Annotated in this window: 41 protein-coding genes, 1 tRNA gene and 1 pseudogene; 26 read left to right on the top strand and 17 right to left on the bottom strand. The window is 70.7% G+C overall.

What is annotated here, in order from left to right; translation table 11 throughout:
- Positions 1-161: 161 nt before the first annotated feature.
- Positions 162-893 carry a DUF5324 family protein gene (locus tag QIT00_RS21050; protein ID WP_282536869.1) on the bottom strand — a complete coding sequence of 244 codons (732 nt, stop codon included), beginning with the start codon at positions 891-893 and terminating at the stop codon, positions 162-164.
- Positions 894-1,355: 462 nt separating this feature from the next.
- On the opposite strand from QIT00_RS21050, the gene QIT00_RS21045 reads away from it, so the two are divergent.
- Both QIT00_RS21045 and QIT00_RS21040 read left to right on the top strand, forming a co-directional pair.
- Positions 1,356-1,889, top strand: coding sequence for a peptidylprolyl isomerase (locus tag QIT00_RS21045; protein ID WP_282536868.1), 534 nt, complete (start codon positions 1,356-1,358; stop codon positions 1,887-1,889).
- A 106-nt stretch (positions 1,890-1,995) separates the two neighbouring features.
- Positions 1,996-2,877 (top strand): rhomboid family intramembrane serine protease, encoded by an 882-nt coding sequence (locus tag QIT00_RS21040; RefSeq protein ID WP_282536867.1) that lies wholly within the window; start codon positions 1,996-1,998, stop codon positions 2,875-2,877.
- Positions 2,878-3,319: 442 nt separating this feature from the next.
- Here QIT00_RS21040 and crgA read toward each other — a convergent pair whose 3' ends face one another.
- Positions 3,320-3,577: a cell division protein CrgA gene (gene crgA, locus QIT00_RS21035; protein ID WP_282536866.1), complete on the bottom strand. Its 258-nt coding sequence runs from the start codon at positions 3,575-3,577 to the stop codon at positions 3,320-3,322.
- Between the two features lie 146 nt (positions 3,578-3,723).
- Here crgA and QIT00_RS21030 point away from each other — a divergent pair, with 146 nt between their 5' ends.
- The 6 genes from QIT00_RS21030 (at position 3,724) to QIT00_RS21005 (ending at position 8,542) form a co-directional block, all read left to right on the top strand.
- Positions 3,724-4,506: a DUF881 domain-containing protein gene (locus tag QIT00_RS21030; RefSeq protein WP_282536865.1), complete on the top strand. Its 783-nt coding sequence runs from the start codon at positions 3,724-3,726 to the stop codon at positions 4,504-4,506.
- A 54-nt stretch (positions 4,507-4,560) separates the two neighbouring features.
- Complete coding sequence (locus QIT00_RS21025) at positions 4,561-5,361, top strand: class E sortase (protein ID WP_282536883.1); 801 nt, start codon at positions 4,561-4,563, stop codon at positions 5,359-5,361.
- Between the two features lie 98 nt (positions 5,362-5,459).
- Positions 5,460-5,663, top strand: coding sequence for a hypothetical protein (locus QIT00_RS21020; RefSeq protein ID WP_282536864.1), 204 nt, complete (start codon positions 5,460-5,462; stop codon positions 5,661-5,663).
- Positions 5,660-6,298 (top strand): aminodeoxychorismate/anthranilate synthase component II, encoded by a 639-nt coding sequence (locus QIT00_RS21015; protein WP_282536863.1) that lies wholly within the window; start codon positions 5,660-5,662, stop codon positions 6,296-6,298. Before QIT00_RS21020 ends, QIT00_RS21015 begins: the two co-directional genes overlap by 4 nt.
- 92 nt (positions 6,299-6,390) lie before the next feature.
- Entirely contained in the window at positions 6,391-7,695 is a 1,305-nt protein-coding gene (locus QIT00_RS21010; RefSeq protein WP_408909814.1) for a class E sortase, read from the top strand.
- A 52-nt stretch (positions 7,696-7,747) separates the two neighbouring features.
- Positions 7,748-8,542 carry a class E sortase gene (locus QIT00_RS21005; RefSeq protein WP_282536861.1) on the top strand — a complete coding sequence of 265 codons (795 nt, stop codon included), beginning with the start codon at positions 7,748-7,750 and terminating at the stop codon, positions 8,540-8,542.
- Positions 8,543-8,723: 181 nt separating this feature from the next.
- Here the strand turns inward: QIT00_RS21005 and pknB are convergent, their stop codons facing one another.
- The 6 genes from pknB to QIT00_RS20975 form a co-directional block, all read right to left on the bottom strand.
- Positions 8,724-10,745 (bottom strand): Stk1 family PASTA domain-containing Ser/Thr kinase, encoded by a 2,022-nt coding sequence (gene pknB, locus QIT00_RS21000; RefSeq protein WP_282536860.1) that lies wholly within the window; start codon positions 10,743-10,745, stop codon positions 8,724-8,726.
- Positions 10,746-10,904: 159 nt separating this feature from the next.
- Positions 10,905-12,368, bottom strand: coding sequence for a peptidoglycan D,D-transpeptidase FtsI family protein (locus QIT00_RS20995; protein ID WP_282536859.1), 1,464 nt, complete (start codon positions 12,366-12,368; stop codon positions 10,905-10,907).
- Positions 12,365-13,786 carry an FtsW/RodA/SpoVE family cell cycle protein gene (locus tag QIT00_RS20990; RefSeq protein WP_282536858.1) on the bottom strand — a complete coding sequence of 474 codons (1,422 nt, stop codon included), beginning with the start codon at positions 13,784-13,786 and terminating at the stop codon, positions 12,365-12,367. Before QIT00_RS20990 ends, QIT00_RS20995 begins: the two co-directional genes overlap by 4 nt.
- Positions 13,787-13,807: 21 nt before the next feature.
- Entirely contained in the window at positions 13,808-15,304 is a 1,497-nt protein-coding gene (locus tag QIT00_RS20985) for a Stp1/IreP family PP2C-type Ser/Thr phosphatase (protein WP_282536857.1), read from the bottom strand.
- 83 nt (positions 15,305-15,387) lie between these two features.
- Positions 15,388-15,900 carry an FHA domain-containing protein FhaB/FipA gene (locus QIT00_RS20980; protein WP_282536856.1) on the bottom strand — a complete coding sequence of 171 codons (513 nt, stop codon included), beginning with the start codon at positions 15,898-15,900 and terminating at the stop codon, positions 15,388-15,390.
- A gap of 10 nt (positions 15,901-15,910) precedes the next feature.
- Entirely contained in the window at positions 15,911-16,765 is an 855-nt protein-coding gene (locus tag QIT00_RS20975) for an FhaA domain-containing protein (RefSeq protein WP_282536855.1), read from the bottom strand.
- A 959-nt stretch (positions 16,766-17,724) separates the two neighbouring features.
- On the opposite strand from QIT00_RS20975, the gene QIT00_RS20970 reads away from it, so the two are divergent.
- The 4 genes and pseudogenes from QIT00_RS20970 to QIT00_RS20955 all read left to right on the top strand — a co-directional run bounded on the left by QIT00_RS20970 (position 17,725) and on the right by QIT00_RS20955 (position 20,961).
- A tRNA-Leu gene (locus QIT00_RS20970) sits at positions 17,725-17,808 on the top strand.
- A 277-nt stretch (positions 17,809-18,085) separates the two neighbouring features.
- Positions 18,086-19,529 (top strand): annotated as a pseudogene (locus tag QIT00_RS20965) (DUF2252 domain-containing protein).
- 132 nt (positions 19,530-19,661) lie between these two features.
- Positions 19,662-20,474 carry a J domain-containing protein gene (locus QIT00_RS20960; RefSeq protein WP_282536854.1) on the top strand — a complete coding sequence of 271 codons (813 nt, stop codon included), beginning with the start codon at positions 19,662-19,664 and terminating at the stop codon, positions 20,472-20,474.
- 157 nt (positions 20,475-20,631) lie between these two features.
- The gene (locus QIT00_RS20955) at positions 20,632-20,961 is read left to right on the top strand and encodes a rhodanese-like domain-containing protein (protein WP_282536882.1); all 330 of its coding nucleotides are present in this window, start codon (positions 20,632-20,634) and stop codon (positions 20,959-20,961) included.
- 16 nt (positions 20,962-20,977) lie between these two features.
- Here the strand turns inward: QIT00_RS20955 and QIT00_RS20950 are convergent, their stop codons facing one another.
- The 6 genes from QIT00_RS20950 to paaA form a co-directional block, all read right to left on the bottom strand.
- A complete protein-coding gene (locus tag QIT00_RS20950) occupies positions 20,978-22,117 on the bottom strand; it encodes an acyl-CoA dehydrogenase family protein (protein ID WP_282536853.1) in 1,140 nt (379 codons plus the stop codon).
- A gap of 137 nt (positions 22,118-22,254) precedes the next feature.
- A complete protein-coding gene (paaE, locus tag QIT00_RS20945) occupies positions 22,255-23,316 on the bottom strand; it encodes a 1,2-phenylacetyl-CoA epoxidase subunit PaaE (RefSeq protein ID WP_282536881.1) in 1,062 nt (353 codons plus the stop codon).
- A gap of 20 nt (positions 23,317-23,336) precedes the next feature.
- On the bottom strand, positions 23,337-23,834 hold the full coding sequence (paaD, locus tag QIT00_RS20940; RefSeq protein WP_282536852.1) for a 1,2-phenylacetyl-CoA epoxidase subunit PaaD: 498 nt from the start codon (positions 23,832-23,834) through the stop codon (positions 23,337-23,339).
- On the bottom strand, positions 23,834-24,616 hold the full coding sequence (paaC, locus tag QIT00_RS20935) for a 1,2-phenylacetyl-CoA epoxidase subunit PaaC (RefSeq protein WP_349017197.1): 783 nt from the start codon (positions 24,614-24,616) through the stop codon (positions 23,834-23,836). Before paaC ends, paaD begins: the two co-directional genes overlap by 1 nt.
- Before the next feature lie 65 nt (positions 24,617-24,681).
- Positions 24,682-24,972, bottom strand: a complete 291-nt coding sequence (gene paaB / locus QIT00_RS20930; RefSeq protein WP_282536851.1) for a 1,2-phenylacetyl-CoA epoxidase subunit PaaB — start codon at positions 24,970-24,972, stop codon at positions 24,682-24,684.
- On the bottom strand, positions 24,969-25,976 hold the full coding sequence (paaA, locus tag QIT00_RS20925; protein ID WP_282536850.1) for a 1,2-phenylacetyl-CoA epoxidase subunit PaaA: 1,008 nt from the start codon (positions 25,974-25,976) through the stop codon (positions 24,969-24,971). The genes paaB and paaA overlap by 4 nt, the downstream gene beginning before the upstream one ends.
- 165 nt (positions 25,977-26,141) lie before the next feature.
- On the opposite strand from paaA, the gene QIT00_RS20920 reads away from it, so the two are divergent.
- The 3 genes from QIT00_RS20920 to QIT00_RS20910 all read left to right on the top strand — a co-directional run bounded on the left by QIT00_RS20920 (position 26,142) and on the right by QIT00_RS20910 (position 29,155).
- Positions 26,142-26,903 carry a DUF5819 family protein gene (locus QIT00_RS20920; RefSeq protein WP_408909811.1) on the top strand — a complete coding sequence of 254 codons (762 nt, stop codon included), beginning with the start codon at positions 26,142-26,144 and terminating at the stop codon, positions 26,901-26,903.
- Positions 26,900-28,282 carry an HTTM domain-containing protein gene (locus QIT00_RS20915; RefSeq protein ID WP_282536849.1) on the top strand — a complete coding sequence of 461 codons (1,383 nt, stop codon included), beginning with the start codon at positions 26,900-26,902 and terminating at the stop codon, positions 28,280-28,282. Before QIT00_RS20920 ends, QIT00_RS20915 begins: the two co-directional genes overlap by 4 nt.
- Positions 28,283-28,381: 99 nt before the next feature.
- Positions 28,382-29,155, top strand: coding sequence for a TrmH family RNA methyltransferase (locus QIT00_RS20910; RefSeq protein ID WP_282536848.1), 774 nt, complete (start codon positions 28,382-28,384; stop codon positions 29,153-29,155).
- A 119-nt stretch (positions 29,156-29,274) separates the two neighbouring features.
- Here QIT00_RS20910 and paaN read toward each other — a convergent pair whose 3' ends face one another.
- Positions 29,275-30,966, bottom strand: a complete 1,692-nt coding sequence (gene paaN, locus QIT00_RS20905; RefSeq protein ID WP_282536847.1) for a phenylacetic acid degradation protein PaaN — start codon at positions 30,964-30,966, stop codon at positions 29,275-29,277.
- Positions 30,967-31,089: 123 nt separating this feature from the next.
- On the opposite strand from paaN, the gene QIT00_RS20900 reads away from it, so the two are divergent.
- Entirely contained in the window at positions 31,090-32,601 is a 1,512-nt protein-coding gene (locus QIT00_RS20900) for a 3-hydroxyacyl-CoA dehydrogenase (protein ID WP_282536846.1), read from the top strand.
- A complete protein-coding gene (locus QIT00_RS20895) occupies positions 32,598-33,188 on the top strand; it encodes a TetR/AcrR family transcriptional regulator (protein WP_282536845.1) in 591 nt (196 codons plus the stop codon). The genes QIT00_RS20900 and QIT00_RS20895 overlap by 4 nt, the downstream gene beginning before the upstream one ends.
- A gap of 946 nt (positions 33,189-34,134) precedes the next feature.
- Here the strand turns inward: QIT00_RS20895 and QIT00_RS20890 are convergent.
- A complete protein-coding gene (locus tag QIT00_RS20890) occupies positions 34,135-34,701 on the bottom strand; it encodes an Lrp/AsnC family transcriptional regulator (RefSeq protein ID WP_282536844.1) in 567 nt (188 codons plus the stop codon).
- A gap of 264 nt (positions 34,702-34,965) precedes the next feature.
- On the opposite strand from QIT00_RS20890, the gene pdhA reads away from it, so the two are divergent.
- The 9 genes from pdhA to QIT00_RS20845 all read left to right on the top strand — a co-directional run bounded on the left by pdhA (position 34,966) and on the right by QIT00_RS20845 (position 45,256).
- Positions 34,966-36,084, top strand: a complete 1,119-nt coding sequence (gene pdhA, locus QIT00_RS20885; RefSeq protein ID WP_282536878.1) for a pyruvate dehydrogenase (acetyl-transferring) E1 component subunit alpha — start codon at positions 34,966-34,968, stop codon at positions 36,082-36,084.
- Positions 36,081-37,106, top strand: coding sequence for an alpha-ketoacid dehydrogenase subunit beta (locus QIT00_RS20880; RefSeq protein WP_282536843.1), 1,026 nt, complete (start codon positions 36,081-36,083; stop codon positions 37,104-37,106). The genes pdhA and QIT00_RS20880 overlap by 4 nt, the downstream gene beginning before the upstream one ends.
- Positions 37,106-38,716 carry a dihydrolipoamide acetyltransferase family protein gene (locus QIT00_RS20875; protein ID WP_282536842.1) on the top strand — a complete coding sequence of 537 codons (1,611 nt, stop codon included), beginning with the start codon at positions 37,106-37,108 and terminating at the stop codon, positions 38,714-38,716. Before QIT00_RS20880 ends, QIT00_RS20875 begins: the two co-directional genes overlap by 1 nt.
- 198 nt (positions 38,717-38,914) lie before the next feature.
- A complete protein-coding gene (locus QIT00_RS20870) occupies positions 38,915-40,153 on the top strand; it encodes a DUF6457 domain-containing protein (RefSeq protein ID WP_282536841.1) in 1,239 nt (412 codons plus the stop codon).
- 23 nt (positions 40,154-40,176) lie between these two features.
- A complete protein-coding gene (locus QIT00_RS20865) occupies positions 40,177-41,706 on the top strand; it encodes a molybdopterin molybdotransferase MoeA (protein WP_408909813.1) in 1,530 nt (509 codons plus the stop codon).
- Positions 41,694-42,800 carry a potassium channel family protein gene (locus QIT00_RS20860; RefSeq protein ID WP_282536839.1) on the top strand — a complete coding sequence of 369 codons (1,107 nt, stop codon included), beginning with the start codon at positions 41,694-41,696 and terminating at the stop codon, positions 42,798-42,800. The genes QIT00_RS20865 and QIT00_RS20860 overlap by 13 nt, the downstream gene beginning before the upstream one ends.
- Before the next feature lie 49 nt (positions 42,801-42,849).
- Positions 42,850-43,827, top strand: coding sequence for an NAD(P)H-quinone oxidoreductase (locus QIT00_RS20855; protein WP_282536838.1), 978 nt, complete (start codon positions 42,850-42,852; stop codon positions 43,825-43,827).
- 234 nt (positions 43,828-44,061) lie between these two features.
- Positions 44,062-44,586, top strand: coding sequence for a hypothetical protein (locus QIT00_RS20850; RefSeq protein ID WP_282536837.1), 525 nt, complete (start codon positions 44,062-44,064; stop codon positions 44,584-44,586).
- Between the two features lie 121 nt (positions 44,587-44,707).
- Positions 44,708-45,256, top strand: a complete 549-nt coding sequence (locus QIT00_RS20845) for a bacterial proteasome activator family protein (protein WP_282536836.1) — start codon at positions 44,708-44,710, stop codon at positions 45,254-45,256.
- A 116-nt stretch (positions 45,257-45,372) separates the two neighbouring features.
- Here QIT00_RS20845 and QIT00_RS20840 read toward each other — a convergent pair whose 3' ends face one another.
- Complete coding sequence (locus QIT00_RS20840) at positions 45,373-47,055, bottom strand: protein kinase domain-containing protein (protein WP_282536835.1); 1,683 nt, start codon at positions 47,053-47,055, stop codon at positions 45,373-45,375.
- Between the last annotated feature and the right edge of the window lie 52 nt (positions 47,056-47,107).

Here is a 47,107-nt window from a genome sequence, read left to right as displayed (position 1 = left end):
GGGGGGGGGGGGGGGGGGGGGGGGGCGGGGCCCCGGCCCCCCGGGGGCGGGGGGGGTGGGGGGGGGGGGGGGGGGGGGGGGGGGGGCCCGGGGTGTCCCGGGGGGGGGGGGGGGCGCCACCCCCCCCCCCCCCCCACGGCGTTCTCGCGTTCAGCCCCTGGTCAGCCGCGTTCCTCCGGTCGCTGCGGCGTCCAGTTGCCCTTGTCGCGCTTGGCGGCCTCCGCCTCGGCCTCCTTGGCCTGGACCTCGGGGTCGAGTGCGTCCTGACGGCTGCCGTCGACCGAGTTCAGCCGGGACGAGTCCGGTACGTCGGTGGGGGCGGGCGGTTCCACGAGCCAGTCGGGGTTGGCCTGCTTGTCCCACCACTTCCAGGCGGCGAACGCGGCGGCGCCGAGCAGACCGATCACGCCGATCCGCTTGAGGGCACGGCCGGCGAAGGCGCGGCGCTTGTGCCTGCGGACCAGATGCTCGATCTCCTTCGGCGAGACCTGCCCGCGCAGCGCGGAGACGGCGGCGCTGCTGCGCGCGGCCGCTTCCGTCGCGACGGGCTGGGCGGCGGCGACGGCGTTCTCGACGTGCGGACGAGCCGCGTCCGCCGCCTGCCGGGCCGCCTGGCGGGTCTGGCGCGCAGCCCGGTCCAGGGTCGGCGGCACATGCGTACGCGCCTGCTCGATCCTCGGGGCGAGATGGGCGCCGTACTGGGCGCGTGCCTGATCGGCCGCCTCCTTGGCGGCGTCGGACACCTTCGGCGCGAGCCGTACGCGGGCCTCGTGCGCGTAGAGCGCCGCCCGGTCCTTGGCCGTGTCGGCGTAGGGCGCCACCACTTCCGCGGCGTGACGCACGCTGTCCTTCGCCGAGCTGGCCGCGGCGCGCGCGCTGTCGATGCGGGTCACGGGTTCCTCCTCCTCGGTGGCGTACGGTATTTCACCTTTCCACCCTTTATCGGATCATGCCCGTCGGGGGACGGGGCGGCATGCGTGGGCGGGCATCCGGGGCAACGGCCCCCGTGGGCGTCGACTCCGGGCAATCCTCGGTATTGCGATGCAACGTTCGTAACGCGATGCAACGCCGGTTATGGCGATGCAAGGTCGTAATGCGGTGCAAGGGGAGCTCGCGGACGACAATGCCACGGATCGGTCGTATGCGCGCTGCTTACGGCGGGAGTTGTCGGGCTGTCCTCGGGTGCTGTCGGGCCCGAGTACCCCATCGGGGCGCCTTCTGTCACCGGATCCCGGCCATCCGTCTCCTTGCCCTCGCTTTCCCTCGCCTTCTCTCGGCTTTCCCTCGCCTTCTCTCGGCGGGCGCGGATCCGTGCGAGGATTCGGGGCGTCAGAGAAGGCAACGGAAGGCAGATCGTGGCTGAGCAGCTTTACGCCACCCTGAAGACCAACCACGGCGACATCGTGATCCGGCTGTTCCCGAATCACGCGCCGAAGACGGTCAAGAACTTCGTGGAGCTCGCCCAGGGCGAGCGGGAGTGGACTCACCCGGCCACCGGCACCAAGTCCACGGACAAGCTCTACGACGGCACGGTCTTCCACCGCGTGATCAGCGGCTTCATGATCCAGGGCGGCGACCCGCTGGGCAACGGCACCGGCGGCCCGGGCTACGAGTTCGCCGACGAGTTCCACCCGGACCTGGGCTTCGACAAGCCGTACCTCCTGGCGATGGCCAACGCGGGCCCGGGCACCAACGGCTCGCAGTTCTTCATCACCGTCTCGCCGACCGCCTGGCTGACCCGTAAGCACACGATCTTCGGCGAGGTCGGCGACACCGCGAGCCAGAAGGTCGTGGACACGATCGCGGCCGCGCAGACCAACCCGCGCACCGACCGCCCGGTCAACGACGTTGTCATCGAGTCGGTCGTGGTCGAGAAGCGCGAGGGCTGACCTCCGCCGGGCTCCCGCCGGGAACCTTTTCGCCCCGCTCGTCCGTAAGGATGAGCGGGGCGGTGCGTTGCTTGCCCGTGCCGTCGTACGGAGAGTGAGGGGACTCATGGACCAGGTGCCCGGCAGTCCGCAGGAGCCGCAGGACGCGTCCGGCCTGCCCGGCTGCTACCGCCACCCGGACCGCGAGACGGGGATCCGGTGCACCCGCTGCGAGCGTCCGATCTGCCCGGAGTGCATGGTCAGCGCCTCGGTCGGCTTCCAGTGCCCGACGTGCGTGCGCGAGGGCTCGGGCACCGGGCACGCGCCCTCGGCGAACCAGCCGCGCACCATCGCGGGCGGCACCGTCGCCGCCGACCCCCGGCTGATCACCAAGATCCTCATCGGGCTCAATGTCGCGGTGTTCGTCCTGGTGTCGGTGAAGCCGGAGCTGGTCAGCGAGCTGTTCCTGGTCGGCGGGCACGGGTACTTCCCGTGGGGCGTCGCCAGCGGTGAGTGGTACCGCCTGGTCACGTCGATGTTCCTGCACGAGCAGATCTGGCACATCGCGTTCAACATGCTGGGCCTCTGGTGGCTCGGCGGCCCACTGGAAGCGGCGCTCGGACGCGTGCGGTACGTGGCGCTGTATCTGATCTCCGGGCTCGCGGGCAGTGCGCTGACGTATCTGATCACCTCGCCGCTGCAGGCCTCGCTCGGCGCTTCCGGCGCGGTGTTCGGCCTGATGGGGGCGACGGTGGTGCTGATGCGCCGCCTCAACTACGACCTCCGGCCGGTCCTGGCGCTGCTCGCGCTGAACATGCTGTTCACCTTCACCTGGTCCGGCATCGCCTGGCAGGCGCACGTCGGCGGACTCGTCGCAGGCATGGCCGTCGCGTACGGGCTCGTGCACGCGCCCCGGGAGCGGCGGGCCCTGGTGCAGTGGGGGACGTGCGGGCTCGTGCTGCTGCTCGTGCTCGGCCTGGTGGTCCTGCGGACCGCGCAGCTCGGCTGAGCCGCACACGACTGGGGCTCAGCCGGGTGGGGCTCACCGGGTGGGGTTCACCGGGTAGGGCTCACGGCTGGGGAAACCCGGTGCGTTCACCCGAGGTGGACCGGTTGTGCACACGCTGTGGCCAGAGTTGTCCACAGCGTGTGGCGGATCTTGTGCACGCTGTGGGGAACAGCAGTGCCCCTTGTCGCTGACCTGGGTTTCCCCAGGAAGGACAAGGGGCGTGCGATGTTCCCCATGGCGTTCCACATGACGGAGGTCCGGTCGTACCGGCGTCAACGCCACAGGGGTTATCCACAGATCTTCGTAGTTTTCCCCGGCTGTGGAAACGGCTGTGGATAACTCAGTGGATAGCTTGGGGCAGGGCTTGTGCGCCCCGCCCCGAGGGCGGTATCAGCGCGAGGCCGAGCCGGCTGAGCGCTCTACTTCCACTGAGCTGAGCGCCCTACTTCCACTGAGTCGAGACACCGAAGCCGGCGGCGATGAAGCCGAAGCCGACCACGATGTTCCAGTTGCCGAGCGCCTCGATCGGAAGCCTGGTGTCCGTCACGTAGAAGACGACGATCCACGCGAGGCCGATCAGGAACAGCGCCAGCATGACGGGGGCCACCCAGCCGCGGCTGGTCAGCTTGATGTTGGCCGCCTGCTTCGACGAAGGCGGCGGCGTGTAGTCGGCCTTCTTGCGGATACGTGACTTCGGCACGAGGGTTTCTCCTGTCGATGCGCTGCGTGGCCGCGCAGGGAACGGGTTCGGCTGGCGCCGGGCGGGGACGACGATGGGGAACGATGCTCTCCCCCAAGCGTCCGTTAGCGTAGTGCTTCCGCCGCGCCGTAAGGAGTAAGGGTACGTTGAGCAATTCTGCCGACTCCTCCGACGAGGCCACCAAGGCGCCAGGTCGCAGGCGCGGTCTGCGCCCCGTGCGCCTCCTGACGGCCGCCGTGTTCGCGCTCGCCGGGCTGATCTTCTTCACGAGCTTCAACACTGCCAAGGGTACGAACATCCGTACCGACGCTTCCATGCTCAGGCTCTCCGACCTCATCCAGGAGCGCAGCCACAAGAACGGCCGGCTCGACGAGGCCAACGGAGCCCTGCGCGAGGACGTCGACGCCCTCGCCGAGCGCGACAGCGGCAGCTCCGAGGCCGAGGAGGCCAAGCTCGACGCCCTGGAGAAGGACGCCGGTACGAAGAAGCTCAAGGGCGAGGCCGTCTCCGTCACCCTGACCGACGCCCCGCCCGGCGCCACGGCCAAGATCCCCGGCTACCCCGAGCCGCAGCCCAACGACCTGGTCATCCACCAGCAGGACCTGCAAGCCGTCGTCAACGCCCTGTGGAAGGGCGGCGCCAAGGGCATCAAGGTCATGGACCAGCGGCTGATCTCCACCAGCGCCGTCCGCTGCGTCGGCAACACCCTGATCCTCCAGGGCCGCGTCTACTCACCCCCGTACAAGGTCACCGCCGTCGGCGAGCCCGAGAAGCTGCGGCAGGCGCTCACGGCCTCGCCGGAGATCCAGAACTACATGCTGTACGTCAACGCCTACGGCCTCGGGTGGAAAGTCGACGAGCACCGGGCGGTGACTCTTCCCGGTTACTCGGGCACAGTGGATCTCCATTACGCGACGCCCGTGGAGTAGCCGTGGAACTGCCGTCGGCGGGACGGCAGTTCGGGGAGGGGCCGGACCGTGTCGGTGCGAGTGCTGTTAAGGACCTTCAGCGAACTGTGCCTCACCATCGGCATGTTGATCGTGCTGTTCGTCGCCTACGTCCTGTTCTGGACCAGTGTGAAGGCCGATGGCGCGATGGACAGCCAGATCGACCAGCTGCGGAGCGAGTGGTCGAGCGGGTCCGTGTCCGCCGGGGAAGACGCGTCCGTACCCGCCGGGGAAGACGCGGGGGCCGGAGAGAGCGACGAGACGGGGGGCGGAGAGAACGACGAGGCGGGGGCCGGAGAGAGCGACGAGGCGGGGGCCGGAGAGAACGACGAGACGGGGTCGGCCCCGCCTGCCCCGCCCGCCTATCAGGACGGCAAGGCCTTCGCCGTCATGTACATCCCGCGCTTCGGTTTCACGTGGAACAAGCCTGTGCTCGAAGGCACGAAGGTCGACACCCTCAAGAAGGGCCTCGGCCACTACGCCTCGACCGCGCAGCTCGGACAGCGTGGCAACTTCTCCGTCGCGGGCCATCGGCGCACCTACGGCGACCCGTTCAAGGACTTCCCGAAGCTGCGCCCCGGCGACCCGGTGGTCCTGACCGACGGCAGCACCTGGTTCACGTACCGCATCGTCAACAAGCCCTACAAGACGCTGCCCAGCGACATCGGCGTGATCGACCCCGTCCCCCGAAAGTCCGGCCTCGACGGGCCGGGCCGTTACCTCACCCTTACGACCTGTGAGCCAGAGTGGGGCCACAGCCATCGGCTGATCGTCTGGGCGCACCTCGACGCGACCCAGCCGGTGGAGAAGGGCAAGCCCGAGGCTTTGCGCAGCTGACCCACGGGCACCGGGCACCGCCCCTTAGTCTGGTGGCGTAGGCCGACTGGCCGACGGGGCCATCGGGGCCACGGGCGTGGGAAGGGACTGCGGACAGCATGTACGGCTGGATCTGGCGGCATCTGCCGGGCAACACGTGGCTCAAAGCGCTGATTTCGGTCGTGCTCGCGGTCGCGGTCGTCTTCCTGCTCTTCCAGTACGTCTTCCCGTGGGCGGAGCCGCTGCTGCCGTTCAACGACGTGACGGTGGACGAGGGCATGGGCGCGGGCGTTGTGAACGGCGTGGCGGGAGCGGCCCTGTGAGCGCGCGCATCCTCGTCGTCGACAACTACGACAGCTTCGTCTTCAACCTGGTCCAGTACCTGTACCAACTGGGTGCCGAGTGCGAGGTCCTGCGCAACGACGAGGTCGCCACCTCGCATGCTCAGGACGGATTCGACGGCGTCCTGCTCTCGCCGGGGCCCGGCGCGCCCGAACAGGCCGGTGTCTGCGTCGACATGGTCCGCCACTGCGCGTCGACCGGCGTGCCCGTCTTCGGCGTCTGCCTCGGCATGCAGTCGATGGCCGTGGCGTACGGCGGGGTCGTGGACCGGGCGCCGGAGCTGCTGCACGGCAAGACGTCGCCGGTGACCCACGAGGGCGTCGGTGTCTTCGCCGGGCTGCCCTCCCCGTTCACCGCGACCCGCTACCACTCGCTCGCCGCCGAGCCGGCCCGCGTACCGGACGAGCTGCGGGTCACCGCACGTACCGACGACGGCATCATCATGGGCCTGAGGCACCGTGAACTCCCGGTCGAGGGCGTGCAGTTCCACCCGGAGTCGGTCCTCACCGAGCACGGTCACCGGATGCTCGCCAACTGGCTGGTCGAGTGCGGTGACGCGGAGGCGGTGGCGCGATCGGCGGGGCTTGCCCCCGTCGTGGGCAGGGCCTCGGCGTGACCGCCACCCGCCCCGAGCGTGAGTCAGGCGCCCCGTACGAGCAGAATCCCGCGTACGGGGACGCCGGTGCGTTCGAGGCGGCGGTCGACCGCATGGACGACCCCCTCAACGACCCGCTGCCCGGCCGACAGCACCCGTCGCCGTGGTTCCGCTCGGGGGAGACGCCGCAGCCGCCGGAGCAGCCGTCCGCGCCTGAGCAGCCGTCCGCGCCGGAGCAGCCGTCCGCGCCTGAGCCGTCCTCGTACGACTCGTCTCCGTACGACTCGTCCCCGTACAACCCCTCGTACGAGATGGCTTACGAGTCCTCGTACGGATCGACGTACGCGGAGCCGGAGCCCGAGCCGTACACGGAACCGGAGCCTGAGCCTGAGCCTGCGCCTGCGCCTGCGCCTTTTCCGGCGTACGACGTGCCCGTGTCCGTGCCCGTGTCCGACACGCTTCCCGTGGACGACGAGACCGTGGGGCTGCGGACGTCCGACACCCGGAGGACGGCCGAGGCAGAGTCCGGGGCGGAGACCGGGGCCGAGGCCGAGGAGAGGCCGGTCGGTGAGGGGCGGGCGGCTCGGCGTCGCGCCGCTCAGCAGGCCGCGCGGCGCGGCGGTGGCGGCGGTCGGCGCAGGCGCACACCGGGTGCGGCGGGTGCCGCGGCCGCGACGCCGGCGACGAAGCCGGACGGCAAGCCGCTGTCCCGCGTCGAGGCGCGGCGGGCGGAGCGCGCGAGGAGACCCAGCCCCGCGGTCGTGGCGAGCCGGGCCGTGGGTGAGCTGTTCATCTCCGTGGGCGTCCTGATGCTGCTGTTCGTCACGTACCAGCTGTGGTGGACGAACGTGCGCGCGGGCCAGGAGGCGGGCAGCGAGGCGAGCAGGATCCAGGAGAACTGGGCGAACGGCAAGCGCAAGCCGGGCGCCTTCGAACCCGGCCAGGGTTTCGCGATCATGCACATCCCGCGGCTCGACGTGGTCGTCCCCGTCGCCGAGGGGATCGACAAGGAAAGCGTCCTGGACCGCGGCATGGTCGGCCACTACGCCGAGGGCGCCCTGAAGACCGCGATGCCCGACGACGAGAAGGGCAACTTCGCCGTCGCCGGCCACCGCAACACCCACGGCGAACCGTTCCGGTACGTCAACCAGCTGGAGAAGGGCGACCAGATCGTCGTCGAGACCCAGGACAAGTACTACGTGTACGCGATGCAGAGCATCCTTCCGCAGACCAGCCCGAGCAATACGGGAGTCATCGCGCCGATCCCCAAGGGCTCGGGTTTCACTGAGCCGGGGCGGTACATCACGCTGACCACGTGTACCCCGGAATTCACCAGTACCTATCGATTGATCGTCTGGGGCAAGATGGTCGAGGAACGGCCGCGCAGCAAGGGCAAGCCGGATGCGCTCGTTCGCTGACGGGACAGAACGAGTATGAGTACGGGGACGTACGGGGACGGGGCGGGAAGCTGTGGCAGCCACCACTGACCAGGACGACGACGGGCGGACCGAGAGCCCGCAGTCCGCGCCGAGGCGCCGGTCTCGCGGATCCCGCGGCGGATCCCGTCGGTCCCGCCGGTCCCGCCGGTCCCCCCGGTCCCGCCCGGGGCGGATCGCCATGGCCGTCAGCGTCTTCGGTGAACTCCTCATCACCGCCGGGCTGATCCTCGGCCTCTTCGTCGCCTACTCGCTGTGGTGGACCAACGTCCAGGCCGACCAGGAGGCCCGCAAGCAGAGCGACGCGGTCCGTGACCGGTGGGCGGGCGGCCCCGGCGCCCTCGACACCAAGGACGGCATCGGCTTCCTGCACGTACCGGGCATGAAGGCCGGCGAGATCCTGGTCAAGAAGGGCACCGACCCGAAGACCCTCAACGACGGTGTCGCCGGTTACTACACGAAGCCGGTCAAGTCGGCCCTGCCGGAGGACGACAAGGGCAACTTCTCGCTCGCCGCGCACCGGGACGGCCACGGCGCCAAGTTCCACAACATCGACAAGCTCAAGGACGGCGACCCGATCGTCTTCGAGTCCAAGGACAAGTGGTACGTCTACAAGGTCTACGCGAAGCTCGCCGAGACCTCGAAGTTCAACGTGGACGTCCTCGACGAGGTCCCCAAGGAGTCCGGCAAGAAGAAGCCCGGCCGCTTCATCACGCTCACCACGTGCACGCCGGTCTACACGTCCACGTACCGCTACGTGGTGTGGGGCGAGCTGGAACGCGTCGAGAAGGTCGACAACGAGCGGACGCCGCCGAAGGAGATCCGCTGAGCCTGCGCCGTTGAGTCCGCGCGGCTGAGCTCGTGCCGCTGAGCTCGCGCTGCTGAGCCCGCGCCGCTGAGGGGCGGGTGCGGAAAGACTCCCGGCCACCTCCACGAGGGAGGTGGCCGGGAGTCTTCGCTGTCTGGGGCCTGAGGCCTCAGAGGTCCTGGGGCCCCGAGGCCCCTGGGGCTCAGTCGCCCTTGCGGGGGCTCAGGCCGGACGGGCCGCCGAAGATTCCGCCGCCGTCGCCGCCGTCCTCACCGCCGTTGCCCTGGCCGGGCATCGTCGTGAAGTTGACGGTCGTGCTGCCCGGCACCTGCGTGCCGGCGGGCGGGTCGGTCGTCACGACCAGCGCACCCGGCTCCTGCGGCCCGCTGGTGACGTTGCCGGGCGTGAGGCCCGCGTCCTGCAGTGCCTTCCGGGCGTCCTTCAGCTTCTGGCCCGTGAGCGCCGGCACCTGCACCTGCTCGGCCGCCTTCGCCACGGTCAGCGTGACCTTCGAACCCGGGTCGGCCTCCGTGTTGCCCTTCGGCGTCTGCTCCACGACCTGGCCGGCCGGGACGTCGTCCCTCGGGACCTCCTGCGTCTCCACCGTGAAGCCGTTGGCCTCCAGCTGCTGCGTGGCCTCGGCGACCGGCTTGCCGATCACGTCGGGAACAGTCTCCTGCGCCGGCTTCGCCGCCACGGTCAGCGTGATCGTGGAGCCCTTCTCGCGCTCGGTGTCGCCCTCCGGGTCCTGGCCGATGACCGTGCCCGGCGTCCGCTCGGACTCCTCGTTCTCCCTGTCGACGGAGAATCCCTTGTCCTCCAGCTGCGCCTTGGCCTTCGCATACGTCAGACCCTGGACGTCCGGAACGGTGGCCTTCGGCGCACCCGTCGACACGACCACGTCGATCGCGGAGAACTTCTCGACCTCGCCGTCCTCCGGCTTCTGGCTGCAGATCTTGCCCTTGGCCTGGTCCTCGCACTCCGCACGCTCGACGGACAGCTTCACATCGCCGTTCTTGGCGCGTTGCTCCGCCTCGTCGAGGGTGAGGCCCACCATGTCCGGCACGGCCACCATGCCGTCGTCGGTGCTGCCGTTGCTGCCGAAGACCTCCTTGCCGATCAGGATCGCCCCGACCAGCACGAGCAGGCCCGCGAGGACCAGCAGGATCGTCGACGTGGTGCCCTTGCGCTGACGCCGGCGCTGCGGGCGCTCGTCGTAGCCGTAGCCGCCGTCGTCCGGGTTCACCGGCGGCAGCATCGACGTCTGGCCGCCGCCGTTCTGCGGACGCAGCACCGCCGTGTGCTGGTCGTCCGGGTGACCGCCGCCGTACCCGACCGCGCCGAGCGCCGCCGTCGCCGCGACCGGCTGGCCGTCCAGGCACGCCTCGATGTCGGCCCGCATCTCGTCGGCCGACTGGTAGCGATAGTCCGGGTCCTTGACCAGGGCCCGCAGCACGATCGCGTCCATCTCGGGCGTGATCTCGGGGTCGAACGTGCTGGGCGGCTGCGCCTCTTCCCGTACGTGCTGATAGGCCACCGCGACCGGCGAGTCCCCGACGAACGGCGGCCGCACGGTGAGGAGCTCGTAGAGCAGGCAGCCCGTCGAGTACAGGTCGGAACGGGCGTCGACCTGCTCGCCCTTGGCCTGCTCCGGCGACAGGTACTGCGCCGTGCCGATCACGGCCGCGGTCTGCGTCATCGTCATACCGGAGTCGCCCATGGCGCGGGCGATGCCGAAGTCCATGACCTTGACCTGGCCGTTGCGCGTCAGCATGACGTTCGCGGGCTTGATGTCACGGTGCACGATGCCGGCGCGGTGCGAGTACTCCAGGGCCTGGAGGATGCCGATGGTCATCTCCATGGCCCGCTCGGGCAGCAACTTCCGCCCGGAGTGCAGGAGTTCACGGAGCGTGGAGCCGTCGACGTACTCCATCACGATGTACGGAATGGAGACCCCGGCGCCGCCGCCGTTGTCGTACACCATGTCCTCGCCGGTGTCGTAGACCGCGACGATGGCCGGGTGATTGAGCGAGGCGGCGGACTGGGCCTCACGGCGGAACCGGGCCTGGAACGACGGATCGCGGGCGAGGTCCGCCCGGAGCGTCTTCACGGCGACGGTGCGACCGAGGCGAGTGTCATGGGCGAGGTAGACCTCCGCCATGCCACCACGGCCGAGCACCTGGCCCAGCTCGTACCGGCCGCCGAGGCGACGCGGCTCTTCCATAGCTACCTACCAGCCCTCTCCGTCAGTCCCGACCGCACCCTTGTGTGGTCCGGCGGTGTGCTGTCCCGGGATACCGTACCGGCCCGTCCGAGCATGATCTGGCCGCGAGCAGTACCTGATACCGGACCGGTACAGCCGTGACCGACGTCACTTCCGCTGTCATTTCTTGCTGTCGATGACTGCCTTCATGACGTTCTTCGCGATCGGTGCGGCCAGGCCACCACCCGAAATGTCACCGCGGTCGGCGTCGCTGTCCTCGACGACCACGGCGACCGCCACCGGGGAGCCGCCGTCCGGATTCTTGGCGTAGCTGATGAACCAGGCGTAAGGCTTCTCACTGTTGTCGACGCCGTGCTGCGCGGTACCCGTCTTGCCACCGACGGTGACGCCGGGGATCTGCGCGTTGGATCCGGTGCCCTGCTTGACGACCGTTTCCATCATTTCCTGCAGCTTCTGGGCGTTCGCCTCGGACAGCGGCTCGCTCATCTTCTTCGGATCGTGCTTCTCGATCACGTCCAGGTTCGGCGCCTGCAGATTGTCGATCATGTACGGCGCCATCAGCGTGCCGTCGTTCGCGACCGCCGAGGCGACCATCGCCATCTGCAGCGGAGTCGTCGCCGTCTCGAACTGGCCGATGGAGCTCAGCGCCGTCTGCGGCTTGTCCATCTCCTTCGGGAAGACCGAGGCGTTGGAGCGCACCGGGATGAACTGCTCCTTGTTGAAGCCGAACTTCTGGGCCGTCTCCAGCATCTTGTCCTTGCCGAGATCCGAACCGATCTTGCCGAAGACCGTGTTGCAGGACACCCGCAGCGCCTCGCGGAGCGTGGCGTTCTTGCAGGGGATCGGGCCCTCGTTCTTCAGCTCCGTGTTCGTGTCCGGCATCGTCCACGGCAGCGGAGACTCCGTTTCCTCGTCCGGATCGTCGTACAGCCCGTGCTCAAGGGCGGCCGCGGCCGTGACCACCTTGAACGTGGAACCCGGCGGGTACGTCTCCCGCAGTGCCCGGTTCAGCATCGGCTTGTCCGGGTCCTTCTCCAGCCGCTGCCAGGCCTTCGAGTCGTCCTCGCTGTTGCCCGCGAACGTCGACGGGTCGTACGACGGAGTCGAAGCCAGCGCCAGGATCGCGCCCGTCGACGGGTCGATCGCCGCGACGGCGCCCTTCTTCGAGCCGAGGCCCTCGAAGGCGGCCTTCTGCGCCCGGCCGTTCAGCGTGGTGACGACATTGCCGCCGCCCTGCTTCTTGCCGGTGATCATGTCGAGGGTGCGGCGGAAGAACAGCCGGTCGTCGTTGCCTGTGAGGATCTCGTCCTCCAGGGACTCGATCTGCGTGGCCCCGAACGCCTGCGAGGCGAACCCGGTCACCGGCGACCACATCTCGCCGTTCTTGTACGTCCGCTTGTAAGCGAAGTCACTCCCGGTCGTCGGCGCCGAACCTGTGATCGGCGTCTCCCCGACGATGATGTCGCCACGCTTCTGCGCATACCGCTCGATCAGCACACGCCGGTTCTTCTCATGCGTACGCAGCTCGTCCGCCGACACGTACTGCAGCCAGTTGTCCCGCAGCAGCAGCGCCAGCATGAGCAGACCGCAGAAGATCGCGATCCTGCGCAGGGGCTTGTTCACGGCCGCACCACCTGAGTCATCTCGGCGTCCGGATTCGGGGCCGGCGCGGGGGCGGGGCGGCGGGCTGTGTCGCTGATGCGGATCAGCAGACCGACCAGCGCCCAGTTCGCGATGACGGACGAACCACCCGCCGCGAGGAACGGCATCGTCATACCCGTCAGCGGAATCAGGCCCATGACGCCACCGGCGACGACGAAGATCTGCAGCGCGAACGCCCCGGAGAGGCCCACGGCGAACAGCTTGCCGAACGGGTCACGCGCGGCGAGCGCCGTACGCACACCGCGCTCGATCAGCAGCGCGTACAGCAGCAGGAACGCCATGACACCCGCGAGCCCCAGCTCCTCGCCGATGGTGGCGAAGATGAAGTCCGCGTTGGCCGCGAAGCCGATCAGGTCCGAGTGCCCCTGGCCGAGGCCCGTGCCGAGCACACCGCCCGAACCGAACGACATGATCGACTGGCCGATCTGCTCGCACGCGTTCGACGTCGTATAGCAGGCGAAGGGGTCCAGCCAGGCGTTCACACGTGCCTGCACATGGCTCGCGAACGACGCCACACCGACAGCACCCGCGGCGGACATGCCCAGACCGATCACGATCCAGCTCGTCCGCTCCGTCGCCACGTACAGCATGATCACGAACATGCCGAAGAACAGCAGCGACGTACCCAGGTCGTTCTCGAAGACCAGGATGAGCAGGCTCATCGCCCAGATCACCAGGATCGGGCCGAGGTCGCGGCCACGCGGCAGATAGAGCCCCAGGAAACGACGGCTCGCCAGCGCCAGCGCATCCCTCTTCACCATCAGATAGCCGGCGAAGAACACCGCGATCACGATCTTCGCGAACTCACCGGGCTGAATGGAGAATCCACCGACCCGGATCCAGATCTTCGCGCCGAACTGGTCGGTGCCAAGGCCCGGAACGAGCGGCAGCAGCAGCAGCATCAGCGCCACGACCATCGAGATGTACGTGAAGCGCTGCAGAATCCGGTGATCCTTCATGATCAGTATCACCGCGACGAACAGGGCGATACCGAGCGCCGAGTACATCAGCTGGTTCGGAGCGGCCGGGTTGAACGTGCCGAAGGCGTTCTTCTGCAGCTGCTGCAGCCGCTCCGACTGATCCAGCCGCCAGATCAGCACCAGGCCGAGCCCATTCAGCAACGTCGCCAAAGGCAGCAGCAGCGGATCCGCGTACGGAGCGAACTTCCGCACCACCAAGTGCCCGACCGCCGCGAGCAGTCCGAGCCCGAGCCCGTACCCGAGCATGCCCGTCGGCATCTCGTCGTTCATGGCGAGGCCCACATTGGCGTACGCGAAAACCGGGATGACCACTGCGAAGACCAGCAGCGCCAGCTCGGTGTTACGGCGGCTCGGTGCCCCGATCGCTCCAATGGTGGACGTGTGTGTCGTACTGCTCATGGCTAGGAATGCCCCCTGCGCCTACTGCTGACCGGCGGGCGCGCTGCCGCGTGGGGTCGGTGACTGCGTGCTCTGATCCGGGGCGGCGTCCTTGCCGTCCTTCTTCGTGCCGGACGTGCCGCCCGCCTCGCCCTCACCGGTCGCGGCGTTCGACTCCTCCTCCGCCTTGCGCTTCTGGGCCTCCCGGCAGTCCGCCGTCAGCTCGGAGATCTTCTGGCGGGCCTCCTCGAGCGTCGTCGGGTCGAGACCCCGCTCCTCCAGCTTGGTGCGCTGGAAACTCGGCAGACACGTCAGCTCGACCTCCGGGTGCTCCTCCTCGAGCTCCGACAGGTTCACCCACGCCAAGTCCTGGTTGATGCCCCGGTACAGGGCCAGATGCCCGTCCTTCGCACCCACGTAGTACTGCGTCTGCGTCCAGTAGTACGCCCCGTACAGACCGCCGCCCACGACGGCGAGCGCCAGCGCGATCAGCAGCGATCTCTTGATCCACTTACCGCGGCGCCGCGGCTTGACGAAGTCCTCCTCCATGTACGCGCCGAACGAACCGTCCGGGACGTACGCATCCGGCTCCGCCGATCCGGGCGGGCCGAAACCCCCCGTGGGCTGCGGCGGCACCGGCCGGCCGAGACCGGCGGCACGACCCGCGGGCGTCTGCATCGCGCCGTTGTCGTTCGACTGCAGCTGGTTCTCGGCGACCGCGCCCACCACGACCGGGGTGTCGACGAGCTGACCCGCCAGGGTGTCCCCGCTGTCGATGTCCAGGACGTCCGCGACGATCACCGTCACGTTGTCCGGACCGCCGCCGCGCAGCGCCAGCTGAATCAGCTCCTGCACGGTCTCCTGCGGGCCCTGATAGCTCGCGAGGGTCTCCTCCATCGTCTGATGCGACACCACACCGGAGAGGCCGTCGGAACAGATCAAGTACCGGTCGCCCGCGCGGACTTCACGGATCGACAGATCCGGCTCCACATGGTCACCGCTGCCCAGCGCCCGCATCAGGAGCGACCGCTGCGGATGCGTGGTCGCCTCCTCCTCCGTGATCCGGCCCTCGTCGACCAGCCGCTGCACCCATGTGTGGTCCTGCGTGATCTGGGTCAGCACACCGTCACGGAGCAGGTACGCCCGCGAGTCGCCGACATGGACGAGACCGAGACGCTGACCCGTCCACAGCAGGGCGGTGAGCGTCGTGCCCATGCCCTCGAGCTGCGGGTCCTCCTCGACCATCACGCGCAGCTGGTCGTTCGCCCGCTGCACGGTGTCACCGAGCGACGTCAGAATGTCCGAACCCGGCACGTCGTCGTCGAGCTGCACGAGCGTGGAGATCACCTCGGAGCTCGCGACCTCACCGGCCGCCTGACCCCCCATGCCGTCGGCGATCGCGAGCAGCCGCGGACCGGCGTATCCCGAGTCCTCGTTGCCCTCCCGGATCATTCCCTTGTGCGATCCGGCGGCGAAGCGCAGAGACAGACTCATGCGCACCTCGCCCGTCGGCTCCGGGTACATCCGCACGGTGCCCACCCTCCGGTCGGGAGCGCGCTCGGGCCCGTCGTGGGGGCCGCGTCGGCTCGCTCGCTCCGCTCGCGCTTATTCATGACGTAGCACTACTTCCGCAGCTCGATGACGGTCTTGCCGATGCGGATCGGCGCACCGAGAGGCACGGGCGTCGGAGTGGTCAGCCGGGTCCGGTCGAGATACGTGCCGTTCGTGGACCCGAGATCCTCCACGATCCACTGACCGTCGCGGTCCGGGTAGATCCTGGCATGCCTGCTCGACGCGTAGTCGTCGTCCAGGACGATCGTCGAATCGTGCGCACGGCCCAGCGTGATCGTCTGCCCCTGCAGCGCCACCGTCGTACCCGTCAACGTGCCCTCGGACACCACGAGCTTCGACGGCGCACCACGGCGCTGCCGCCCCCCACTGCTCTGCTGCCGCGGCGCGGGAGGCGCCGCCTGCTGGCGGCCCTGCGGGCGCGCCTCGCCACCGCGGCGCGAACCGCGTTGCGTGACGCGCGTACCGAACAGGTCGCTGCGGATGACCTGGACGGCCACGATCACGAACAGCCACAGGACGGCCAGGAAACCCAGCCGCATGACCGTCAGGGTCAGCTCTGACATTGCCCCCGCTTCACCCTTCGGCTTGCCGGTAAATGATGGTGGTACTGCCCACGACGATCCGCGAGCCGTCGCGGAGCGTAGCGCGGGTGGTGTGCTGCCCGTCCACCACGATGCCGTTGGTGGACCCGAGATCCTGGATCGTCGAGGGCGTTCCGGTCCGGATCTCACAGTGCCGGCGCGAGACGCCGGGATCGTCAATCCGTACATCGGCGTCGGTGCTGCGGCCGAGGACCATCGTCGGCCGCGAGATCTGATGGCGCGTGCCGTTGATCTCGATCCAACGCCGCGTCTGCGCACCCGGCAGCGGGCCCGAGGGCCCCTGCGCACGCGCCTGCGGGCTACGGCCCGCGCCGGGCGGCGGCGCGGACGGCATCGGCGGAGCACCCGCGGGCGCGGCCGCCGGAGCGCCTCCCGCGGGCGGGTAGCCGTAACCCCCGCCGCGCTGCTCGCCACCCGGGGCCGCGGCCGGCCCCGCCGGATGCTGTGACGAACTAGACGCAAGCGTCCGGCTCCGGACCCGGTACAGACCGGTGTCCAGATCGTCGGCCTTCTCCAGATGGACCTTGATCGGGCCCATGAAGGTGTACCGCTGCTGCTTCGCGTAGTCCCGGACCATCCCGGAGAGCTCGTCCCCGAGCTGGCCCGAGTACGGGCTCAGCCGCTCGTAGTCGGGAGCGCTCAGCTCCACGATGAAGTCGTTGGGCACGACGGTCCGCTCGCGATTCCAGATCGTGGCGTTGTTGTCGCACTCACGCTGCAGCGCACCAGCGATCTCGACCGGCTGGACCTCGGACTTGAACACCTTGGCGAAGGTGCCGTTGACCAGACCTTCGAGTCGCTGTTCGAACTTCTTCAGGACTCCCATGGGCACCTCCTCCGGTCGTCATCATCCTGGTACTGCTTACTGATCGTATCCACGCGCCGGGAAATCGGCTGGTTCCCCTTCTCTGGCCTGCGGATGGGTGTCGCCTCTCACATGTCCCCGTCCACGCACTTCACACGTCATGCCGACGTGCTCCGCATGTCCGGACACATATGCCCAGGTCCCAGCGCTCCGCATGTCCTCGGCCACGTGTTCCCACATGGCCATGTCCACGTGCCGCACGTGTCCAAGCGCACTCGAAGTCCACGTGCTCAGCCTGTGCTCGTCCGCGGGCAATCCACTGCTCCTGCCCGCGCACTCCCACACCGGATCGTAGAGGCGGCCCTGAGCCAGTGTCCCGCACCTGGGGACGTGGGTGCTTTGCCTGTGGATAACTGGGGCGGAGGGGTGGAGGGGCGGGGTGGCGGGCGGTCGGTGGGGCGTCGGGGGGCGGGGGTCGGTGGCGGCGCCGGGGTGTCCGGGGTCGCGGGGTCTCCGGGGTTCGCCGGGGGAGGGCCGCACGGGGTGTGGGCAGGGGGCGTGGGCGTTCGTCTGAGACGGAAGCCGCCCAGGCCTCCCAGTCGGTCGTACGAGGCGAAGCCCAGCCGGTACGGGGTGACGCCTGGTCGTACGGGGCGAGCCCGTTGTGCGGGGCGAAGCCCGGTTGTGCGCGGCCAAGGCCTGCCGTACGAGGCCAAGCCCGGTTTTACGAGGCCGGCCTCGCTCCGGCCGGCCCGACATCGGCCCGACATCGGCCCGACATCGGCCCGACTCGGTCCAGTTGGCGAAGGTCGGGGTGCGGTGGATCAGGTGTGGTCCGTGCAGGTCCGAGGCCTGCCGGGGCCGAGCGGGCATCGGCGGAGGCCGCTGAAAACGGATGTGAATCCACCCTCCGCACCGTGCTAGTCTTCTGGATGTCGGCAGGCGGACGCGGCAAGCGAAAGCCAGGCGACACACCCAATGCGCGGGTGGCGGAATAGGCAGACGCGCTGGATTCAGGTTCCAGTGCCCGCAAGGGCGTGGGGGTTCAACTCCCCCCTCGCGCACAAGTCAGAAGCCCCGCAGGTCACCGACCTGCGGGGCTTCTGCTATGTCCGCACGCGATTCGGCGTTCGGCCCAGCGCGAGCCCGGCGGGGCGCGATCCTCGAACGTGCCGAAGCTCACACCGATCTCGGCGCGGATGTGAGATGCGGAAGATCGAATTCCGGAGTTATCCACAGGCCCTGCCGGTCCCCACACCCCGGCGGTACCGTCGTCCCCATCGATGCCACACCGCCCGACAACGGCGGCGAACACCGGGGGAGGCGGTCCACGTGACCGAGCTGGACACAGCAGTATCCGAACACCGCACGCGGCCGGACCGACCCGGCCCCGCACCACAGCGCCTCCCCCACGTACCGGGGTTCGCGCACTGGCTCGGCGAAGAATCCCCGAAGCGCACCCGGCAAGGCACTGCGCACCCGCGTGCCCCGCTCCGCCCACGCCCAGACGGCCCCCGACTCCGAAGGCCGCCCCGACGCCGTCACCGCCGTCGAGGAGTCCAACCTCGGCCGGCTCCCCGAACTCGCGCCGATCCGCGTCGGCAGGATGGCCGCCACCCCCTTCGCCTTCCTGCGCGGCTCCGCCGGCCTCATGGCGTATGACCTCGCCCGCACCCCGGCCACCGGTATCGGCGCCCAGATATGCGGAGACGCCCACGCCGGCAACTTCGGTCTGTACGGCGACGCCCGCGGCGAACTCGTCATCGACCTCAACGACTTCGACGAAACCGTCCACGGCCCCTGGGAATGGGACCTCAAGCGGCTCGTCACCTCCCTCGTCCTCGCCGGACGAGAAGCGGGTGCCGACGAAGACATCTGCCGCGCCGCCGCCCACGACGCCGTCGGCGCCTACCGGCGCACCATGCGGCTCCTCGCCAGACTCCCCGTCCTCGACGCCTGGAACGCCATCGCCGACGAAGAACTCGTCTCCCACACCGACGCCCACGACCTCCTCGGCACCCTCGAACGCGTCGCGGAGAAAGCACGCCACAACACCAGCGGCCGCTTCGCCGCCAAGTCCACCGAAACCCTCACCGACGGCACCAGACGCTTCATCGACGCCCCGCCTGTACTGCGCCGCATACCCGACGTCGAAGCAGCCGCCGTCGCCCAAGGGCTCGGCGAATACCTGACCACGCTGTCCGAGGACCGGCTCCCGCTCCTCGCCCGGTACGCGATCCAGGACGTCGCCTTCCGAATCGTCGGCACCGGCAGCGTCGGCGCCAGGTCGTACGTCGTGCTCCTCCAGGACCACCGAGGCGAACCGCTCGTACTGCAGGTCAAGGAAGCACGGCCGTCGACACTGCTGCCGCACCTGCCCACCACCGGCTTCAAAGCACCCGACATCCCGCACGAAGGACGCCGCGTCGTCCTCGGACAGAAACGCATGCAAGTAGTCAGCGACATACTCCTCGGCTGGACCACCGTCGACGGACGGCCGTTCCAGGTAAGGCAGTTCAGAAACAGAAAGGGAAGCGTCGACCCGGCCGCGCTCACCGCCGACCAGATCGACGACTACGGCCGCATGACCGGCGCGCTCCTCGCCCGCGCCCACGCACACAGCGCCGACCCGCGCCTCATATCCGGCTACTGCGGGAAGAACGACGAACTCGACGAGGCGTTCGCCGGCTTCGCCGTGTCCTACGCCGACCGCACAGAGGCCGACCACGCACGCCTCGTCGCGGGCATCCGGGAAGGGCGGATCGGGGCTGAGATGGGGGTTTGAGGTGGGGTGAGGGGTTGAGGGGGTGTGTGGGGGGTGGGGAATTCGGGGGGGTGGGGTGGGGGAGGGAGGGGGGAGGGGCCCCTCCCCGAGTGGGGAGTGAGACCCGCCGCCCCCGGGCCGTACGCTGGGTGCGTGACGAACCCGGAGGACGCGGTGAACCGGCCCGATGACGAGCGGCCCGAGGCCAGGCTCGAGCAGGCGGTGTGGGTGGCCGAGCAGGCATTGATCGAGTTCGAGATCGCGGTGGAGACGTTCCGGGTCGAGGTGGAGAACTTCTCGCGGCTCCATCACCAGAAGCTCGGCCCGATGTACGCGCGGCTCGAGGAGCTGGACGCACAGATCGCCGAGGCGCGGGCGGCGCGTACCGGGAATGCCGAGGATGTGCGGCGGGCCCAGGAGCTGCGGGCTCGGGTGATGCCGATGCCTGATGTGTCGGAGCTGTTCCAGGAGTGGATGGACTCCGACGGGCTGTCGCCGGAGGCCTCGGCGATGTTGTCCGAGTTGCCGGTGCGGGCTCCGGAGCGGGTTCGGCCGAGTGATGAGGCGCGCAGGCTCTATCGCGAGCTGGTGCGCAAGGCGCATCCCGATCTGGCGCAGGACGACAAGGAGCGGGAGCGGCGCGAGGAGTTCATGGTCCGCGTCAATGCCGCGTACGGCCGGGGTGACGAGGTTCTGCTGACGGAGCTGTCGGCGGAGTGGGCCGCCGGGCCGGTGGCGGAGGCGGATCGGCCGAGCAAGAGCGAGGAGCTGTACGCGCGGCTCGAGTGGCTGGCGCAGCGCAAGGAGATGCTGACGCTGGTGGCCCGAGACCTTGAGGAGGGCGCGATCGGTTCGATGCTGCGGATGGCGCCGGATGATCCGGACCGGCTGCTGGAGGACATCGCCGAGCAGCTGTTGGCGCAGGTCGCCGAGCGTGAGGCGGAGCTGGGGCGGCTCGTCGGCTGACGCCGGCTGCCCGGGGCGGCTCGTCGGCTGACGCCGGCTGCCCGGGGCGGCTTGTCGGTTTGGCTCGTCGGTCGAGGGCCGATGTGCCTGGGGTGTCGAGGTCAGCGTTCGGTGGGTGGGAAAGGTCCGGTAGCGTCGGGGTATGGCTTTCGGATCTGTGCCCACGGTTGATGTCACTGAGCTCGCGGACGGTGACTTTCTGCTCGATGTCCGTGAGGACGCGGAGTGGCAGGCAGGTCACGCGGAGGGTGCGCTGCACATTCCGATGAGTGAGTTCGTGGCCCGGTACGGCGAGTTGACCGATGCGGCGCCGCAGGACGGTCGGATCAATGTGATCTGCCGGTCGGGCGGGCGCTCCGCGCAGGTGACGATGTATCTCGCGCAGCAGGGTATCGACGCTGTGAACGTGGCCGGTGGCATGGAGGCGTGGGCTGTTTCGGGCCGCCCCGTCGTGGATGCCGAGGGGCAGCCCGGCGCCGTCGTGTGAGGGGTCTGGCCTCGCTTCAGCTGAGGCTGTGGGCGGCGAGGAGGTTGCCCAGGGTTTCCTCGTGGGCTGCCGCGGGGCCGAGGGACAGCTCGAGGTGTTTGGCCCAGGCGTGGTAGCGGTGCAGCGGGTAGTCGGTGTCGGCGCCGAAGCCGCCGTGCAGATGTTGTGCGGTCTGTACGACGCGTCGTACGCCTTCTGAGGCCCAGATCTTGGCGACTGCGACGTCGCCGGCCGCGGGGAGTGTTCCGTCGGTTGCGGTCGCGATGCGCCAGGCGGCCTGCCAGAGCGTGACTTCCATGGCGCGCAAGTCGATGTAGCGGTCTGCTGCCTGTACGGCTACGGCCTGGAAGGTGGCCACGGGGTGGCCGAACTGTTCGCGTTTGCTGGTGTAGTCGCTGGACATCGCGAGTACGGCTTCGCCGAGGCCGAGGGCGAGTGCGCAGGTTCCGGTGGTGAGGAGGGTGCGCAGCGAGTCCCAGGCGCCCTCGGTGTCGATGACGTCCGTGGTGGGGACGCGGGCGGAGTCGAGGTGGAGTTCGCCGAGGCGTTCGCCGTTGGTGGAGTACTGGTCGGCGAGGGTGACGCCGTCCTGGGTGCGGTGGAGGGCGGCCAGTACGGTGCGGCCCTCGGGGGTGTGGGCGGGCACCATGATCAGGTCGGCGTTGTGGGCCCAGGGCACTGCTGTCTGGGTGCCGTCGAGGGTCCAGCTGTGGTCGTTCGGGTCCTGGCGGGCGGTGACGGCCAGTTCGGCGGGGTCGTGTCCGGTGCGGCCGTTGGCGGCGACGGTGAGGACGAGTTCGCCGCGGGCTGTGGCCGAGAGAGTGCGCTGTTTCAACTCGGGGCTGCCGTAGGTCTGTACGGCGTGGGTGGCGGCGCTGTTCTCCAGGAGGGGTACGCGGGCGAGTGTTCGGGCGGATTCGCGCAGGACGAGGCAGAGGGCGATGGCGTCGAGGCCCGCGCCGTCGTGTTCCTCGTCGATGAGCAGGCTCAGCAGGTCGGACTGGGCCAGGTTGTTCCACAGGGCGCGGTCGAAGTCGTCGGCCACGGCTCTGGTGGTGAGGGCGGGGCTGGGTACGGCGTCGGGTGTGGTGGTGGCGAAGACGGCCTTGGCTGCCTCGACGGCTGCTTGTTGCTCTTCGGTGAAGGTGAAGTCCACTGCCTGTCCTCCCCGGCTCCGGTGCTGTCCTTGGGGTCCGGGCGGCGGACCCTGATCTGACGGATCGTCAAGATAGAACAGGTTCTAAGGGAAGGGAAGGGAAGGGAAGGGAAGGGAAGGGGAGGCGTACGGGACGGTCAACGGTCGAAGTCCAACTCCACCTTCTCCGTGGCCGGGTGGGACTGGCAGGCGAGGACGAAACCGGCCTCCGTCTCCTCGGGTTCGAGGGCGAAGTTGCGGTCCATGCGCACCTCTCCCGAGACCAGGAACGCCCGGCAGGTGCCGCAGACGCCGCCCTTGCACGCGTACGGTGCGTCCGATCTGTTGCGCAGCACCGTGTCGAGCAGGGCTTCGCCGTCCTGCACGGGCCAGGTGCCGGAACGGCCGTCGAGCGTCGCGGTCACCGTGCTGTGCGCGGGTGTGGCGGCGGCGGGCGCGGGTGCCGAGGCGCCGTTCTCGACGTGGAAGATCTCCTCGTGGATCCGGCTTCTGCGCACGCCGAGGGAGCGCAGGGCCCGCTCGGTGCCCTGGACCAGGCCGAAGGGGCCGCAGAGGAACCAGCCGGCGATGTCGTCGACGGGCAGCAGTGCGGGCAGCAGATGCGTGAGGCGTTCCTCGTCGAGCCGACCGGTCACCACTCCGGCCTGTTGCTCCTCTCTGGAGAAGGCCGTGACGAGCTGGAACCGCGTCGGATAGCGGTCCTTGAGGTCGGCCACCTCCTCCAGGAACATCGTCGAGGCCGCGGTGCGGTCACTGCGTATCAGGCAGAACCGGGCGTTCGGCTCGCGGGCGAGGAGCGTCGAGACGATGGAGAGCACCGGGGTGATGCCGCTGCCGCCGACGATCGCGGCATAGTGACCGGGCTGCGGTTCCAGGGTGAAGCGCCCGGCGGGCGTCATCACGTCCAGTACGTCGCCGACGGCGATCTCTTTGTGTGCGTACGGGGAGAACGTGCCGCCTTCGACCATGCGCACCCCGACCCGGAGTTGCCCGGGTCCGTCAGGGTTGAGGGCGGGGGAGCACACGGAGTAGGTGCGCCGGATCTCGGGGCCGTCCGTCTGGCGGCGCAGGGCGAGGTGCTGGCCTGGTGCGAAGCGGTACTCGGCGCGGAGTTCGGCCGGTACGTCGAAGGTCAGGGCCACGGCGTCGTCCGTGAGCCGGTCGACGGCTGTGACGCGGAGCGGGTGGAAGCGGGCCAGGGTGCCGGGCTTGCCTGCCATCACAACTCCTTGAAGTGGTCGAAGGGTTCACGGCAGGTGACGCAGCGGCGCAGCGCCTTGCAGGCGGTGGAGGAGAAGCGGCTGAGGAGTTCGGTGTCGGTGGAGCCGCAGTGCGGGCAGCGCACGGCGAGGGTGAGGGGGACGGGGCCTTGGCCTGCGCCGGCGCGGGGTGGGGCGATGCCGGACTCGGCGAGCTTGCGGCGCCCTTCGTCGGTGATGTCGTCCGTGGACCAGGCCGGGGAGAGGACGCGGCGGACGCTGACCTCGGGCATGCCGTGGTCGTGCAGCACCTTCTCTATGTCGGCGGTCATGGTCTCCACGGCGGGGCAGCCGGTGTAGGTGGGGGTCAGCTCCACCTCGACGCTGCCGGGGCCGAGGACACGGACGCCGCGGACCACGCCCAGTTCCGCGAGGGTGATCATGGGCAGTTCGGGGTCGGGGACCGAGCCGGCCAGTTCCGTGAGGCGCTCTTCGAGGCGGGTCTCGAGCGGGGTCATCACCATGTCGCCCCCGGGTGGCTGCGGTGCAGGTGCTGCATCTCGGCGAGCATGCGGCCGAAGGGTTCGGTGTGCAGGCCCTGGCGGCCCGCGCCTGCTGCCCAGGCGCCGGAACGCGGGGTCTCGGGGAGCGTCAGCGTCGCGCCGCGCAGGGTCTCGCCGATGGACTGGTCCCAACTCCCCTGCAGAGCAGGCCAGTTGATGCCGTGGGTGGTGGTGAGTCCGTCGACGGGCTGGAACATCTCGCCGGTGTACCGCCACAGTGCGTCCACCGCGCGCTGCATGCGGGTGTGGCTCTCGGCCGTGCCGTCGCCGAGGCGGAGGGTCCACTGCTCGGCGTGGTCGCGGTGGTAGTCGACTTCCTTGACCGCCTTGGCCGCGAGTGCGGTGAAGGGGCCTTCGGTGCGGGCCAACTCCGCGTACAGGAAGGCCTGGTAGGTGGAGAAGTACAGCTGGCGCGCGATGGTGTGCGCGAAGTCGCCGTTCGGCTGCTCGACGAGTTGGAGGTTGCGGAAGGCGCGTTCCTCGCGGAGGTAGGCGAGTTCGTCCTCGTCCCCCACCTGGGAGAGCAGGATGCGGGCCTGGCCGAGCAGGTCGAGGGCGATGTTGGCCAGGGCGACCTCCTCTTCGAGTACGGGAGCGTGCCCCGCCCACTCCCCCAGGCGGTGTGAGAGCACCAGCGCGTCGTCGCCCAGGGCGAGGGCGGCCGCGGTGGTCGCCGGGTCCGTACCGGTGGTGGCGCTCGTGGCTTCGGGGCGGCCGGTGCCGGTCGCTGCGGTCACGGGTGCTGCGGCTACGGGTGCTGCGGTCCCGGGTGCTGCTGTCCGGTCGGTGCCGGTGGGCGCGGTCACAGGTGCTTCACTCCTTCCGGGATCTCGTAGAACGTCGGGTGGCGGTACGGCTTGTCGCCCGCGGGCTCGAAGAAAGAGTCCTTCTCGTCGGGGGACGAGGCGGTGATCGCGGCGGAGGGCACGACCCAGAGGGAGACGCCTTCGTTGCGGCGGGTGTAGAGGTCGCGGGCGTTGCGCAGGGCCATCTCCGCGTCCGGGGCGTGCAGGCTGCCGGCGTGGGTGTGGGAGAGGCCGCGGCGGGAGCGGACGAAGACCTCCCAGAGCGGCCAGTCGGTCGATTCGGTCATGCCGTCGCCTCCCCGTGGAGTGGTGCCGTGGCTGCCGCGGGGGCTGCGCCGGCCTGAGCGGTGTGCCGTGCCGTGTCGTGCTTCGCCGCGTACGCAGCGGCGGCTTCGCGGACCCAGGCGCCTTCGTCGTGTGCGCGCTTGCGCTGGGTGATGCGCTGTTCGTTGCAGGGGCCGTTGCCCTTGAGGACCTCGCGGAACTCGGTCCAGTCGATGGGGCCGAAGTCGTGGTGCCCTCGGTCCTCGTTCCACTTCAGCTCCGGGTCGGGGAGCGTCAGTCCGAGGGTTTCGGCCTGGGGGACGCAGATGTCCACGAAGCGCTGGCGGAGCTCGTCGTTGGAATGGCGCTTGATCTTCCAGGCCATGGACTGCGCGGAGTGCGCCGATTCGTCGTCGGGCGGGCCGAACATCATGAGCGACGGCCACCACCAGCGGTTCACGGCGTCCTGCGCCATCTCGTGCTGCTCCGGGGTGCCGCGGCTCAGGGCGAGCAGCGATTCGTACCCCTGGCGCTGGTGGAAGGACTCCTCCTTGCAGATGCGGACCATCGCGCGGGCGTACGGACCGTACGAGCAGCGGCAGAGGGGGACCTGGTTGGTGATCGCGGCGCCGTCCACCAGCCAGCCGATCGCGCCGACGTCGGCCCAGGTCAGTGTCGGGTAGTTGAAGATCGACGAGTACTTCTGGCGGCCGGAGTGCAGTTTGTCGAGCAACTCGTCCCGGCCGGTGCCGAGGGTCTCCGCGGCGCTGTACAGATACAGGCCGTGGCCGGCTTCGTCCTGGACCTTGGCGATCAGGATGGCCTTGCGGCGCAGGGAAGGGGCGCGGGTGATCCAGTTCGCCTCGGGCTGCATGCCGATGATCTCGGAGTGGGCGTGCTGGGCGATCTGCCGGACGAGCGTCGCCCGATAGGCGTCGGGCATCCAGTCCCTCGGCTCGATGCGCTCGTCCGCGGCGACCGCGGCGTCGAACGCCGTGGTCCTGTCCTGCGCGGTCACCGTCTCCATGCCAGGCCCCCTTTTCCTGCGTCTCTGTGCGTCCTGCGTCCCTGCGCGTGGCGGCGGCCGCCACCTTGATCAATCTACCGACCGATCGTTCGGTCCGTCGATTTCAATGGTGGGACCGGCGGCCATACGGTGTCAACCCTGTGGATAACCTCACGGCCGCTGTGCGTGGCCACCTCGGCTGAGTACCGTGCCGAGGGCGAACAGCGGGCGGGGACGGGAGCGGGCGCGATGGACGGGTACGAGCAGGGCCGCGGCGCCGGTGGACGGCCGCCCGGACCCCGCGCCGGAATCGCCGCGCTCTCACCGCCGTACCAGGTCGCCGCGGCCCTCGTCCTCGCCGTCGTCGCGCTCGTGACCTGCGTGCACCTCGCGATGGTCTTTCTGCACGTGGCCCCGCCCAACACGGTGTCCAAGCAGCACGGCCAGGCCGTCGACGACTGGGTCTATCCCGAGTTCGAGCAGAACTGGAAACTGTTCGCCCCCAACCCGCTGCAGCAGAACGTCGCCGTCGAGGCCAGGGCCAAGTTCCGTACCGAGGACGGCGGCATCCGGCACACCGAGTGGCACGGGCTCTCCGCCCAGGACGGCGCGGCCATCGACGGCAACCTGGTTCCCAGCCACACCCAGCAGAACCAGCTGCGCCGCGCCTGGGACTACTACACGTCCACGCACGACACCCAGAACCGGCCGAACGGCACGCGCGGCGAACTCTCCGAGGAGTACCTGCGCCGGATCGCGGTGCTCCGCATCGGACGAGAGGAGCCGGCGCGGTCCACCGACGACTTCCTGAGCGTGCAGGTCAGGTCGGTGACCACCAATGTGCAGCCGCCCTCGTGGAGCGGCGAGAAGCTCGACCCGAAACCTGTGATCCGCCTGCTGCCGTGGTGGAACGTCACGTCCCAGGACATGGAGGTACGTGACCGGTGAACCGCCTCGACCGCCCGCCCACAGCGCTCCCCCGTGGCCTCGGCCGGATCACGTCCGCCGCGCTCGGCCCGTACCAGACGGCCGTGATCCGGATCGGGTTCTCCGCGACCTGGCTGCTCTTCCTGCTGCGCGAACTTCCCCACAGGCATGAGCTGTACGGGCCGCAGGGCCCCTGGAGCTGGGAGCTCGCGCACCGGCTCATCCTCGACAACCAGGCCTTCACGGCACTGATGTGGACCGACGGCCGCGTCTGGTTCGAGTGCGTCTACGGTCTGGCGATCGTCTCGAGCGTGCTGCTGATGCTCGGCTGGCGCACGCGCACGATGTCCGTGCTGTTCATGGTCACCGCGCTGTCGGTGCTCAACCGCAGTGTGTTCGTGGGGGACGGCGGGGACAACGTCATCCACCTCATGGCGATGTACCTGGTCCTGACGCGCTGCGGCCAGGTCTGGTCGCTCGACGCGCGCCGGGCGGCTCGTAGGGCACGCGCGCGTGCGGACGGTTTTCCCGAGCCGGGCCATGATGCGGACGGTTTTTCCGAGCAGGGCCATGATGCGGGCAGTTATCCCGAGCCGGGCCAGGAGAGGGGGAGCGCGGCGGCCGATCCCGACCGGGTCGGGCCCGTGCTGTGGTGGATTCTGGGGCTCTCCCTCTCGCTGGTGACGTTCCTCGGGCACCTCGGCTGGGGATGGGCGCTGATCCTCTGGACGATCTGGTCGGCGCAGGGCCTGTGGTGGCTGCTCGGCCGCCGGGCCCCCGACTCGCAGCCGCGCGCCCTGTGCGACGTCGTCGGCAACCTCCTGCACAACGCCGCCCTGTTCGTGATCATGGTCGAGGCCTGCCTGATCTACGCCACGGCCGGCTGGTACAAGATCCAGGGCAGTCGCTGGCAGGACGGCACCGCCGTCTACTACCCGCTGCACCTCGACTACTTCTCGCCCTGGCCCGCCCTCTCCCAGCTGCTCTCCACGCACGGCACCGCGATCATGCTGATCACCTACGGCACGGTCATCGTGCAGGTCGCGTTCCCGTTCACGCTCTTCAACCGCCGCGTCAAGAACGTCCTGCTCGCGGCCATGATGATCGAGCACGCCGTGATCGCCGTCCTGCTCGGCCTGCCCTTCTTCTCGCTCGCGATGATCGCGGTCGACGCGGTCTTCCTGCCCACCACGTTCCTGCGCCGCATCGGAAAACGGGCCGCACGCGCGCGTAGTGCCCTGTCCACCCGCACACGCGGCGTCCCCGGACAGCGGGGCAGTACGCGCACGGGCCCCGGTCAGGACGAGGCGTACGGGACGGGGGCACCGCAGGCCGTCCCGTCGGACGCGGAACCGCCACCGGGCGACCCGCCCCAGGTGGACGTCTCCCCGCGCTCTTGAGGCGCCCCGAGGCCTGAAGTGAGCGCCACGGCGTAGGCACGCGGCGGGCTCTCCCGGCGCGCGGCCGGTCCCCTCATCGGCCCACGTAGGCTGCACGGCATGAGTGGTGCGGAGGACGTGGACGGGGCTGTGCGCCGCTGGCGGGTGCTGAGCGAGACGGCCGTCCTGCTCGACGGATTCCACGCCCTCAAGCACGCCCTGCGCTTCGGCGCCACCGTCCCGGCCGTACTGACCAGCGGCAAGGACGCGGCCCTGGCGCTCGCCGACGAGCTGGCCCCCGATGTCCGCGACCGCATCGCCGAGCTCGCCCTGGAAGTACCGGCCGAGACCCTGCGCGGGCTCGTGCCCCGGGCGCACCCCACCGGAGTCGCCGCGCTCGCGGTGCGCCCCGACCGGGAGGCCCAGCTCGCCCTCCTCGCACAGGAGCGACGGCCGGCGCCCGCCGTGGTCCTCGACAATCCGCGCAACCTCGGCAACGCGGGCGCCGTCATCCGCCTGGCCGCCGGATTCGGCGCCACCGGAGTCGTCACCACGGGCTCCCTCGACCCCTGGCACCCGACGGTCGTCCGGGGCGCGGCAGGGCTGCACTACGCGACGGCCGTCGAGCGCCTCCAGGTCGACGAACTGCCCGCAGGGCCGCTCTACGCGCTGGACCCCGAGGGCAAGGACATCCGCTCGGTCACCCTGCCCGACGACGCGCTGCTCGCGTTCGGCTCCGAGCGTTCAGGCCTCTCCGCCGAACTGAGGGAGCGCGCCGACGAACTGATCGCCCTGCCGATGCGCCCCCAGGTGTCCAGCTACAACCTGGCCACCAGCGTGGGCATGACGCTCTTCCACTGGTCGACGGCCTCCGGCCGGCCCGCCGCCATGTGACGACCACCCGGCCGAGGCCGCGGTCGCCTCGGGGCGGGCGGACTGGCCGGGCGTGCCGGACTGGCCGGGCGTGCCGGACTGGCCGGGCGGCCGGAGCGGTCGTCACCACGCGCGCGTGCTCACGCCTCCCGGCGGACCTCCACCACGCGGAAGCGGTTGGCGACGAACGCGCCGTCGCACAGCGCCGCGTTGGCCGCCGGGTTGCCGCCCGAGCCGTGGAAGTCGGAGAAGGCAGCCGTCTGGTTGACGTACACCCCGCCCGTGAGGTTGAGGGACAGCTGGGCGCACTCCTCCAGGCAGACCTCCTCCACCTGGTGCTCGAACTCCTGCGACGTGGAGTACGCGCCGACCGTCATCGCGCCCTTGTCGCGCACCGTGCGCCGCAGCAGCTCCACCGCGTCCGCGGGGGACTCGACCGCCACCGCGAAGGAGACCGGGCCGAAGCACTCGTCCAGGAAGACGGATTCCGAGTCCGGCTTGGTGCCGTCCAGCTTGACCATGAGCGGGCTGCGCACCACGGCACCGGGGAACTCGGGGTTGTTGATCTCCCGGCTGGCCAGGGCCACCTCACCGTGACCGGCAGCGGCCTCGAGGCGCGTCTTCACATCCGGGTTGACCAGGGCGCCGAGCAGGGCGTTCGCGCGGGCGTCGTCCCTGAGGAGGGCGTCGACCGCGCCCGCGAGGTCGGTGACCACCTCGTCGTACGACTTGGGGCCCTGGTCGGTCGTGATGCCGTCGCGCGGGATGAGGAGGTTCTGCGGCGTCGTGCACATCTGGCCGCTGTACAGCGACAGGGAGAACGCGAGGTTCGACAGCATGCCCTTGTAGTCGCCGGTCGACTCGATGACGACCGTGTTGACGCCGGCCTTCTCCGTGTAGACCTGCGCCTGGCGGGCGTTGCTCTCCAGCCAGTCGCCGAAGGACGTCGAGCCGGTGTAGTCGATGATGCGGACCTCGGGGCGCACGGCCAGGGTCTTGGCGAGGCCCTCGCCGGGCTGCTCGGCGGCCAGCGCCATCAGGTTGGGGTCGAACCCCGTCTCCGCGAGCACCTCACGGGCGACCTGGACGGTGAGGGCGAGCGGCAGCACCGCGCGCGGGTGCGGCTTGACCAGGACCGGGTTTCCGGTGGCCAGGGAGGCGAACAGGCCCGGATATCCGTTCCACGTCGGGAAGGTGTTGCAGCCGACCAGGAGGGCGATGCCGCGCGGGACGGGCGTGAACTGCTTGCGCAGGTTCAGCGGGTCGCGCTTGCCCTGCGGCTTGCTCCAGTCCGCGGAGTCCGGGGTGCGGGTCTGTTCCACGTACGCGTACGCCACCGCTTCGAGGCCGCGGTCCTGGGCGTGCGGGCCGCCCGCCTGGAACGCCATCATGAAGGCCTGGCCGCTGGTGTGCATGACCGCGTGCGCGAACTCGTGCGTGCGGGCGCTGATGCGGGACAGGATCTCCAGGCACACCACCGCGCGGGTCTCGGCGCCCGCGTCCCGCCAGGCCGGCAGCGCGGCGCGCATCGCGGGCAGCAGCACATCGGGGTCGGCGTGCGGATACTCCACGCCCAACTCGATGCCGTAGGGCGAGGTTTCGCCGCTCACCCAGCCGTCGGTGCCCGGCTGGTCGAGGTCGAGGCGGGTGCTCACGATCGCGTCGAAGGCCGCCTTGCCCGCGGCCGCGTCCAGCGAGCCGTTCTCGCCGTAGGCCTTCGGATGCTCGGGGTGCGGGGACCAGAACGCACGCGTGCGGATGGTTTCCAGGGCCTGGTCGAGGGTGGGCCGGTGCTTCTCGATGAGCTGTTGCGCGGTTACTGCGGCGGCCATGAGGGACAACTCCTCGTCGAGCTGGGCTGGAACAGGAGGACAGAGTTAGAGTAACCGAACGATCGGTCGGGACAAGAGGGGTCGGCCGGACCTGTGGACAACCCATGCGGGAGGATCGCGAGCATGACAGGACTCGACCGCACGAACCCGGTGGCCGTCGTGGGCACCGGCACCATGGGGCAGGGCATCGCCCAGGTCGCCCTGGTCGCCGGACACCCCGTGCTGCTGCACGACGCCGTGCCGGGGCGCGCCGAGCAGGCCGCCGCGGCGATCGCCGCCCGCCTCGACCGGCTCGTCGAGAAGGGCAGGCTGTCCGAGGACGACCGCAGCGCCGCACAGGCCCGCCTGAAGCCGGCCGGAACGCTCACCGAGCTCGCCGACTGCGGCCTCGTCGTCGAAGCCGTACTGGAACAACTCGACGTGAAACAGGCCCTGTTCCGCGAACTGGAAGGGATCGTTTCCGCGGACTGCCTGCTCGCCACGAACACGTCGTCCCTGTCCGTCACCGCCATCGCGGGCGGCCTCGAACGGCCTGGCCGGTTCGTCGGCCTGCACTTCTTCAACCCGGCGCCGCTGCTCCCGCTCGTCGAGGTCGTCAGCGGCTTCGCCACCGAGGAATCGGCCGCCACGCGCGCGTACGACACGGCGAAGTCCTGGGGCAAGAGCCCCGTGCGGTGCGCGGACACCCCGGGCTTCATCGTCAACCGCGTCGCCCGCCCCTTCTACGCCGAGGCGCTGCGCGCGTACGAGGAACGCGTCGCCGATCCCGCCACTGTCGACGCCGTCCTGCGCGAGTGCGGCGGCTTCAGGATGGGCCCCTTCGAGCTGACCGACCTGATCGGCCAGGACGTCAACGAGGCCGTGACGCGCTCCGTGTGGGAGTCCTTCTTTCAGGACCCGAGGTTCACCCCCTCTCTGGCGCAGCGTCGCCTGGTCGAGTCGAGCCGCCTCGGCCGCAAGTCCGGGCACGGCTGGTACGACTACGCCGAGGGCTCCGAGCGGCCGGAACCGGTGCTTCAGGGGCCCGCTGCCGCGCCCGCGGAGGTGACCGTCCGCGGTGATCTCGGGCCCGCCGAACCGCTCGTCGGCCTCCTCAAGAAGGCCGGAGTCGCGGTGCGCGGGGAAGCCTCGGAGAGCGCGTTCATCGTGCTCCCCTGCGGGGCGCGCCTGTTTCCGTCGACCGACGGCACCATGGCGACCAGCCACGGGGACGCGGTCCAGTTCGACCTCGCCCGTGACTACGGGACCACCTCGCTGATAGCCGTCGCTCCCTCGGTGACGGCCTCGGAGGCCGCGCTGCGGGAGGCCACCGGGCTCTTCCAGGCGCTCGGCAAGCAGGTCGTCGTCCTCGCTGACGTGCCCGGCCTGATCGTGGCCCGTACGGTCGCGACGCTCTTCGACATCGCGCTCGACGCCCTGGATCGGGGTGTGGCGGGCGCCGACGACATCGACACGGCCATGCGGCTCGGCGTGAACTACCCCGAAGGCCCGCTCGGTTGGGGCGAGAGCGTCGGCCTGGAGCGGCTGCACGACCTGCTGTCCCGCATGCACGACCAGCAGCCGACGGGGCGCTACGCACCCTCCCTGGGGCTGCGTCGGCGCGTCCACGCCCAGGAAGAGACGGTCCGCCCATGACCACGGCACGACGCGACACGTACACGCCCGAGACGCTTCTCGCCGTCGCCGTACGGATCTTCAACGAGCGGGGCTACGACGGCACGTCCATGGAGCACCTCTCCAAGGCGGCCGGTATCTCCAAGTCCTCGATCTACCACCATGTGGCGGGCAAGGAGGAGTTGCTGCGCCGCGCGGTGAGCCGTGCCCTCGACGGCCTGTTCGCGATCCTCGACGAGGAGCACGCGCGCGTGGGGCGGGCTGTGGACCGCCTGGAGTACGTCACCCGACGCATGGTCGGCGTCCTGACCGCCGAACTCCCTTACGTGACCCTGCTGTTGCGGGTGCGGGGGAACACGGCGACGGAGCAGTGGGCGCTGGAGCGGCGCCGGGACTTCGACCACCAGGTGGCCGAGCTGTTCAAGGCGGCGGTCGCGGATGGGGATCTGCGGGCGGATGTCGAGGTCAGGCTGGCTACTCGGCTGCTGTTCGGGATGATCAACTCGATTGTCGAGTGGTACCGCCCGGGGGGTCGTGGGATGGACGACGCGGAGATCGCCGACGCGGTGGTGCACTTGGCTTTTGCGGGGCTTCGTACGGAGGAGTGAGGTTTGGGGTGCGGGCGGGTTTTTTTCCCCTCCCCGCCCCTTCCCGAAAGTCCTCAGCGGACGGCTCCAGGGGCTGCGCCCCGGGCCCCCGGTCCCGTCGCCCTCCGGGCTGGTCCTCAAGCGCCGGACGGGCTGGGGTGGCCGTCTCTCCCGAGAGTCCTCAGCGGATGGCTACGAGGGCTACTGGGGCTGCGCCTGTCCGCCCCTCCCGGAGCTGCCGCGCCCTGGCCCCCGCTCCGGGCGTCAGCCCCCGGACCCCAGCTTCGGGACTTGCCCCTGAGCCCCGCTTCGGGGCTCCGCCCAGACCCCGGCTTCGGGGCGTTGCGCCGGACCCCCGCATCGCGCTTCGCGCTCGTCCTCAAACGCCGGACGGGCTGGATGGGGTCGCTTCCCAGGCACTGGACGGTTGAGGGCAGGCCCGCCGCCTGGGCGGTGGATGGGCGGGGATTGGGGTCGTTGGCCGAGTGTCGAATGCGCTGGATGGGGACTCGTTCCCCGCGCGCTGGACGGGCTGAGGTTGGGGTCGTTCCCCGCGCGCCGGGCGGGCTGAGGTTGGGGTCGTTTCCCAGGTGCTGGACGGCTGGGGCCGGTCCCGCCGCCTGGGCATCAGATGAGCGGGGGGCGTTGCCCGCGCGTCGGGATGGGCTGGATCGGGCTCCCTCCCCGAGGCTCCGGCCGCGCTGGGTGTGGACTGGTCCCAAGCGCCGGACCGGCCGAGGTTGGGCTCGACCCCCAAGCACCGGCGCCCCGAGGTTGGACTCGCACCCGAGCACCGGCGCCCCGAGGTTGGACTCCCCCCTCGAGCATCGGACGACCTGAATCCGCTCGGCCGGCAGCCCCGAGCAAGCCCAAGCACGCAGACCCGCGACCCTCAACCCATTAACCCCGGACCCCAGCCCCGGCCCCGGCCCCTAACCTCCAGCCCTCAACTCCCAGCCCTTACCCCCTATCCCCCGGGATCCTCCGGATGATCCAGATCCGTCTCCTCGAAGACCAGCAGCGTGCGTGTGCTCAGTACCTCCGGGATTGACTGCAGCCGTGTCAGGACGAGTTCGCGCAAGGTGCGGTTGTCCGGTGTGTGTACGAGCAGCAGTACGTCGAAGTCGCCGCTGACCAGCGCCATATGGGCCGCGCCCGGGAGTTCCTTGAGTTGTTCGCGGACCGTGCGCCAGGAGTTCTGCACGATCTTCAGGGTGATGTACGCGGAGGCTCCCTGGCCGGCGCGTTCGTGGTTGACGCGCGCCCCGAAGCCGCGGATCACGCCGTCCTCGATCAGCCGGTTGATCCGGGCGTACGCGTTGGCCCGCGACACATGAACGTGCTCGGCCACGGAACGTATCGAGGCGCGACCGTCCGTCCGCAGCATCCGCAGGATGTCCCGGTCGATGGCGTCCAGCGGGCGCGGCGGCGGCAGCGGCGTCGTGGACTGTGCCGTGGAGTGTGTCGTGGGCGGTGTCGCCGAAGAGTCCGACGCGTCGTCGGAGCCCTGGTCGGCCATTCGTTCAGGTGCCATGTCCCCCCGCCTCCCTACCATGGACGTACTGCATCTATCCCAGGCTGTGGAGAACCGTTTGTCCACAGGCTGGAGGTGCCTGTAGCCAAAATGCGCCGACGACCGAACAATCGGTAGGTGAGGCGCATCGCACAGCCGCGTCTCTCTCGACATCTGCACGACCCCTGATCACCACCCAATATTCAGGACATTCGAGATATTCGAGGCGCTCGGCGCCACCCCTTGATCGAGGAGGTGCACGCGGTGAAGAACCAGAGCCCGGTCATGGAGCAGCGGGGGTCCTACCGACCCAGCCCGCCGCCCGCCTGGAAGCCCCGTACGGATCCCGCCCCACTGCTGCCCGATGCCAGGCCGTACCGCGTCCTCGGCACCGAGTCGGCGGCCAAGGCGGACCCGGCGCTGCTGCTCGAGCTGTACGAGCAGCTGGTACGCGGCCGCAGATACAACACGCAGGCGACGGCGCTCACCCGGCAGGGCCGGCTCGCGGTCTACCCGTCGAGCACCGGGCAGGAGGCCTGCGAGGTCGCCGCCGCGCTCGCCCTCGAAGAGCGCGACTGGCTCTTCCCCAGCTACCGCGACACGCTCGCCGCCGTGGCCCGCGGCCTCGACCCCGTGCAGGCGCTGACGCTGCTGCGCGGCGACTGGCACACCGGGTACGACCCGCACGAGCACCGCATCGCGCCCCTGTGCACCCCGCTCGCCACCCAGCTTCCGCATGCCGTGGGCCTCGCGCACGCCGCCCGCCTCAAGGGCGACGACGTGGTGGCGCTCGCGATGGTGGGCGACGGCGGGACGAGCGAGGGCGACTTCCACGAGGCGCTGAACTTCGCGGCGGTGTGGAAGGCGCCGGTCGTCTTCCTTGTGCAGAACAACGGATTCGCGATCTCGGTGCCCCTCGCCAAGCAGACCGCCGCACCGTCCCTGGCCCACAAGGCCGTCGGGTACGGAATGCCGGGCCGCCTGGTCGACGGGAACGACGCGGCGGCGGCCCACGACGTGCTCACCGAAGCCGTGTGCCGCGCGCGCGAGGGCGGCGGTCCCACGCTGGTGGAGGCCGTGACGTACCGCATCGAGGCGCACACCAACGCCGACGACGCGACGCGCTATCGCCGGGACACGGAAGTGGAGACCTGGCGGGCGCACGACCCGATCGCGCTCCTGGAAGGCGAGTTGACGGAGCGCGGCCTCCTCGACGACGCCCGCAGGCAGGGCGCGAAGGACGCCGCCGAGGCGCTCGCGGCCGACCTGCGCGAGCGCATGAACCAGGACCCGGTCCTGGACCCGATGGACCTGTTCACGCATGTGTACGCGGAGCAGACCACCCAACTGCGCGAGCAGGCCGCCCAGTTGCGCGCCGAGCTGGAAGCGGAGGCCGAGCGATGACCACCGTGGCGGACAAGCCGAGTACGACGGCGGTGAAACCCGCGTCCATGGCGCAGGCCCTGCAGCGCGCGCTGCGGGACTCGCTCGCTGCGGACCCGAGCGTGCACGTGATGGGGGAGGACGTCGGCCCGCTCGGCGGCGTCTTCCGCATCACCGACGGCCTCACCAAGGAGTTCGGCGAGGACCGCTGTACGGACACCCCGCTCGCGGAGGCGGGCATCCTGGGCACGGCCGTCGGCATGGCGATGTACGGCCTGCGGCCGGTCGTGGAGATGCAGTTCGACGCGTTCGCGTACCCGGCGTTCGAGCAGCTGATCTCACACGTGGCGCGGATGCGGAACCGCACGAAGGGTGCCATGCCGCTCCCGATCACCATCCGCGTGCCGTACGGCGGCGGCATCGGCGGCGTCGAGCACCACAGCGACTCCTCCGAGGCCTACTACATGGCGACGCCGGGTCTGCACGTCGTCACACCGGCCACGGTCGCCGACGCGTACGGCCTGCTCCGCGCCTCGATCGCCTCCGACGACCCGGTGGTGTTCCTGGAGCCCAAGCGCCTCTACTGGTCGAAGGATTCCTGGAACCCGGACGCTCCGGCGAGCGTTGAACCGATAGGACGGGCCGTGGTGCGGCGCACCGGCCGCAGCGCGACGCTCATCACGTACGGGCCCTCCGTGCCGGTCTGCCTGGAGGCCGCGGAGGCCGCGCGTGAGGAGGGATGGGAGCTCGAGGTCGTGGACCTGCGCTCGCTGGTGCCGTTCGACGACGCGACGGTCTGCGACTCGGTGCGCAGAACCGGCCGCGCGGTCGTGGTGCATGAGTCGGGCGGGTTCGGCGGACCTGGCTCGGAGATCGCCGCGCGGGTCACGGAGCGGTGCTTCCACCACCTGGAGGCGCCCGTCCTGCGGGTCGCGGGGTTCGACATCCCGTATCCGCCGCCGATGCTGGAGCGGCACCATCTGCCCGGCGTCGACAGGATCCTGGACGCCGTGGCGAGGCTGCAGTGGGAGGGGGACAGCTGATGGCGCAGGTCTTCGAGTTCGCTCTGCCCGACCTGGGCGAGGGGCTCACGGAAGCCGAGATCGTCCGCTGGATGGTGTCCGTCGGCGACGTGGTCGCGGTGGACCAGCCGGTGGTCGAGGTCGAGACGGCCAAGGCGATGGTCGAGGTGCCCTGCCCGTACGCGGGCGTGGTCACCGCCAGATTCGGCGAGGAGGGCACGGAACTCCCCGTAGGGGCACCGCTGTTGACCGTCGCGGTCGGCGCCGAGGCCGGAGACGGCGCGTCGTCGGGGCTGAACGGCACCGGTGGCGGGGCGTCGAGCCGTACGGAGAGCGGTGCCCGTGCGGACGAGGGCGAGCCGGAGTCCTCGGGGAACGTCCTGGTCGGGTACGGCACGGGTGCGGCCCCGGCCCGCCGGCGCCGGGTGCGGCCCCCGGGCGTCGGTGCCGGTGCCGGTGCCGGGACGGACGGCTCGCGTGCCGTGGAGAGCTCGCGTACTGCGGAGAGCCGGCCCGCTCCGGCCGAGCCCGAGCGGACAGCGCCCGCACCCGCTCGCGCACAGGAGGCGTCTGCTCCCGCACAGGAGGCGTCTGCTCCCGCACAGGGCACATCCGCCCCCGCGCGGGAGGCGGACGGACCCGTTCCGGTGATCTCCCCGCTCGTACGGCGTCTGGCGAAGGAAAACGGCCTGGATCTGCGGGAGTTGACCGGGTCGGGGGTGGACGGGCTGATCCTGCGCGCGGATGTGGAGTACGCGGTGCGTGCCGCCCAGCGCGCGGCGCAGCCGGACACGGCACGCGAAGGGGCCGTCACGGCGGAGGGCGTCACCGAGGAGAGCGTCACCGAGGAGGGCGTCACCGAGGAGAGCGCGCTCGGTCAGGCCACCCGCGAGGGTCCCGCGCGTACGGCCGCGGGCCAGACCCGTACGGCCGCGGGCCAGACGCGTACGCCGCTGCGCGGGGTGCGGGGGGCCGTCGCGGACAAGTTGTCCCGCAGCCGCCGCGAGATCCCGGACGCGACCTGCTGGGTGGACGCGGACGCCACGGAGCTGATGAACGCCCGCAAGGCGATGAACGGCAACGCGGCCGCCGGGCAGAAGATCTCCCTGCTCGCGCTCCTCGCCCGGATCTGCACGGCGGCCCTGGCCCGCTACCCGGAGCTGAACGCCACGGTCGACCTGGAGGCCCGCGAGATCGTCCGCCTGGACGCGGTCCACCTCGGCTTCGCCGCGCAGACGGAGCGGGGCCTGGTCGTACCGGTGGTGCGAGACGCGCATGCGCGGGACGCGGAGTCGCTGAGCGCCGAGTTCGGGCGGCTCACGGAGGCGGCGCGGACCGGATCGCTGACCCCGGCCGAGCTGACCGGCGGCACGTTCACGCTGAACAACTACGGCGTGTTCGGCGTGGACGGCTCGACGCCGATCATCAACCACCCCGAGGCCGCGATGCTCGGCGTGGGCCGGATCGTGCCCAAACCCTGGGTGCACCAGGGCGAGTTGGCGATACGCCAGGTGGTCCAGCTCTCCCTCACCTTCGACCACCGCGTCTGCGACGGCGGCACGGCGGGCGGCTTCCTGCGGTACGTCGCCGACTGCGTGGAACAGCCGGCGGTGCTGCTGCGCACGCTCTGAGCGGTAGGTGTGGTGCCGACGGGTCTCCCGCCGACGACCGGCCGCCGACGACCGGCCGCCGACGACCGGCCGCCGGGCGACGGGCGACGGGCGACGGGTGACGGGCGGCCGGTGGCACGTTCGGTGTGACGGATGTCCCTCCGCGTAGAGGCCGTTCGCGGGGGTGGCATTGATCGCCGGTGCGGCCATACTCGGTGGATGACCTCGTATGACGCCGTCGTGCTCGCAGGGGGCGCCGCCAGACGCCTGGGCGGCGCCGACAAGCCCGGCGTGCGCGTCGGCGGCCGGTCCCTCCTCGACCGCGTCCTCGCCGCCTGCGCCGACGCGGACACGACGGTGGTCGTCGCCGAGCGCAGGCCGACCGCACGCCCTGTCCTGTGGGCGCGCGAGGAACCGCCCGGCGGCGGTCCGTTGGCCGCGCTCGGCGCCGGGCTGAGCCGGACCACGGCGGACACGGTGCTCGTCCTCTCCGCCGACCTGCCCTTCCTGGGGGAGGGCACCGTACGACTGCTGCTCGACGCGTTGGCGACGGGCCGCCCGGAAGGCACCGAGCCAGACAGCACGCAGCCGGAAGCCGGGCCCTCGAACGCCACCCAGCCCGACAGCTCCCGCTCGGACAGCCCCCAGCCCGACAGCTCCCGCTCGGACAGCTCCCGCTCGGACAGCCCCCGGCCGGACAGCCCCCGGCCGCACGGCCCGCAGCCGAACGATGCGCAGCCGAACGATGCGCAGCCGAACGATGCGGGGCCGAACGATGCGCAGCCGAACGATGCGGGGCCGAACGATGCGCAGCCGAACGAAGCGGGGCCGAACGAAGCGGGGCCGAACGATGCGGAGCCGAACGATGCGGAGCCGGACGGCCCGCAGCCGGAGCGCCAACCACCCGAAGGTGCCCTGCTGGTCGACGCGGAAGGGCGGGACCAGCCGCTCGTGGCGGCGTACCGGGCCGAGGCGTTGCGCCGTGGCCTGGAGCGCCTGACCGAGGAGCACGGCGGGCTCGGAGGGCTGCCGTTGCGGCGGCTCACCGCCGGTCTCACCCTCACCCGGGTCACCGAACCCGGCGACTCCCGTGCCGCGTTCGACTGCGACACCTGGGAGGACATCGCCGAAGCCCGCGCACGCATCAGGGAGCATGAGCACGTGCTGGATGAATGGATCACCGCAGTCAAGGACGAGCTCGGCATCGACCTGGAGGTCGACACGGGCCTGCTGTTGGACCTCGCGCGCGATGCCGCACACGGTGTGGCGCGGCCGGCGGCGCCGCTGACCACGTTCCTCGTGGGGTACGCGGCTGCGCGGGCCGAGGGCGGTCCCGAAGCCGTGGCCGAGGCAGCGCGCAAGGCCGCCGCCCTCGCCGCGCGCTGGGCCGACGAGGACAAGCGCGACGACCAGCCGGGCGGCGCCCCCGGCGCGGACACCGCACCGGACGCGGAATGACCGGGCCCCGCGGGCTGAACGAGATGAACGCCACGGACGGCCGCGGGGGGCACGCCGAGCGCGCCTCCGGCGCCGCCCCGGACCGGGACGCCGAACGCGACCACGACCAGGACGTCGACGAGGCCCTGGCCCTGGTCAGAGAAGCGTCGGCCGGGTACGAGGACGGGCAGGGCAAGCGGCCCGGAGCGGGGCGGCCCGGAGCGGGGCGGCCCGGAGAGCGGCGGCCCGGAGAGCGCCACGCCCCCCACGCCGACCAGCACCGCCCCGACAACCCCCGCCCCGACAACCCCCACCCCACCAACCCCCACCCCAGACACCAAGGCACCCCCTGGCCGCAGGCTCGCGACCGTGCGGCCCGGGCCGCCGAGTCCGTGGCGCGCAGGAGCCCCGCCTCCGTCCCGCTCGACCAGGCGCTCGGCCTGGTCCTCGCCGCTCCGCTCACCGCGCTGACCGACCTGCCGTCGTTCGACACCTCGGCGATGGACGGCTGGGCGGTCGCGGGACCGGGCCCCTGGAAGGTGCGGGACGAGGGAGTGCTGGCCGGCCAGTCCGGCGCGGACGCGCTGGCGGACGGCGAGGCGATGCCGATCGCGACCGGTGCGCGCATCCCCCGCGAGGTCACCGCCGTCATCCGCAGCGAGCACGGCCGTACGGACAGCAAGGGCCGGCTGCACGCCGAGCGTGAGGTGATGCACGGTCAGGACATCCGCCCGCGCGGCCAGGAGTGCCGCAGCGGTGACCAACTCCTGCCCGCGCGGTTCTCCGTGACCCCGGCGGTGCTCGGCCTCGCCGCCGCCGCGGGGTACGACTCGCTTCCGGTCGTCCCCCGCCCGCGCGTCGAAGTACTCGTACTGGGCGACGAGTTGCTCACCGAAGGACTGCCGCGCGAGGGGCTGATCCGGGACGCGCTCGGCCCGATGCTGCCGTACTGGCTACGGGCGCTGGGCGCCGAGGTCATCGCCGTACGCAGGCTCGGTGACGACGCGAAGAAGCTGCGCGAGGCGGTCGCGGGTTCGCAGGCCGAGTTGGTCGTGACGACCGGTGGCACCGCGTCGGGCCCTGTCGACCATGTGCATCCGACGCTGCGGGCGCTCGGCGCCGAACTGCTTGTGGACGGCGTGGAGGTGCGGCCGGGGCACCCGATGCTGCTCGCCCGACTCGACGAGCGCCGCCACCTGGTGGGGCTGCCCGGCAATCCGCTCGCCGCGGTCTCGGGGCTGCTGACGCTGGCCGAACCGGTGTTGCGTACGCTTTCCGGGCGGATCGCGCCGGTGCCGTATCTCGCCCCCACGAGGGACGAGATCCACGGGCATCCGCACGACACACGGCTCGTGCCCGTGGTGTTGCGTGCGGAGCCGCAGTTGGTCGCCGTGCCGCTGCACTACAACGGCCCGGCCATGCTGCGTGGGATCGCCGCCTCCGACGGCCTCGCCGTGGTGCCGCCCGGCGGGGCGAAGCCCGGCCAGGAGCTGGAGATCCTCGACCTGCCGTGGACACTGCCGTCCTCGCCCACGACCCATGACACGAACAGCGCGGAAGGGTGTTTCACGTGAAACTGCCCGGCCATGACGCCATGGCACGTCAGGCGGACGAGCATCTGGTGAGCGCCCAGGTGAAGCTGCCGAAGCGAGAGGTCGGGCGTCCGCTGCGACAGGTCGCCAAGCGGCTGGCCATGGCTCTGACCGTGCTGGTCTCGACGGCCTTCATCGTCTTCGCCGACCGTGACGGCTACCACGACAACCACGACGGCGACGTCAGCCTCCTGGACGCGTTCTACTACGCGACCGTCACCCTCTCCACCACCGGCTACGGCGACATCGTGCCCGCCGGCGACACCGCCCGTGTCATCAATATCCTCGTCATCACACCGCTGCGCGTGCTGTTCCTGATCATCCTCGTCGGCACCACGCTCGAGGTCCTCACCGAGCGCACCCGTGAGGAATTCAGGCTGAACCGCTGGAGGTCCCAGTTGCGCGAACACACCGTCGTCGTCGGCTTCGGCACCAAGGGCCGCTCCGCGATCCAGACCCTCTGCGCCACGGGTCTGAAGAAGGAACAGATCGTCGTCGTCGACCCCAGCGCCAAGGTCATCGAGGCGGCCACGGCCGACGGGTTCGTGGGCGTCGTCGGCGACGGCACGCGCAGCGACGTACTGCTGCGGGCCGAGGCGCAGAAGGCCCGGCAGGTCGTGATCGCCACCCAGCGCGACGACACCGCCGTCCTCGTCACGCTCACCGCCCGCCAGCTCAACCGGGGCGCGAAGATCGTCGCGGCGGTACGCGAGGAGGAGAACGCGCCGCTGCTCCGCCAGTCCGGTGCCGACGCGGTGATCACCAGCGCCAGCGCCGCCGGTCGCCTGCTCGGCCTGTCGGTGCTCAGCCCGAGCGCGGGCACGGTCATGGAGGACCTGATCCAGCAGGGCAGCGGCCTCGATCTGATCGAACGCCCGGTGATAAAGGCCGAGGTGGGGCGCACCGCGCGCGAGGTCGAGGAGCTCGTGGTGAGCGTCGTACGCGGGCACCGGCTGCTCGGCTACGACGATCCGGCCATCGGCAAGCTGGAGTTGACGGACCGTCTGATCACGATCGTGCGGGCCACGCCCGGCCCGCCCGGGGTCCCGGACCTCCGTCCGCTGCCGAGCGACTGAGCGGTCGGCCACCTCCGCAAGGCCGCGCCCGGCGAGTAGCCTCGCGCCCATGTATGCGATCACGATCCCCGAACCCGGCGGACCCGAGGCGCTTGTCTGGGCCGAGGTCCCCGATCCCGTACCCGGCGAGGGCGAGGTCCTGGTCGAGGTGGCGGCCAGCGCCGTCAACCGCGCCGACCTGCTCCAGCGCCAGGGCTTCTACAACCCGCCGCCCGGCGCCTCCCCGTACCCGGGCCTCGAATGCTCGGGCCGGGTCGCCGCGCTCGGCCCGGGGGTGAGCGGTTTCTCGGTCGGCGACGAGGTGTGCGCGCTGCTCGCGGGCGGTGGGTACGCGGAGAAGGTCGCCGTGCCCGCGGGGCAGTTGCTGCCCGTGCCGCAGGGCCTCGACCTGGTCACGGCGGCGGCGCTGCCCGAGGTGACGTGCACGGTCTGGTCGAACGTCTTCATGGTCGCCCATCTGCGCCCGGGCGAGACCCTGCTGGTGCACGGTGGGGCCAGCGGCATCGGCACGATGGCGATCCAGCTGGCGAAGGCCGTGGGCGCGCGGGTCGCGGTGACGGCGGGCGGCAAGGAGAAGCTGGAGCACTGCGCGCGGCTCGGCGCGGACATCCTGATCGACTACCGCGAGCAGGACTTCGTGGAGGAGATCCGCGCGGCCACGGACGGCTCGGGCGCGGACGTCATCCTCGACATCATGGGCGCCAAGTACCTGGAGCGGAACGTCAAGGCGCTCGCGGTGAACGGCCGCCTCGCGATCATCGGTCTCCAGGGCGGGGTCAAGGGCGAGCTCAACCTCGGCGCGCTCCTCGCCAAGCGCGCGGCGATCACCGCGACCTCGCTGCGCGGCCGCCCGCTCGCCGAGAAGACGGCCATCGTCGCCGCCGTACGGGAACACGTCTGGCCGCTGATCGAGGCGGGCCGTGTCGAGCCGGTCGTCGACCGGACCCTGCCGATGGCCGAGGCGCCGGACGCGCACCGGGTCCTGGAGGAGAGCACGCACGTCGGCAAGGTGCTCCTCACCCGCTGACGCCCTGACCGCCCGCCCCACAGCAGCCGCGCTGACGCCCCCGACCGCCCGCCTCCACATCAGCCGTGCTGAGGCCCCGACCACCCGCCCCCACAGCAGCCGTACGGCCGGACCTCCCGACCGTACGACCCCGGTGGCCCTCCCCCGGACCGCCCCGGGATGCCCGAGATGTCCGCGCATGTGACGCTGACGGCATCCACCTTGGCGACTCGGCACCGGGAGGGGGTCACCGACGTGACTCCACGGCTCCGCCTGCGGCACACCGTCGCGCTGCTCGCCGCGCTGCTCGCCGTGCTCCTCGCGACGCTGCTGCCCGCGGGCCCGGCCACGGCGGCCACGCCCCCCGCACCCCGCGAGCCGGTCCGGTCGAGCCCAGAGGAACCGAGCCCCGACGCCTCCCGCGCGGGCAGCCGCGCCGGTGAGGGCCGTCAGCGCCCCGGCCGTACGGAGCCGATCCCGGACCCGGAGCCGCCCCCGCAGCACAAGCACAAGCACCAGCACCAGCACCAGCAACACCACCGGCACCACAACCAGCACCCGCCGCCGCCGGAACGGCAGGACCCGTCGAACCCGCCGGAACCGACCCAGACCGCGGAGCGCCCGGACGCCTCGGCCACTCCGGACGTACCCGGCGACGGCACCGCACGGCAGGCGGTCGGCGACGACGGCCCCGTGCTGCGAGTGCTGCCGCTCGGCGCGGGCCTGGTCCTGATCGGCCTCGGCCTCGCCTTCCTCGCCGTACGCATCAGACGCAGCTGAGCCGCCCCGCCGGCCCGTGGGAAGGGCACGCCGGGGGGAGTCGGACCGTACGCGCAGGGTGGATCAACGCCGCGGCGGGGCACCACCCTGGTGTGCAGCAGGCGTACGAGAGAATGGCCGCATGGAGATGCCGAGGAACGACAGGTCGCAGGAAAACCCCCAGGTCCTCGTCGTGGGGCAGGACGGAATGGCCCTCGGTGGCGGGGGCGGTGGTGACGACGAGTCGCGTGAGCTTCCGGTGACGGACATGGTCGAGCAGCCGGCCAAGGTGATGCGCATCGGCAGCATGATCAAGCAGCTGCTTGAAGAAGTGCGGGCGGCACCTCTGGACGAGGCGAGCCGGGTGCGGCTCAAGGAGATCCACGCGAGCTCGGTGAAGGAGCTGGAGGACGGCCTCGCACCCGAACTGGTCGAGGAGTTGGAGCGGCTCTCACTGCCGTTCACCGACGAGACCACGCCCAGCGACGCCGAACTGCGCATCGCACAGGCCCAGTTGGTCGGCTGGCTGGAGGGGCTCTTCCACGGCATCCAGACGACGCTGTTCGCCCAGCAGATGGCGGCCCGCGCCCAGCTGGAGCAGATGCGCCGCGCGCTGCCGCCCGGCGCGGGCGGTCACGAGGGCGACGAGGACCACCCGCACGCGGGCCGCACCGGAGGCCCGTACCTGTAACCCCCGGCGGCACCCGCCCGTACCGACGACGACGGAGCCCGGCCCACCACGTTCGGTGAGCCGGGCTCCGTCATGCGCTGCGGCCGGCGGGCCGCAGCGCGGAAGGCTGCGGAAAGCTACTGCGCCGGGTTCCCGCTGGAGACCTCCAGCTGGATGGTCGGCGGGTTGTCCGGGTCGAAGTCCGTGTCCGACGTCGGGTACTGCTTCATGACCGTGCCCTCGCCGTAGGTGTTCTCGTCCACGGTCGTGATCTTGTACTTCCAGCCGCCCTTCTGGATGCACTCCTTGACCGAGTCGATGTTGCGGTACTCGAACTTCGGCAGGGTCTTCATGCTCGGGTCCGAGAAGCTCTCCCGGGGTTCCGTGCAGTCGGTGGTGTCCATGACCTTGGTCTTGTCCGGGCCCTTGTGGCCCGCGACCTCCTCGGCCGTCGCCGTCTCCTTGCCTCCGGGGTCTTCACCGCCGCCGCCGCCGTTCAGCGTGAGGGCCGTGACCAGTCCGCCGATGGCGAGCACGGCGACCGCGATCGCGCCGACGATCACCGGGGTGTTGCTCTTGCCGCCACGACCGCCGTTGCCGCCGCCGGCCGTCGCGGGCTGCGGGCTCAGGTGGTACGGCGGCGGGGTGCCGGGGCCGCCCTGCTGCGGGGCGAAGTTGGCGGGCGCCGGGGTCTGGTACCCGCCCTGCTGCGGGTAGCCGTACCCGGGAGCGGGAGTCGGCGCGGGCGTACCAGGGCCGCCGGGGCCGCCGGGGCCGCCGGGCCCACCGGGACCGTACGGCGCCGGCTGGTACGGGGTCTGGACGCTGCCGGGGCCGGGCGCCGGCATGCCCTGGTCGACCGGCGGGAACACCGAGGCGCCGACGCCCGCGCCGCTGCCGGTGTGCGCACCCGGCACGATGCTCGGCGCGGCGCCCTGCAGGGACTGCACGACCCGCAGGCACTCGTCCCGCATCGCGTCGGCCGTGGGGAAGCGCTCGTTGGGGTTCTTCTTCAGGGCGCGGGCGACCAGCGCGTCCACCGCGGGCGGCAGCGAACGGTTGATGGAGGACGGCGCGACCGGCTCCTCCTGAACGTGTGCGTACGCGATGGCAAGCGGCGAGTCGGCCTCGAACGGCAGCCGCCCGGTGACCAGTTGGAACAGCATGATGCCGACCGAGTAGAGGTCGGAGCGGGCGTCCACACCGCGGCCGAGGGCCTGCTCGGGGGAGAGGTACTGCGGGGTGCCGACGACCATGCCGGTCTGCGTCATCGACGTCACGCCGGACTGCATGGCGCGGGCGATGCCGAAGTCCATGACCTTGACGACGTTCCGCTTCGTCACCATGACGTTGCCGGGCTTGATGTCGCGGTGGACCAGGCCCATCTCGTGGCTGATCTCCAGGGCCGCGAGGACGTCGGCGGTGACCTTGAGGGCGCGGTCGGTGGGCATCGCGCCGAACTGCGCGACGTCGGCGTCGAGCACGGAGCCGAGCGGCTTGCCCTCGACGTACTCCATCACGATGTACGGCATCGTCGAGCCGTCGAGCTCGTCCTCGCCGGTGTCGAAGACCGAGACGATGTTGGTGTGCGTGAGCTTGGCCACGGACTGGGCCTCGCGGCGGAAGCGCTCGCGGAAGGACTGCTCGCGGCCGAGCTCGGTGTGCAGGGTCTTGATGGCGACCTGCCGGTCGAGGACCGAGTCGTACGCCAGGTGGACCGAGGCCATGCCGCCCTCGCCGAGGAGGTCCCGCAGCTGGTAGCGGCCGCCGGCCAGGGCACGCCCCGCGTACCGGCCGCCCTGTGCGCCGTCCTGGCTCATGTTCTGCGTCCCCCATCGGCGCGGTGAATGCGCGTAACGAATACGTGTGACG

It is taken from the genome of Streptomyces luteolus (assembly GCF_029968015.1).
GTDB classification, from domain to species: Bacteria; Actinomycetota; Actinomycetes; order Streptomycetales; family Streptomycetaceae; genus Streptomyces; species Streptomyces luteolus.
Note: the sequence above shows the minus strand (reverse complement) of the source record. Positions and strands in the feature narration are given on the sequence as shown.

Bases quoted from the DNA above. Each gene is read 5' to 3' on its own strand.
- paaB (WP_282536851.1), bottom strand. From the start codon at position 24,972: ATGACCGAATCGACCGACTGGCCGCTCTGGGAGGTCTTCGTCCGCTCC.
- QIT00_RS20980 (WP_282536856.1), bottom strand. From the start codon at position 15,900: ATGTCAGAGCTGACCCTGACGGTCATGCGGCTGGGTTTCCTGGCCGTC.
- QIT00_RS20890 (WP_282536844.1), bottom strand. From the start codon at position 34,701: ATGGCACCTGAACGAATGGCCGACCAGGGCTCCGACGACGCGTCGGAC.
- pknB (WP_282536860.1), bottom strand. From the start codon at position 10,745: ATGGAAGAGCCGCGTCGCCTCGGCGGCCGGTACGAGCTGGGCCAGGTG.
- QIT00_RS20870 (WP_282536841.1), top strand. From the start codon at position 38,915: ATGACCTCGTATGACGCCGTCGTGCTCGCAGGGGGCGCCGCCAGACGC.
- QIT00_RS20865 (WP_408909813.1), top strand. From the start codon at position 40,177: ATGAACGCCACGGACGGCCGCGGGGGGCACGCCGAGCGCGCCTCCGGC.
- QIT00_RS20975 (WP_282536855.1), bottom strand. From the start codon at position 16,765: ATGGGAGTCCTGAAGAAGTTCGAACAGCGACTCGAAGGTCTGGTCAAC.
- QIT00_RS20900 (WP_282536846.1), top strand. From the start codon at position 31,090: ATGACAGGACTCGACCGCACGAACCCGGTGGCCGTCGTGGGCACCGGC.
- QIT00_RS21040 (WP_282536867.1), top strand. From the start codon at position 1,996: ATGGACCAGGTGCCCGGCAGTCCGCAGGAGCCGCAGGACGCGTCCGGC.
- QIT00_RS20990 (WP_282536858.1), bottom strand. From the start codon at position 13,786: ATGAGCAGTACGACACACACGTCCACCATTGGAGCGATCGGGGCACCG.
- QIT00_RS21020 (WP_282536864.1), top strand. From the start codon at position 5,460: ATGTACGGCTGGATCTGGCGGCATCTGCCGGGCAACACGTGGCTCAAA.
- QIT00_RS20880 (WP_282536843.1), top strand. From the start codon at position 36,081: ATGACCACCGTGGCGGACAAGCCGAGTACGACGGCGGTGAAACCCGCG.
- QIT00_RS20840 (WP_282536835.1), bottom strand. From the start codon at position 47,055: ATGAGCCAGGACGGCGCACAGGGCGGCCGGTACGCGGGGCGTGCCCTG.
- QIT00_RS21010 (WP_408909814.1), top strand. From the start codon at position 6,391: ATGGACGACCCCCTCAACGACCCGCTGCCCGGCCGACAGCACCCGTCG.
- paaD (WP_282536852.1), bottom strand. From the start codon at position 23,834: ATGACCCCGCTCGAGACCCGCCTCGAAGAGCGCCTCACGGAACTGGCC.
- QIT00_RS20845 (WP_282536836.1), top strand. From the start codon at position 44,708: ATGGAGATGCCGAGGAACGACAGGTCGCAGGAAAACCCCCAGGTCCTC.
- QIT00_RS20910 (WP_282536848.1), top strand. From the start codon at position 28,382: ATGAGTGGTGCGGAGGACGTGGACGGGGCTGTGCGCCGCTGGCGGGTG.
- paaN (WP_282536847.1), bottom strand. From the start codon at position 30,966: ATGGCCGCCGCAGTAACCGCGCAACAGCTCATCGAGAAGCACCGGCCC.
- pdhA (WP_282536878.1), top strand. From the start codon at position 34,966: ATGGAGCAGCGGGGGTCCTACCGACCCAGCCCGCCGCCCGCCTGGAAG.
- QIT00_RS20895 (WP_282536845.1), top strand. From the start codon at position 32,598: ATGACCACGGCACGACGCGACACGTACACGCCCGAGACGCTTCTCGCC.
- paaA (WP_282536850.1), bottom strand. From the start codon at position 25,976: ATGGAGACGGTGACCGCGCAGGACAGGACCACGGCGTTCGACGCCGCG.
- QIT00_RS20875 (WP_282536842.1), top strand. From the start codon at position 37,106: ATGGCGCAGGTCTTCGAGTTCGCTCTGCCCGACCTGGGCGAGGGGCTC.
- QIT00_RS20855 (WP_282536838.1), top strand. From the start codon at position 42,850: ATGTATGCGATCACGATCCCCGAACCCGGCGGACCCGAGGCGCTTGTC.